Here is a 56,942-nt window from a genome sequence, read left to right as displayed (position 1 = left end):
AGTCGTGATGTTTGACAGTATCGAAGCGTTGCAGCAAGCAAACAAAAGCCAGGTGCAAGGTAAAATTGTCTTTATTAACAAGCCGATGCTGAAAGATAAATCCGGTTCTTTTTATGGCCAGGTGGTCGCAGCACGGGCACGTGGTGCGGTTGAAGCCGCCAAACTGGGCGCCCAGGCTATCCTTATCCGCTCCGTGGGCACCAGCAACAACAGATTCGCCCATACAGGCACCATGAAATATGATCCGGCTGTGCCAGCTATTCCTGCCGTGGCGGTGTCCGTTCCGGATGCACAAAATCTGGCCCGAATGCTGACCAAGACAGACAAGCTGGTGCTGAAACTGCAGATGAACAATCAGCTGGAGCAGGCCAAAAGTCAGAATGTGATTGCTGAAATCACTGGCTCTGAACGGCCAGAGGAAATCGTGCTGATTGGAGCGCACCTGGATTCCTGGGATCAGGGCACCGGCGCCCTGGATGACGGTGCTGGTGTGGGTCTGGTGATGGCGACGGCTGCGTTGCTGAAGCAACAGCAACGACCCAAACGCACGGTCCGGGTTGTGCTGTATGGCAATGAAGAAGGTGGTTTGTTGGGTGCCCGTGCTTATGCAGAGCAACACCAGCAGGAACTGGCGAAGCATGTGGTGGCTGCAGAATCAGACTTCGGCGCAGGGAGAATCTGGCAGCTGCAAAGCCGCTTTGGTGAAAAGGCCCTGCCTTTTGCCAAGAGCCTGCAGCAAAAAATGGCCCATCTGGGAATTGAGTTAGGAGGCAATGACACCCATGGCGGGCCGGATGTATCCGTACTGGTTCCGGCTGGTGTGCCTGTGATTGGCCTGATGCAGGACGGCACCGACTATTTCGATTATCACCATACGCCCAACGACACGCTGGACAAAATTGACCCGCAGGCACTGAAACAAAACTTGCAAGCCTGGTTGCTGATGACCGACACTGTAGCGAATAGTACGGTTGATTTACGCAAATAATGGCAAAAGAACTGAAAAAAACCTCCTTACTTTCGGAGGCTGAAAAGCAGAAGTTACTGAAAAAAGGCCAGGCAAAAAAACCTGTTGCCGCAGCATCTGCGGCACCAGTGCGCAGTGGCTATGTGGGCTCGGCGTCCGCCCCTGCCCGTGCTGAAGCTGTCACAGAACCTGAAGTCAAACCCAGTAAAGCCAAATACTGGCTGGGTCTGGCCGTTCTGCTGCTGGTCGCTGTGGTGATTTGTCCAAAACCTCAGCTGGTGCATTACCAAACGGCAGGCATGACCACCTCCAGTGTCTATATGCCAGGCTGGTTTGGTGGCGAAGGGCGTATTCTGGACACCAAGCAAAGGGCTGTATTATCAGAACAGGAACAAAGTCTGTATTTGTGTTTTTCCGAACAAAAAACCGAGCAATGCATCAAATATCAGGTGAAACAACAACAGGGCCCGGTGGCAGCGCTGCTCTACCTCAGTCGTCAGTAAATGCCTTTGGTGCGGCAGCTCAGCCTGCTGCACCAAAACTGCAAACCAAATACCAGAGCAACCACTGCCGGCAGGGACCAGAATCCATTCGGCCCCTGCCCTAACAGCACCAGACCACTCAGCATTAACACAAAAGGGTAAAATTCATACCACCAGAAAGGCCAGCCTGTTTTGGTCTGAAAACGCAATGCATATGAATTCCTGCGTTTTTCCGTGCGGATCACCCAGGTCCAGGCACCTGTGGTAAACAGCAGCATGGCTGGCAACAAAGTAAAAAATGACTGGCTGCATAAGGTTGTCACACCTCCGCTGGCCAGATACAAATAAGGCAAAGCCTCATACAATTTATCGGGTAACATAATCGCCTCCTTGCGACAGTGACCTGTTAAGCGTAGTTCATATTAACAATTTATTATCTTTTAACTGCCTGACCGCAGTACCAGAGCAGGTGGAGAGTGCAGCAATGCAAGACGAAGATCTGGAATTATTCCTACAGGAAATGGCTGGCGTCAAACGGCTGAAAGCCGATGCTTTAGCCGACCCAAATGGGGAACATCAGCCCAGTCTGGCACAATTGGCCAGGCGGCAGGCGGCCGAACAGGAAATGGAATACGATCCCAATTACCTGAGTATGGAATACGTCGATTTGGTCAAACCTGATGAAGTGCTGGCCTATAAAAAAGATGGTGTACAGGAAGGGGTTTACCGTAATCTCCGGCTGGGTAAATACCAGCTGGAGGCTACTCAGATGTTATTGGGCAAAGGTTTGGTGGAAGCCAGGGCGGCACTTTTTCAGTTTGTGCATGAATGCCATCAGCGCGGAATTCGGACCCTGTTGGTGCACCACGGTATGGGTAAAGAAAGCAAACCGCACCCAGCTATATTAAAAAGCTATTGTTTCAAATGGTTGCAGCAAATACCTGAAGTTTTGGCCTGCCATACTGCACAAAAACAGCACGGAGGTTATGCCGCCACTTATATCCTGCTGCAGAAAAACGCCGATCAGAAGCGGGAAAACCGCGAACGTCACCAAAAACGTTAATTTATTCAGATTGCTGCACCTGAACCTGGTCAGCAGGTGTAGCTTCTGCTTTGGTTAAAAACGCTGACAATGCCATTAACCCCACCAAAATGGCGATTGCAGTAAAGCCAAAACCCCGACTGGACGCTTTACGCATACTGAAAACCTCAGTTAAAAATATGTAATTCTTCTTGATTTTTCGGAATTGTGAACAGTCCGAAGTCCAGTGTAGACAAGTTATTGTTTAGTTACAAGATTTACATTGAATTACATCATTTTTCTGTGGTTCGGCTGTTTCCCTTCGTCAAAGGCCGGTATTTTTCTCTGATAAACGCTGTTGAAGAGCTGCAATAGCTTCACGGGCAGCGGGTTGCTGAATACTGTAAAACTGCTGCTGAAACTCAAATTCCACCGCTTGGGCATGCTGATGGCAATGTTGCAGTTCACGCATCGATTGTTTGGTCTGGCGAAGCAGCTCAGCGGGGACTATCGCCAGCTCAGCAGTCATTTCCAGCGCCCGTGGCCACAACTGCTCGGCGGCCATCACTTCTTTAACCAAACCATATTGCCAGGCTCGCTCAGCACTCAGGCGTTCATTGCAAAACAGCATCGCCATCGCCTGTTGCCAGCCAATCAGTTGTGGCAATAACCAGCCATGGCCTCCGCCCGGATGCAACGCCAGCTGGAAAAACCGGCTTTCAAACCAGGCATCTTTGCTGGCGAGCCGAATGTCGCACACCATCGCCAGATTCATACCGGCCCCAACCGCAGGGCCATTGACCAGAGCTATAGTCAGTAGCGGCGAATCGGCCACAGCGGTAAACGCCTGATACAACTGTTTCAGTTCAGAGCCATCGCCATCTGCAGCATGCTGCAGCACAGACAGATCGGCCCCGGCGCAAAAAGCTTGTTCAGACCCCTGCACACACAACACTTTAATTTCTGGTTCAAAAGCCAGTTGTTTCACTGCGGCCGCTATTTCCATTGCGGATGGCGGTGTCAGCAAATTACGTTTCTGACCGGATGTCAGACTTAACAGCGCCACATGCTGGTGGCGGGACAGTTCAAAAGCAGCCATCAGTAGCCCCTGATTTTATCCACAAGATGCACTAAAGGTAGCCCATTTAAGGTCCGGTGATAGTTTTCAGCAATTTGTGCCACAGCTGTATCCACATTCGTCACCGCTGAACAATGCGGAGTGACCAGCACAGCAGGATGAGACCAATATGGATCTGTCGCTGGTAAAGGTTCCTGCCGAAATACGTCCAGGCAGGCTGCTTCCAGCTGACCAGTCTCCAGTGCCCGGAGTAAAGCTTCATCATCCAGCACGGCACCTCTGGCCACATTGACCAGAATAGCGCCAGCTTTGCACAGCGCCAGTCGGTCAGCGTTCAGGAAGTTCTCTGTGTCTGCTGTCAGAGGTAACAGGCAAATCACCAGATCAGCGTCAGCCACAGCTTTTGCATACCCTTGTTCAGTGGCGTAACAAGCCACCCCTGCCAACTGCTTTTGTGACCTGGCCCAGCCGGACACCTGATAGCCCAGCGAAGCGAAGTGGCAGGCGGCGGCAGCGCCGAGCTCGCCCAGCCCCAGCACCGCAATATGCCGGATCGGCCGCGGGCTTTTCGGCTTCCACTGCTGTTGCTGCTGTTGACGCCCAAACAGGTCCAGCCGGTTCTGATAATAGCCCAGCACCGACTGCAGATACCCCAGCATCGATTGAGTCAGATGCGGGTCGACAATACGGCTCAGTGGCAGGTCTGGTAGCGTCGGATCCGACAGAATGGTATCCACACCAGCCCCAAAAGACTGCAGGCTTTTCAGCTGAGTCAATGCCGCCAGCGACCCTGCAGGCTGCTTCCATACCACTGCCATCTGCACCTGCTGCGGCGCACTGTAATCCGGCCACTGCTGAATCAGTACCCCTGGCAACAAAACCTGCAGTTTATCGACCAGGGTTCCCAGTTTACGGTCGGGGATCACCAATGCTAACGACATCTCATCACCAAAAGTTCAACTACCTGTCACACAGATGACATCCAAAAAAACCATTCTAGCTCAGGCACCTCGCCCCAAACCAGCACTGAAAGGGAGACGTCGCATGTTGCTCTGCAGAACCATCTTTTTATCCGACATTCATTTAGGAAACAAAGACTGCCAGGCACGTTACCTGCTGCATTTTCTGGAAAACAGCAAAGCACAAACCATTTATTTGCTTGGCGACATCATCGACTTGTGGGCGATGCGCCGTCAGGTCTGCTGGACACCGGAACAGAATCTGGTGATTAAAACCTTGTTGGCGAAGGCTGAACAAGGCTGTGAGCTGATTTATATTCCGGGCAACCATGACGAAGAATTCCGCCACTGGGCTGGCCGCGAATTTGGCGAAATGAAAATTCAGCTGCGTGGTTGTCATACCACTGCCCTGGGTAAAAAACTGCTGCTGCTCCACGGCGACGAATTTGATAAAGAAGTGAACTTTGGTCGCTTTCATGCCTGGCTGGGGGATCACCTCTATGATTTTCTGCTGTTTTTAAACCGCTGGAGCAACAGAGCCCGCCGCGCAATGGGTGGCCGTTATTTCAGTCTGGCTGCATTTATCAAGAGCAAAGTGCCTGGTGCCCGCGACGCCATTGCCCGTTACCGCAATGCCGCTGTCAATAAGGCCAAACGCAGTGGTTTTGACGGTGTGGTTTGTGGCCATATCCATCACCCTGAAATCTCCTTGCAGGACGGCCTGATCTATTGCAATGACGGCGACTGGATTGACAGCTGCACAGCCTTGGTGGAAGAGCTGGATGGCAGTCTGGCGATTTACCACTGGACGGAGCAGAGCCATACCATAGCGGCTTTGCCACTGGCGGAAATCAAAGCCGAAACTGCCGCTCAGCAAGCAGCCTGACAAGGTTAAAATTTCCTCAAATTGCCATACTGCTGACGCTTTTTTGTCATACAAACCCTCTAGCTTGTCTGGAAAGAACAGAGAGTCTGGTTGAGGAAAACCTATGATTAGCGTTGAGCAAATGATCCAACAACATATGCCGGGGTTGCAGCAAAAACCCTGGTTGCAAACCCCGGTCAGAGGTGCATTACGGCACTTGTTGCATGAGCAGGAGTTTGTCGAATTTGCCCGGCGTTATCCGCACCTGCAAGGCATCGAGTTCGTCGAGCAGGTGCTGGATTATTTCCAGTTTGCTTATCAGGTGCGTGACAATGAAGTTGAGCGCATTCCCAGTACCGGCAAAGTGGTGATCATCGCCAACCACCCTATAGGTTCTCTTGATGGCCTGGCCTTAATTAAGCTGGTCAGCGACATCCGCCCGGACGTCAAAGTTATTGCCAACCAATTGCTGATGGCGATAGACCCGCTGCATTCGTTATTACTGCCGGTGAACAATATGTCTGGTGGCACCGAACGCAGCCGCATTGACCGCATCAGTGACCATCTGCAGCAGGAAGGTGCCTTAATTCTGTTTCCTGCCGGTGAAGTCTCCCGCCTCAAGCCAAACGGCATTCGTGATAATAAATGGCATGGCGGTTTTTTGCGTTTTGCGATGGCCGCTAAAGCGCCAATCCTGCCCATTTACATCGACGGTCGCAATTCAGCGCTGTTTTATGGCGCGTCCATGCTGTACAAGCCGCTGGCCACCATGCTGCTGGTGCAGGAGATGTTTAAGCAAAAACGCAAAAACATCGGTATGCGTATTGGTGAGCTGATCCCTTACGACAGTATTGCGCAGTTACCACTGGAAACCGCCGCCAAGGTCAAACTCTTTAAAAAACACTTGTACCGGCTGGCCAAGGACAAAGAGCCTTTATTTAAAACACAAAAAGCCATCGCCCATCCGGAAGACCGGATCCTGCTGAAAAAAGCCGTGGAAGCCTGCCCTTTGTTAGGTGAAACCAGCGACGGCAAACAAATTTATCTGTATCAGTACCAGCAAAGCTCCCCTGTGCTGCGTGAAATTGGCCGGCTGCGGGAAGTGGCGTTCCGCGCTGTTGGTGAAGGCACAGGGCAACGCCGCGATATCGATTTGTACGACAGTTACTATGAGCAATTGATCCTGTGGGACAAAGATGATCTGGAAATTGTTGGCGCTTACCGTTTTGCCAATACCGCCAACGTGATGGCAGAAAAAGGCTTAGCCGGCTTATACACAGCGTCGCTGTTTCGTTTCAGCGAGCGTATGACCCCCTACCTGGCCCAAGGGCTGGAACTTGGCCGTAGCTTTGTGCAGCCGCGTTACTGGGGCAAACGCAGTCTGGAATACCTGTGGTACGGCATCGGGGCTTACCTGAAACAAAACCCGGACATTCGTTATCTGTTTGGCGGTGTCAGCTTGTCCAACAGCTACCCCAAGGCGGCACGGGATTTGATGGTGTACTTTTACAGCCTGTATTTCCACTGCACCGAACAAAGCGCCGCCCCGAACCTGCCTTATGAGCTGCCGCCTGAAACTCTGACCCAGTTGCAGCAGCACTTTACTGGTGACAACTACACTCAGGATTTTGTTCAGCTGAAACACCTGCTGGCCAATATGGGCGTGAGTATTCCGACTTTGTACAAACAATACAGTGAGCTGACCGAACCTGGTGGGGTGAAGTTTCTGGCTTTTGGTGTGGACCCGGACTTTGCCGATTGTGTTGATGGCCTGGTGCTGGTTGATATGAACCAGTTAAAAGCCAATAAAAAGGCACGTTATATGCCTGCTTAAACCACTGGCTGCAAAGGGTTTTACTCAGGAAAAAGCCACCCATCAGGTGGCTTTTTTGTTTTAAATCAAACTCTGCCGCTGATGGCGCACTGTCAACCCTGCTTTATTGATCCAGCCCAAAGTTTTTCTCCGCACAAAGCGCACACTGGCGCCAGCTAAACGCAATGAGGAAAATAGGATGAAAAGGTTTAAATACGCGGTTCTGGTTTCAGCTCTGCTCGCCGCTCCGGCCTTCGCCAACTGGTCAGTGAATGTAGGTGCCATTGGTGTCAGCCCGGATGACAGCAGCAGCCACCTGAATGTGGTAGAGACAGTGGCGGGGTTACCTGCCAACTCCACCGCCGTCGGTGTCAACAGCAATACGCAACTGGGTCTGACCATTGATTATCAACTGAGCCCGAACTGGACCTTCGAACTGGTAGCCGCCACCCCGTTCAGCCATGATATTAAAGTTCAGGGCTCAGCCATTGATGGCCTGCCCATTGGCAAAACCAAACATTTGCCCCCTACCCTGCTGGCGCAATACCATTTTGTGCTGGACGACAGCCGGTTCGACCCTTTTGTAGGTCTGGGCCTGAATTACACCAAATTTTTTAATGAGAAGGTGTCGCCTGAGCTGACAAGTACATTACAGGCGCTGAATGTCACCACAGCGTCAGACGATGTAGAGTTGAAACTGAAAGACTCGGTGGGTCTGGCCATACAGGCCGGTCTGAATATTCAGCTCGACAGCCACTGGGGTGTGCATCTGATGTTGAGCCGGATGGACATTGATACCACTGGCAAAGTAAAAGTGAATGGCAGCACCATCCAAAGTGTGGATGTAGCCATCGATCCTTATGTCTGGATGCTGGGTGTCCGTTACAGCCTGTAACTGTTCTCTGCAGGTTCAGCAAGCTCTAGTTGGCTTGCTGAACCAGTTGTTCCAGCCTGTATTGCGGTTCATTGAACTGAATGCCAATCGACAAGCCCCGTTCGTCGACTTTTGAGTTACGAACTTCACCAGAAATAGCAATAGGGTCGCCCAGTTTAGGGTTCTCAACTCTGAGCAAAACTGGCGCAAGCTGCACCTTATTGCCTTTGTATTCCGCATCAAATAAAAAGCGGCAACCGCTGCTGGAAACATCCACCAGATGGCCGTTAAAACTGCGGGCATTTTGCAGCACTTCAATATTCAACCGCACTGTGGCAGGTAAAAACAGACTGCTGCGTTTTTCCAACCTTAAACCGCGACGCTGTACGGCGTCTGGAAAGCTGATCGCAATCAGGCGGTCAGGTAACCTGAGCAGCTGCAATAATTCCGATTTGAATGCCAGGCATTCACCAACAGTGTCTTCCAGCAGGAAGCGGCATACCAGAATCAACCCATTCTGAAAAAAACGTTCCGGCACTGAATCATCGGGTTTGAAAAACAGATAACGGCCCGGTTTGTAACCAATCAGCTCAGCGCTACAGCGGGTCTTTAAGTGATCAAGCAACTGAATATCAAAGCGTTGTCCAACTTTGACGTGACTTAACCATTGTTGTTGTGTGTCAAATTCAACAGAACTATCAGGTGACTGCATACCTATTCCATGGACGCGCGAGATTAACCACTCAGGTATTCTGAAAAAGAACCGCAGGAATATCAAGCATAAAATGATAAAAAACGAAACTTTGATAAATACATTACAAGCATTAACAAATCAGACAACACGTTTTGCCTGTCGCACTGAAAAAAAAGCCCCGGCTTTTGCCGGGGCTCCATGGTTTTAGCTCTGACTTAACCTAACCAGACTCGGGCGTTGCGGAACATCCGCATCCAGGGGCTGTCTTCCTGCCAGTCATCCGGATGCCAGGAGTTGGCCACAGTACGGAACACCCGTTCCGGGTGCGGCATCATAATAGTGACACGGCCATCACGGCTGGTCAGTGAGGTAATGCCGTTGGGTGAACCATTTGGGTTCGACGGGTATTGGGTAGTGACATCCCCGTAGTTATTGACGAAACGCAGCGCCACTGTGCCGCTTTGTTCTGCTGCCTGCAGTGCTTCAGCCGACGCAAATTCGGTATGACCTTCACCGTGGGATACGGCAATTGGCATTTGAGAGCCGGCCATGCCTTTGAAGAACAGAGACGGGCTGTCCTGCACCTGCACCAGGCTGAAGCGGGCTTCGAAACGCTCGGATTTGTTGCGGACAAAACGTGGCCATAAATCAGCCCCTGGGATCAGGCTCTTCAGATTCGACATCATCTGACAACCGTTACAGACCCCTAAGCTGAAGGTGCTGTCACGTTCAAAGAACCGGGCAAACTGCGCACGGGCCTGCTCATTAAACAGAATCGATTTGGCCCAGCCTTCACCGGCCCCTAATACGTCCCCGTAGGAGAAGCCACCACAAGCCACCAGGCCATTGAATTCCTCCAGCGTACGACGGCCAGACAGAATGTCACTCATATGCACGTCAATGGCGCTGAAACCAGCCCGGTTAAAAGCGGCCGCCATTTCGACATGGGAGTTCACCCCCTGCTCACGCAGTACCGCAAGTTTCGGCTGCACGCCTTTGATGATATAGGGCGCGGCAATGTCCTGGTTCAAATCGAAGCTCAGTTTCACATTCAGACCCGGATCGTCGGCATCTGATTTGGCGACAAACTCCTGTTTGGCGCCTTCCGGGTTATCGCGGCGCAGCTGCATCTGGTAGGTGGTTTCTGCCCAGATAGAACGCAGCACAGTGCGGCTGTTGCTGTAGACCAGCTGGCCTGCGCGTTTGATTTCAATCTGGTCGTCCGTGGTGACATGACCAATCAAATGTGACACGGCTGTCAGCTGGTGCGTCGCCAGCAGCGCCTGCACTGCAGGTAAATCGCTGTTACGAACCTGCAGCACGGCACCCAGCTCTTCGCTGAATAAGGCGGCCAGATCATCGGCGCCTAAAGCGGCGATATCCACACTCACACCGGCTTTACCGGCAAAGGCCATTTCGGCCAGCGTGACAAACAAACCACCGTCCGACCGGTCGTGGTAGGCCAGCAGTTTGTCGTCTGCCACCAAAGCCTGCATCGCCTGGTAGAAATTCATCAGCAGTTGTGGGCTTTCCAGATCCGGCGCTGTCTGACCTAATTGCTTGTACACCTGAGCCAGACACGACGCGCCTAAGCGGTTTTCGCCCTGGCCTAAATCAATCAGCAGCAGACTGCTGGCGCCTTTGTCGGTGCGCAGTTGTGGTGTGACTGTACGACGTACATCTTCCACCCGCGCAAAAGCCGAGATAATCAGCGACATTGGCGAGGTCACAGTGTGTTTTTCACCGGCCTTGTCCCAGCTGGTTTTCATCGACATGGAGTCTTTACCGACCGGAATGGTCAGGCCCAGCGCCGGGCAGAGTTCTTCACCCACAGCTTTGACCGCCTGGTACAAACCGGCATCTTCGCCAGGGTGGCCCGCAGCAGACATCCAGTTGGCCGAAAGTTTGATGTGTTTGATATCACCAATTTGCGTCGCGGCAATATTGGTAATGGCTTCAGCCACCGCCAGACGGGCCGAAGCGGCGAAATCCAGCAGCGCCACAGGCGTACGCTCCCCCATCGACATGGCTTCACCATGGTAAGTGTCGTAAGAGGCTGCGGTGACTGCACAGTTGGCCACTGGGACCTGCCATGGGCCTACCATCTGGTCACGGGCCACTAAGCCAGTTACGGTGCGGTCACCAATGGTGATCAGGAAGGTTTTTTCCGCAATAGTCGGCAGACGTAATAAACGCTCTGCGGCATCAGCCACTGTGACGCCTGTCAGTTCCAGTGCTTTGCCTTGGTTGATGGCCGTTTTTACATCGCGGTGCATCTTCGGTGCTTTACCCAGCAGCACACTCAGAGGTAAATCAATAGGTGTATTGCCGAAGTGTTTGTCGGACAAACTCAGGTGCAGCTCTTCGGTTGCTTCACCAATCACCGCATAAGGCGCACGCTCACGTTGACAGATGGCTTCAAACACAGCCAGTTTGTCGGCCGGAATGGCCATCACATAACGTTCCTGCGATTCGTTACACCAGATCTCCAGCGGCGACATGCCGGGTTCATCGTTTGGCACGTTACGCAGTTCAAACTTACCGCCCACGCCGCCGTCATTCACCAGCTCAGGGAACGCATTGGACAAACCACCGGCGCCCACGTCGTGGATAAAACAGATTGGGTTGTTTTCACCCAGTTGCCAGCAGCGGTCGATCACTTCCTGACAGCGACGTTCAATTTCCGGGTTTTCCCGCTGCACTGAGGCAAAATCCAGATCTTCGGCTGACTGCCCTGAGGCCATCGACGAGGCAGCACCGCCACCCAGACCTATATTCATGGCCGGACCGCCCAGCACCACCAGCTTGGCGCCCACCGGCATCTGGCCTTTTTGCACGTGTTCAGCGCGGATATTGCCAAGACCACCGGCAATCATAATAGGCTTGTGGTAACCACGGACTTCTTCACCATTGTGGCTGGGCACTTTCTCTTCAAAAGTCCGGAAGTAACCTAAGATATTGGGCCGGCCGAATTCGTTGTTAAAAGCAGCACCACCCAGGGGGCCTTCAGTCATAATATCCAGCGCCGTGACAATACGGTCTGGTTTGCCGAAATCCGTTTCCCAGGGCTGTTCAAAACCAGGGATGCGTAAGTTCGATACTGAGAAACCGACCAGACCCGCTTTTGGCTTGGCACCCACACCTGTCGCACCTTCGTCACGAATTTCACCACCCGAGCCCGTCGCCGCACCTGGGTAGGGCGAAATGGCGGTTGGGTGGTTGTGCGTTTCGACTTTCATCAGCACATGAATGTCTTCATGGTGGTAGTTGTATTCGCCTGTGGTGCTGTCCGGGAAAAAACGGCCAGCCTTCGAGCCGGTCATCACAGCGGCGTTGTCTTTGTAGGCAGACAAAACGTGTTCCGGCGTTTTTTCGAAGGTATTTTTGATCATCTTAAACAGCGACTTCGGCTGTTGCTCACCATCGATGGTCCAGTCGGCGTTAAAAATTTTATGGCGGCAGTGCTCCGAATTAGCCTGCGCAAACATATAGAGTTCGATGTCATTCGGGTTGCGGCCCAACTGTTTGAAGTTGGTCAGCAGGTAGTCGATTTCGTCATCGGCCAGTGCCAGCCCCATCTCGATATTGGCTTTAACCAGGGCCTCGCGGCCCCCCGCCAGCACATCAACGCTGGCCAGTGGCGCAGGTTCGGCTTTCTGGAATAAAGCCTGGGCTTGTTGCAATTCGGCAAACACAGTTTCCATCATGCGGTCATGCAATAAGCCTTTCAGGCCTTGCAGCTGGTCAGCCTGCAATGGGGCAGAAGTTTCCACATAATAAGCCAGACCACGCTCCAGCCGTTTTACCTGCTGTAAACCACAGTTTTTGGCAATGTCCGTCGCTTTGGAAGACCAGGGCGAAATGGTCCCTGGCCGTGGCGTCACCAATAACAACAAACCGCTGGCCTCATGGCTGCTGATGGTTGGGCCGTAAGTCAGGAGTTTTTCCAGCGTGGTCAGTTGGGCAGCGTCGAGTTCTGAACTCAGGTCAGCGAAATGCATGTATTCCGCATAAATTCCTGTTACAGGCAGGGCCGCTTTGGCACAGTGATCTAAAAGTTTCTGAACTCTAAATTCGGACAGTGCAGGTGCACCACGCAGGATCAACATAAATTTGTTTCCGTTAGTTGAACGTCGATGGGAGCCAAAATCAGGCGCTGTATTATAAAGAAAAAAGCCGGGTCATGGTATGACGGCACGACCGAATTTTGATATAAATGGCGCTGAAACTGAACATGAACAGGATTTGCATGAGGCGACTTGGGGTACCTTTTCTGCTGGCGTTTTTACTCTGTGGCTGTGCCCCGGAGCCTCAACCTTTGCAATTACATCAAATTTATCAACGAGATACTCTTCGTGTTGGCATTTTAAACAGCCCAACCAGTTATTACATTGCCGCTGACGGTCCGGCCGGGTACGACTACGAACTGGTGCAAAGCCTGGCCGACAAACTTGGGGTGGAACTGGAGCTTTTTCCCAGTTACCAGCGGGAAGATCTGCTGCAAAAACTCGACTCAGGCCAGGTTGACTTGATCGCGGGCGGTCTGGCAGTCACGGAAAGCCGCAAGCAAAAATACCGGATAGCGCCAGCTTATTTGTATCGCAGTGAAGTGGTGGTGTACCGCAAAGGCGGAACTCAACCGAAAAATTTTGCCGATCTGACCGAACCTTTACTGGTCCCCAAAGACAGCTCTTTGGCTGAAACGCTGCAGGAAGCGACCCAGCAGCATCCAAACCTGAACTGGCAGGAAAGTGAACTTTTGGATACCGAAGAGTTATTGCAGCAGGTTGAAGATGGCAAAATTCCTTATACCCTGGTCGATTCCAACCTGCTGGCGGTCAATCAGCGTTTTTATCCGAACCTGACGGTGGCGTTTCAGGTGAAACGGCAACAACCAGTGGCCTGGTTACTGAACAAACAGGCCGATGATTCTTTTTGGGCTGTGTTGATAGAATTTTTTGGCCAGAATTATCAATCCGGTGATTTGCTGAGCCTGGAAGACAAATACTTTGGTCATATCCGCCGTTTCGATTACATCGCCACTGTGGATTACATCAAAGCCATTGAAAAAGATTTGCCGCGTTACCAGCCACTCTTTGAAAAATATGCCGGATCCTTTGACTGGCGCCTGCTGGCCGCCATTGGTTATCAGGAATCCAACTGGCGTCCTTCCGCCCGCAGCTCGACCGGCGTCGTCGGCTTAATGATGCTGACAGTGTCCACGGCACAGGCCATGGGCGTCAGCAGCCGCCTGGACCCGGCGCAAAGTATTAAAGGGGGCGCCAGGTATCTGGAGCGTATGCTGGAACGTATTCCTGAACGTATTCCGATGCCAGACCGGCTTTGGTTTGCCATCGCGGCGTACAACATTGGCTGGGGCCATGTCGAAAGTGCCAGGGTACTGACCGAGCGGGACGGTGGTAACCCGGATCAGTGGCATGAAGTGAAACAACGCCTGCCCTGGTTGCAGCAAAAACGGTATTATCAGAACACCAAGCTGGGTTATGCCCGGGGTGCGCAGGCCGTGTATTATGTCGAAAACGTACGCCGTTTCTATGACACCCTGTTATGGGTCGATGAAAAGAAAAAGACCGAACAACGGCTCGATCAGCAAAAACAAATGCTGAATCAACAATTTGGTGATATGCCGCCAACAGACCCCAAAACTGAAGGGAACAGCAAAGGCAAAACCGGGTCGAAATAAGACAATGTCAGTAGTTGATTAGAGTGGGAACATAGATGCTGAAACGCAAAAAACCTAAAATGTTGCGAAAACGCCGTCTGATTGACGTGGCGTCCGGCCGTCGTCGTATTGCCCGTAATATGGCGATACTGAAACTACACAGAAGACGCCGTGATTACCAGGCATTGTCTACTGAACCACAAAGTAACGAAGCCATCGCCTAAGGTTCGTTTTTTCGTGCCGCCTTTTGTTCCGCCCTTCTGCGCTTAAAAAAATCTGACAATTTAGCCGCACAACGGTCCGCCATCAACTCCGCCGTCACTTCCAGCTGATGGTTCAGCACCGGGTGGCGGACTATGTCGATTACTGAGCCCGCAGCGCCGGTTTTCGCATCTCTTGCACCAAACACCAGACGTTTGATCCGGCTGTGAACCAATAAACCGGCGCACATGGCGCAAGGCTCCAGTGTGACATACAAGGTACAGTCCAGCAGACGGTAGTTGCCAATACGGTTGGCCGCCTGACGAATGGCCTGCATTTCGGCATGAGCCGAAGGATCATTCAGCTGAATCGACTGGTTCCAGCCTTCGCCCATCACTTTGCCATCTTTGACCAGCACGGCTCCAACCGGAATTTCACCACTTTGTTCTGCTTTATCCGCCAGTTGCAGCGCGTACTGCATCCAGTACAAATCCTGCTCTGAATTCACCCGTTCGTCCTCCTGCCCTGCATGTAGCCAATTTTACCAGCTCTGCTGGTGAAATTAACCAGTCATTAGTGATTTTCACTAACCCGCCAGCTGAAATATTTTGTTAACTTATTGATTTAAATAAGTTGTTATAACTGGTATCCCACTTGCTATAGTAACAGCGTCACACCACATCAACAGAGGGATCATCATGGGAGTTTTCGACGTAGGTTTTGTCGCAGTCATTGGCGCTTTTGCATACGCCTTTTATGAAAACCGTAACAAAACTAAAATTAAACTGGCGCAAAGTCAGGGAGCAGGCAGTTCGGATGAAGTCAAAGCCGAGCTGGAAAAGCTGAAACAGCGTGTGGCCACGCTGGAAACCATTGTCACTGACAAGTCCTATCAGTTAAAAGACCAAATCAGCAAACTGTAAAAAGACGCTGCGACAGCAGCGTTTTTTGTGTTTACGCATCGGCACTCTGGCAAAGCCGTCCAGCGGCTCAGTGCCGGGAGCCTGCATCAGTAGGTGACCGGTCTGAGCTGCGCAGACAATGCCGCCAGCGTGGCGAGGATGACGGCCTGTTCGCCAAAAGCATCGGCACTCTGGCAAAGCCGTCCAGCGGCTCAGTACCGGGAGCCTGCATCAGTAGGTGACCGGTCTGAGCTGCGCAGACAATGCCGCCAGCGTGGCGAGGATGACGGCCTGTTCGCCAAAAGCATCGGCACTCTGGCAAAGCCGTCCAGCGGCTCAGTACCGGGAGCCTGCATCAGTAGGTGACCGGTCTGAGCTGCGCAGACAATGCCGCCAGCGTGGCGAGGATGACGGCGAACTTATTCCCACTCAATAGTGGCTGGTGGCTTACCCGACACATCATAAACCACACGGGAAATACCGTTGATTTCGTTGATAATGCGGTTTGAGACCTGACCTAACAGTTCATACGGCAGATGCGCCCAATGTGCCGTCATAAAGTCGATGGTCTGTACCGCCCGCAGTGATACCACCCAATCGTACTTACGGCCATCGCCCATCACACCCACCGACTTCACTGGCAGGAAGACCACAAAGGCCTGGCTGACCTGATCGTACCAGCCTGCTTTACGCAGCTCTTCGATGAAAATTGCGTCCGCGCGGCGCAGTAAGTCGCAGTACTCTTTTTTCACTTCGCCCAGTACCCGTACGCCTAAACCTGGCCCTGGGAAAGGGTGGCGGTACAGCATGTCGTATGGCAGGCCCAAGGCCAGACCTACTTTGCGCACTTCATCTTTAAAAAGTTCACGCAATGGCTCAACCAGGCCCATTTTCATGTCGGCTGGTAAACCACCCACATTGTGGTGTGATTTGATGACATGGGCTTTGCCGGTTTTCGAGGCGGCCGATTCAATCACATCCGGGTAAATAGTGCCTTGTGCCAACCAGCGGGCATTTTGCAGTTTCTTCGATTCTTCATCGAATACTTCCACGAAGACCCGGCCGATAATTTTGCGTTTGGCTTCCGGCTCATTTTCACCTTTCAACGCATCCAGGAAACGTTGCTCTGCGTTGACATGCACAATGTTCAGGCCAAAGTGGTCACCGAACATTTCCATTACCTGCTCGGCTTCGTTTAAGCGCAACAAACCATTGTCAACAAATACGCAAGTCAGCTTTTTCCCTATAGCGCGGTGCAGCAGCATGGCGGTGACGGACGAATCCACCCCACCAGATAAGCCAAGGATCACTTCATCATCACCCACCTGCTGTTTAATCGAGGCGACAGCATCTTCAATGATGGAGGCAGGAGTCCACAACTTTTCACAGCCACAAATTTCGACCACAAACTGTTCCAGCATGCGCAGGCCCTGTTTGGTATGGGTCACTTCAGGGTGGAACTGCACGCCGTAGAATTGTTTGTCTTCATTGGCCATCGCGGCATGTGGGCAGGTGCCGGTGCGGGCCGTGGTGACAAAACCTTCAGGAATAGCCACCACTTTATCGCCATGGCTCATCCAGACATCCAGCTCAGCAATACCAGCAGCATTGATATGATCTTCAATGCCGTTAAACAAGGCACCAGGAGTGACCAGCTCCACCTGAGCATAACCAAATTCACGGTGCTCGGAGCTCGCCACTTTCCCACCCAACTGCTCCGCCATGGTCTGCATGCCGTAACAGACACCCAATACAGGCACACCAGCGTCAAACACATACTGAGGAGCGCGCGGAGAACCGGCTTCGGTCACGCTTTCCGGCCCGCCGGACAGAATAATACCCGTAGGGGCAAACTCTTTAATTTGCTCAGCGGTCACGTCCCAGGCCCAGAGTTCACAGTAGACGCCAATTTCGCGCACGCGGCGGGCGATCAGCTGGGTGTATTGCGAACCGAAGTCGAGGATCAGAATGCGGTGGAAGTGAATGTTTTTGCTCATACTTGCTTTGTCATCCGTATAAAAAGTAACAGGGCCGACAGACGCCGGCCCCGGAGAAAGGCTTAACCCAGACGGTAATTCGGGGCTTCTTTGGTGATTTGCACGTCATGCACATGGGATTCCCCCATGCCGGCCGAGGTCACTTTGACAAACTGCGTCTTAGTGCGCACATCCGTAATAGTCGGACAGCCGGTCAGGCCCATGGATGAGCGCAGGCCGCCCATTTGCTGGTGAATAATATTTTCAATGGGGCCTTTGTAAGCCACCCGGCCTTCAATACCTTCAGGCACCAGTTTTTCGGCATTGTTGCTGCCCTGGAAGTAACGGTCTGACGAACCGTTGCGTTGCGCCATAGCACCCAGGGAGCCCATACCACGGTAAGATTTGTAGTAACGGCCCTGATACAGCTCCACTTCGCCCGGCGCTTCTTCAGTACCGGCAAACATCGAACCCACCATCACGCAATGTGCACCGGCCGCCAACGCTTTGGCCACGTCCCCAGAGAAGCGGATACCACCGTCAGCAATAATGCATACATCTGTGCCTTTGACACCTTCAACAGCGTCAGAAATCGCCGTCAGCTGAGGCACACCACAGCCTGTCACGATGCGGGTGGTACAGATAGAACCAGGACCAATCCCAACTTTCACCGCATTGGCACCGGCGTCAGCCAGAGCACGGGCGCCTTCAGTGGTCGCCACATTGCCCGCCACAATTTGCAGCTCAGGGTACATAGCACGGGTTTGTTTCACCCGGTCAATCACGCCTTGCGAATGGCCGTGTGAAGTGTCAATCAGCAGAATATCCACGCCAGCTTCGACCAGAGCGGCAATACGCTCGTCTGTGCCAGGGCCCACACCGACGGCGGCACCGACACGTAAGCGGCCAAATTCGTCTTTACAGGCGTTTGGTTTGCTGGCGGCTTTGTTGTAATCACGTACTGTGATCAAGCCTTTCAGTTTGAAGCCGTTATCCACCACCAGTACTTTTTCAATGCGGTGTTTGTGCATCAGCTGCAGGGCGTCTTCACGTGGTGCCGATTCATTGACAGTCACCAGCCGCTCTTTTGGTGTCATCACAGTGGAGATCAGCGCCTGAGGGTTGTTTTCGACGTTTAAGTCACGACCAGTGACAATACCCACCAGATTCTGTTGCGCGTCTACCACAGGGAAACCGGAAAAACCATGTTGTGCCGCCAACTGCTGCACCTCACGGATGCTTTGCTCCGGCCGCACAGTCACAGGGTCTGACACCACACCGCTTTCGTATTTTTTTACTTTGCGGACATTGGCGGCCTGCTCTTCGATGGTCATGTTTTTGTGGATAAAACCCAGGCCACCTTCCTGTGCCAGAGCAATAGCCAAACGTGCCTCGGTGACAGTGTCCATCGACGCTGAGACCATCGGAATGTTCAGAGTAATTTTGCTGGTTAACTGAGTCCGCAGGTCTGCGGTATGGGGAAGTACGGTGGAGTGTGCCGGTACAAGTAACACATCGTCAAATGTAATGGCTTCTTTCACGATCCTGAGCATTGCAACAATCTCGCTGTTTAAAGATAAGGGGGAATGTTGCGGCGCAATTTTATCCGCTTTTCAGCCTGCGAACAATCAGTTTTTCGCTTTTGTGGTAAAGTGACGACAAATCCGCAGCTTATCGAAACAGAAGCACCCATGTCTCAGGCCGATATTTACACAGTGTCCCGCCTTAACTCTGAAGTCCGCCTTACACTGGAACTGCAGTTTAAACAGCTGTGGCTGGTGGGCGAAGTGTCCAACTTTGTCGCGGCTTCTTCTGGCCATTGGTATTTTTCTTTAAAAGATCAGGCAGCACAGGTCAAAGTCGCCATGTTTAAGCAGGCCAACCGCTACGCCAGCCTGCAACCACGTAATGGCCAGCAGGTACTGATCCGGGCCCGGATCAGTGTTTATGAACCCCGTGGCGAATACCAGTTGCTGGCCGATATGGTGGAGCCGGCTGGTGATGGTCTGCTGAAACAGCAGTATGAACAGCTGAAAGCCCAACTGGCAGCCGAAGGCTTATTGGCGCCTGAGCGGAAGAAACCTCTTCCAGGCCAGGTCAAACGGGTGGGCGTGGTGACGTCTCCAACAGGTGCTGCCATTCGCGATATTCTGACCGTGTTGCAACGCCGTGCTCCGGCGCTTGAGATCATCATTTATCCAAGCCAGGTGCAAGGCGCGACCGCAGCTCAGCAGTTAGTGCAGGCACTGCAAAACGCGATACGCCGCAACGAAGTGGATGTGCTGATTATTGGCCGGGGCGGCGGCTCTTTGGAGGATTTGTGGTGCTTTAATGATGAAACCCTGGCCCGGCAAATTGCACATTGCCCTATTCCGACGGTCAGTGCCGTCGGCCACGAAATTGATTTTACTATTGCCGATTTTGTTGCCGATATACGGGCCGCTACGCCTTCGGCAGCCGCCGAACTGGTATCTCCTGATCAGCAACAACAAATTCAGTTGCTAGCAAAAAATGCCGCCCGCTTGGTGCAAGTGATGCACAATTACCTGCGAAATAAAGCGCCAGCCGTTCAGCATTTGCAACATCGACTGCAGTTACTGGACCCGGCACGCCGGCTGCAGCAACAACAGCAACGTCTGGACGAGTTGCAGCTGGCACTGACCCGGGCCCTGCAGCGTCAGCTGCAGCAGTCTCAACAACGGGTGACTCAGCTGGAACAGCGGGTCTACCAGCAAAACCCGGCCTTGCAGCTGTCACGGCAGGCCACGCAGTTAAACCAACTGCATCAGCGACTGCAGCAGGCCATGCAACACCAGTTGCAACAAAAACACCAACACTGGCTGCTGTACAGCAGCAGGCTGAATACAGTCAGCCCGCTTGCCACTTTACAACGAGGCTATAGCATCAGCCTGGATGCACAGGGCAAAATCGTGACCAAAGCGGAACAACTACAGCCAGGCGACTGCTTGCACAGCAGGCTGGCACAAGGCACTGTGATCTCTGTGGTTCGCCAGACCAGTCAGGAGTAGTCCGGTGTCCCGGCGTATTGAACAACTGGCAAGCCAGGTGACTCAGTTGCTGGGGCCTGAAGCCTGGGGTATAGGTGGCAGTTTTCTGCTGTATTGCCATGGTCTGCTTCAGCAGGCACAAGACCTGGATTTAGTCTGTACCCCAGAGTTTTTTCCCGAAGCCAGGCAGCTGTTACTTCGTCTGGGCGACGAGCTGAACGTTGAACCCCACCCATGTTACTGCAGCCAGCATTTCTGCCGCATTCAGACCGCTCTGGGGGTTATAGAACTGATGGCAGGTATTCAGGTGATGCAGAACAATCACCTGCATAGTTTTAGCTTCCGACCCGACCAGATCCAATGGCAACACAGTTATCCTCTCATGTCGCTTCAGGACTGGCTGCATTTATACCGCCTGTTTAACCGGCCCCACCGGGTTCAACAGCTCGAAGCATTCTTCAAAGGACATGCAGATGTTTAACCTGTATTTCTCTGGCATCACTATTGGCATTCACGACAAAAATTGCAGCTCACTCAAAAGAGTGATCCCTTTTTCCTGTAAGCAGTCTACTCTGACTGCAGGCGATGAGCTGTGACAGCCGCTGTAGCTACAGCCACTCAAACCTGAACAGGCATCTGCGCTGTCACCACTGCCTGTATGACACTCATTCAATGGAGGGCCCATGATGAACCTTAACCAAGCTGTAGTCCTGATCACTGGTGCTAACCGCGGCTTAGGGCTGGCCTTTGCCAAAGAAGCGCTGACACGCGGTGCAAAAAAGGTCTATGCCGCGGCCCGTAACCCGGCCAGCATCCAGTTAGAAGGCGTGGTCCCAGTGCAGCTGGATGTGACCAGCGCCGCTGAAGTGCAGCGCGTGGCACAGGAACTTGGCGATGTGACGCTATTGATTAACAACGCCGGCGTGGCCGAAACAGGCCCAATTTTAGGCGACAACGCAGTGGACATGATACAACGCCAACTGGAAGTGAATCTTTATGGCCCACTGCGGCTGAGCCAGGCTTTTGCTCCTGTACTGAAGGCCAATGGTGGCGGTGCTATTGTCAATGTGTTGTCCATCGCCAGCTGGATCACAGGCCCGCTGCTGGCAACGTATTCAGTCACTAAATCAGCCGCCTGGTCGATGACCAATGCGCTGCGTCAGGAGCTGGCGGCACAACACACTCAGGTGCTGGCCTTGCATGTGGGTTTTATTGATACCGACCTGACCAAAGGGATGGAGGTACCTAAAGTCACGCCGGAATTCGTCGTACAACGTACCTATCAGGGCCTGGAACAGGGTGCTTCGCAGGTGCTGGCTGATGAACCCACACAGCAGGTGCATGCGGCTTTGTCTGGGTACCCGGATATTTACCTGAATGCCCTGCCTCAGCACGGTTGAGACAAAAAAAAACAGGGCCCGCATGGGCCCTGTCTGAGTCATTTCTTGTTGGCCAGGTTCGCCCGGGCTTTTAAGATCCGATCCCGCTTGTAGCGCTGGTTCGGCGTCAGATTTTCGCGACGCTGGGCAAACGGGTTATCGCCTTCGCGGAATTCAACCCGCACTGGCGTCCCCATCATCTGCAAGGACTTGCGGTAATAGTTCATCAGATAACGCTTGTACGAATCCGGCAAATCCTGCACCTGATTGCCATGGATCACGATCATCGGTGGGTTGTAACCGCCAGCATGTGCGTATTTCAGTTTCACCCTGCGGCCATTCACCAGCGGCGGCTGGTGGTCTTCCTGCGCCATTTTCATAATACGGGTTAACAGGGCGGTGCTGACTCGGCGGGTTGCTGAATCAAAGGCTTCTTCCACCGATTCAAACAAATTGCCGACGCCTGAGCCATGCAACGCAGAAATAAAATGCAGGCGGGCAAAGTCGATAAAACCTAAACGGCGGTCCAGCTCGCGTTTTACTTCGTCTTTCACGCCATCATCCAGGCCGTCCCATTTGTTGACCGCAATCACTAACGAGCGGCCCGCATTGAGCACATAACCCAGAATGCTGAGATCCTGATCGGAAATACCCTGACGGGCATCCAGCACTAAAATCACTACGTTGGCATCTTCAATCGCCTGCAGGGTTTTAATCACTGAAAACTTTTCGACCATATCATCGATTTTGCCACGACGGCGCACACCGGCAGTATCAATCAGTGTGTATTCGCGCTCACCCCTGGTCATTGGAATGTAAATTGCGTCCCGGGTGGTACCTGGCATGTCAAACACCACCACCCGCTCTTCACCCAGAATACGGTTGGTCAGCGTCGATTTACCCACATTGGGGCGGCCGACAATGGCCAGCTTAATGTGCTGGTCGCGTGCCGCCTTGCTGTCTTCGCCTTCGGCGAAGTTTTCGTCCTCATCCAGCTCGTCCGGGTTTTCACCTTGCTCAATGGCGTGAATGCGTTCCTGCTGTTGTTCAGATAACAATGGCAATAATGCGGTTTGCAGCAAGGACACTACACCGCGGCCATGCGCCGCAGCAATAGGGTAAACTTCCCCCAAACCCAGGCTGTAGAAGTCGGCCACTGCGGTGTCTGCGTCCAGGCCGTCTGTTTTGTTAGCGACCAGAAAGACTTTTTTATTGATACGGCGAATGTGCGTGGCGATGGCTTCATCGGCGACCATAGCACCGGCACGGGCGTCCACCATAAATAACACCACATCGGCTTCGTCAATGGCTTTGAGCGATTGCTCTGCCATCTCCACTTCAATACCTTGTTCATTGCCGTCGATACCCCCGGTATCCACCACAATAAATTCGTAACCTTCGTATTTGACTGTGCCGTACTTACGGTCACGCGTCAGGCCCGGAAAGTCAGCCACCAGCGCATCGCGGGTCCGGGTCAAACGGTTAAATAAGGTTGATTTGCCAACATTGGCACGGCCGACTAACGCCACTACAGGTAACATGTTTTACCTCAAATCCAATCAAAGGTTGTGCAAAAAGCACAACAAGGGGCCTTCACAGGCCATGAAACAACAGGGTCGGGATGTGAAACTCACAACCCGACCCTGTATTTTAACTGCTCAGTGCGGTTAAGGTAAACGAATTAAACTCAGCTCACCGTCACGGGTCTGGATCACCAGGTCATCCCCATTGCTGACGCCCTGAGTATAGAAGCCTGAACCATAACTAAACTGGCCAACAAATTCACCGCTGTTTTTATCCAGCCAGAACAGGTTGCCTTCCACATCGCCAATAGCCAGATAATCTTTGTACACCACAGGGCCAGTCAACAAGTGCTTGTTCAACCCCATTTGCGACCATTGTTCCAGGCCATTACGGCGGTCAATGGCAAAAATCTTCCCTGTGCTGTCGACGATATAAATGGAGCTGCCTTCAATCGCCATATCCCGGAACGTGGAGTACTCCCGTTTCCAGACCGGGCGACCGGTACGCAGGTCCAACGCCGTCAGTTCACCATTATAGGCGATAGCGTAAATCATGCCGTCAATGATGATGGGGGTGGCGTCCACGTCGTTCATACGCGACAAATCGGTTGCACCTTTTGGCACTGCAATGCTTTGTTCCCAAGCCAACACGCCTTTGTCTGCAATCAGTACTGCGACTTTACCTGCGCCGGAACCAAAAATAACACCACCGCTGGCGATCACCGGCTCACTGGTGCCGCGTAAACTCAGCAATGCGGTTTCCTGCTCATGTTTCCAGCGCTGCTCTCCTGTATCCGGGTGCAATGCGAAAACCGAACCGGCCGAGGTATTCACCACAACAAACCCATCACCGGCAGCCGGGCTGGCAATGACTTCCCCGCCCACTTTCACCCGCCAGACCAATTCACCTGTTTCAGGGTTCAGCGCAATGACGTCGCCGTTTTCACTGCCCACGTAAATTTTGTCATAACCGGCGCTGACGCCACCGGACAAGCGGGCGGTTTCGTCATTCCAGAAATTCAGGGAATCCAAAAAACCGGCAGACTCGTCCGTGCGGGCATCGAAAGTCCAGAGTTTACGACCGGTCTCCCGTTCGAAGGCCATGACATAACCAGCACGACTGGCGGCAAAGACTCTATCACCGAGGATCAGCGGCTTCAGCGCAGAGTCATAATGCTCTACCCCATCGCCCACCGACGCACTCCAGATTTCATCCGGTTTAATTTTGTTGCTGATCTCTGGGTACACCAGTTCGTCTTTGGACGAACAGGCACTCAGTACCGTCAGCAGCGCCAGAACCAGACCGGCGCGGTTTAAGCATAACTTCACAAAACCACCTTATGCTGCAGTTACATGCGCCAGTTCGTCTAACTTCACTTTCAGTATCGGGCTCTGACCTTCTTTGGCAGCGGATTGAGCTGCCAGATAGGCCGTTTTAGCCTTGGCTGCGTCACCGGCCACTAACAAGGCATCCCCTTTTAATTCTTCCTGTTGTGCTTTAAAGGCTTCAGGCATTGCCGCAGTCAATGTGTTGAGCGCTGCAGCATGGTCTTTTTGTTCCAGCTGAACCCGTGCCAGACGTAACTGGGCCAATGCCTTCATTTCCGCTTGTTTGGCTGACCCAATCACAAAAGTCAGCGACTTGGCGGCAGCAGCATAATCTTTTTTCTCAACCGCTTCTTTGGCTGCAACAAAAGCGGCCAGCATAGCGTACGAAGAATCGGCGTTCGCCTCGACAAAACTCTGAAACTGCTGTGCCAGTTCCGCGTTATCTTCACCCTGGGCTTTTTCCAGCAGCTCGCTGTAAGACTGCGATTGCGCCATGGTTTTCTCCAGCTGGCTGCTTTGGTAATAACGCCAGCCGTACAGACCACCTAAGCCCAGTACGACACCTGCCGCAATAGCCAGACCGTTTTCTTTCCAGAAGCGTTTAATCGCTTCTACCTGTTGTTCTTCGGTATTGTAAATTTCCATTCAAATTCCCTTAAATCAGCTCGCTCAGCACGCCGCTTAATTCATTCAGTTTGATATTGTGTTGCGGCTTGTCTTCACGCAGCCATTTTAATGTCACTTCACCCTGAGCCAGCTCAGTTTCACCCAGCAATAAGCCCAGCGAGGCGCCGGATTTATCCGCTTTTTTCAGTTGTTTCTTCAGATTACCACCACCGCAGTGCAGCATCAGCCGCAGGCCAGGCAGAGCGTCGCGCAGCTGTTCGGCAATGGAAACTGCAGCAAGTTCCGCCGCTTCGCCTAATGGCATCAGATAAAGGTCTGTTTGCGAAGGTAATACCGGCATCAGCTCCAGCGTTTGCAGCAATAATACCAGCCGCTCCAGCCCCAAGGCAAAACCCACTGCCGGTGTTGATTTTCCACCCAACTGTTCGACCAGACCGTCGTAACGGCCACCGGCACAGACGGTGCCTTGTGACCCCAGGTTAGTCGTCACCCACTCGAACACGGTTTTGTTGTAATAATCGAGACCACGCACTAAACGCGGGTTGATTTCAAAAGTGACGCCAGCCGCCGTCAGACGCTGCTTTAAACCTTCGAAATCCGCTTTGGACTCCTCGTCCAGATGGTCCAGCAATTGCGGCGCTTTACCCAGCATCTCCTGCATCGCCGGGTTCTTACTGTCCAGTACCCGCAGCGGGTTGCTGTACAGGCGGCGCAGGCTGTCCTCGTCCAGCAGCTCTTTATGCTGCTCCAAATAAGCCACCAGTGCAGCACGGTAATCCGTACGGGCCTGGTTGGAGCCCAACGAGTTCAGCTCCAATTTGACATAAGATGACAGCCCCAGTTGCTTCAGCATACGGGCACTGAGCAAAATCACTTCCGCATCGATATCCGGCCCGGCCATACCAAAAGCTTCCAGACCAAACTGATGAAACTGGCGGTAGCGGCCTTTTTGCGGCCGCTCGTGACGGAACATCGGGCCCATATACCACAGGCGTTGTTCCTGGTTGTACAGCAAGCCATGCTGATTGGCCGCCCGCACACAGCAGGCGGTACCTTCCGGGCGCAACGTCAGGCTGTCGCCGTTACGATCAGCAAAGGTATACATCTCTTTTTCAACGATGTCGGTGACTTCACCGATAGAGCGCTTAAACAGCTCGGTCATCTCAACGATAGGAAAACGGATTTCCTGGTAGCCAGCATTTTGCACTGTACTGCGCAGCACCTGTTCAATATGTTGCCACTGGGCGGTTTCTGCCGGTAAGCAGTCATTCATGCCACGAATGGCCTGGATATCTTTTGACACTACATACTCTCTTTTGGCAAAAAGCTGGTCTTAATCCAGCTGTTTGATTTCAATCTGACGCTTCTTTTCTTCCAGATAAGCCCGCACCTGAGCTTCCAGTTGTTCGGCCACCTGACTATTGTCAATGCGCAGCTTCTGGCGCTGACCGTTGACATAAAAACCACTCATCCGGTTTGCCCCCGCCACACCGAGATCTGAGATCAACGCTTCGCCCGGCCCGTTGACCACACAACCTATCACCGACACAGTCAGCGGGTCGACCACATCTTCCAGCCGTTGTTCCAGCTCGTTCATGGTTTTGATCACATCAAATTCCTGCCGCGAACAGCTGGGGCAGGCGATAAAATTAATACCACGGGAACGAATACGCAGCGATTTGAGAATGTCAAAACCCACTTTGACTTCTTCCACCGGGTCTGCCGCCAACGAAATACGTAAGGTGTCGCCAATGCCTTCAGACAATAACATACCAAGGCCTATGGCGGATTTGACTGCACCGGAGCGGGCCCCACCGGCTTCGGTAATCCCCAGGTGCAATGGCTGTTTAATTTGTTTGGCCAGCAGGCGGTAAGCCCCCACGGCCAGAAAGACGTCAGAGGCTTTTACGGAAACCTTAAACTGATCAAAGTTCAGCCGGTCTAAAATGTCGACATGGCGCATCGCCGACTCGACCAGTGCTTCCGGCGTAGGTTCGCCGTACTTTTCCTGCAGGTCCTGCTCCAAAGAGCCACCGTTGACGCCGATACGAATGGGAATATTACGGTCGCGGGCCGCTTCGACCACAGCACGGATACGATCTTCCCGGCCTATATTGCCTGGGTTAATACGCAAACAATCGGCGCCATAGTCAGCCACTTGCAGCGCAATGCGGTAATCAAAATGGATATCGGCCACCAACGGGATCGGAGCGCGTTGTTTAATCAGCCTGAAGGCTTCAGCCGCGTCCATAGTCGGCACCGACACCCGCACCATATCGGCCCCGGCTTTGGCAATGGCGTCAATTTGCGCCAGCGTGGCTTCCACATCTGTGGTTTTGGTATTGGTCATCGACTGCACTGAAATAGGAGCATCCCCCCCTACTAACACAGTGCCTACTTTGATTTGCGTTGACTGACGTCTTTTAATCGGGTTTTCAGCGTAACTCATACTCACTGTCCCAAAGTTAAACGGGCCACCCGGCCTTGTGCATAGCCGGATAAATCTATTGGCTGACCATTAAAGCTCAGCTGTGCTGCAGACGCGTTTCCAAGCAAGACCTTCACCGGAGCTACGCCGCTCAGCTCCAGGCTGTCGCCAGCGCTGCGCGCACCAAAAGCCAGCCGCTTTCCGCTGGCATCCGTAATTTCCACCCAGCAGTCGCCACTGAAACTGAGCACCAGGCTACTGGTTGCTGCGCTGTTTAGCGCAGTGTTTTCGGTCTGCTGTGCCTGCTGTTGCTCAGGCACCGGGCTGTTCAACGCTGCCGGCGTACTGGCACTGTCGCCGTCCGTATCAGTTGGTACTGAAACGGCAGGTTGCACCAACTGAGTCACAGGCGCCTGAGGTTCTTCGTTCATTTGTGGCACAGTAGTGCCAGCGTCTGCCTGAGGCTCAGAATTCTGTTGCGGTACAGTCGCAGCCGAAACAGGTTCGGTTTGCTGTGGCTGACGCTCTGCCTCTGTATTGAGAGGTTCAGCCGTAACATGTTGTCTGGCCGCATCCTCAGCCACAGGCTGGTTTGTGTCAGCAACAGCATCTGTCAAAACAGGAACTGCATGTTGCGCTGTCGTGTCTGCCGCTGCGGTGTTTTGCTCTGGGTTTGTCCAATTGGCCGCACTGGCTTGTTCTTCCTGCTGCTGAGCCGTCTGTTCAGTGTCAACCACAGGCAAAGGCGCAGACACAGGCTGCCCATCCAGCCGGTTTTGCCAGAAATACATCACCAGCAATACGATAAAGCTCAGCACCACGAGCCAGGTCAGCCAGATATACCGGCTGTCGGTCGCTTCTTTGGCGGTGCGTTTGGAGAAACTGCGGGTCAGGCTTGGTGTCTGTTGCAGGCCTTTGGTTTCTTTGCTGTATTGCTCCAGCAAGGCTTTCTCAGGCAACTTCAGTAATTTGGCATAAGAGCGCAGGTAGCCCCGGTAAAAAGTAGGAGATAATTTAGGATCGAAACGATCTGCTTCCAGATCGTCAATCAGACTGGTTTTTAAATTCAGTTGCAAAGCGACTTGTTGTGCAGTGAGTTGCTGGTGCTCACGTGCCTGCTTCAGGCATTGTCCTACCGTAAGCACAGTCTGCTCAAGTTCAGTTGTCATAGTCCAAATGTGCCGGATCTTTTAAGTAGATAAATTGGCCAGCCCGTACCGGGCTCTGCTCTGTTAAGTTGTTCCATTGCAGCAGGCGTGCGAGTTTTATGTTGTAACGCAGCGAAATCTGCGACAGGGTTTCCCCGTCCTTCACCTGATAGCGCTGAGGTAATGTTACTTGGTCTGCGCGGTCAGCTCCGGTCAGGTACAGCCATTGGCCTTCCTGCAGAGCCTGATCAGGTCGCAACGCGTTCCAGCTGATTAGGTCGCTCATAGTAACACCGTATTGCTGCGCTATGCCAGCCAAGCTTTCATTGGCTTGCACCTGATGCCGCCGCTGACTTTTGTTGCTTTCTGCAGTTGCACTTTTTTTAATAACTATCTTGATACGCGGTTGCTGAGCCGGGCTCACAGCTGCGGAGGCGGTGCTGGCCAGATAGCGTTGCCTTAGCACACTGAATTCCGATTTTGATAATTGCTGCTGACTCAGCAGCAAAGCCTCCCGGCTTTGCGGGTACAGGCTGAATAATTGCTGTTCTGCGTCCTGCATGGTTTTCCACTGCTGTTGTTCCTGGGCCACCTGATAACTCAGTAGCAAGACCGGGGCAGACAATTGGGAAGCGCGTTGCATCAGCTCCAGCGTTCGCACCGCCTGTTCCAGCTGTTTGGTGGCGTAATACAAAGCGGCAGAATTGAACTGGGCACTGGGCCTTGTCGCATTATGAGTAAGGGATAAGCTCAGATAATGTCTGGCCTGGGTGAAGTCGTTTTGTTCCAGCGCACACAGCGCCAGATTTTCATAACTGTCAGCCACACGGAAATAACCAGGCCGCTTGATCGCTGCCAGTAACAGCTGCTCTGCCTGCTGATACTGGCCCTGCTGACACAGGTAGGCACCAAAATTATTGTAGGAATCGGCATTATCCGGCTCCAGCGCCATCGCCTGTTGATACGCCTTGACCACGGCCTCATGGTCTTGCACCTGCTGGTAGTAATAAGCCAGCGCATTCTGCACTTCTGCCAGCTGAGGTGCCATCTGCAAGGCTTTGTCGAGATTGTATTTGGCCTGAGATTTGTCGCCCACTTGCAGGTAATTAATACCCAAAGCGACCCGGGTGCGGGCCGCTTCCGTCATATTCAGGTTAGGTTGATGCTGACGGTCAGCAGCAGTCACAGTGGTTTGGGTGACGCAGGCCATCAGAGGGATACAGAGTACAACGCAGGTAAGCAAAGGCCTTAGTTGCATAATCTGTCCTTGCTGCGGGTGGTTACACCATTTTTACTGAAATTGACTCACCTTTCATCTGTTTTTTCACCAGACGTTTGGTGCGGTCAATCACGTCCCCCACCAGCTGACCACATGCCGCGTCAATGTCATCACCACGGGTTTTCCGTACGATGACCGTGAAGCCGTATTCCTGCAACACTTTATTAAAGCGGTCAATGCGTGAATTGCTGGAGCGCTTATAAGGCGAGCCAGGGTAAGGGTTAAACGGAATCAAGTTAATTTTGGACGGTGTGTCTTTCAGTGCTTTGGCCAGCTCATGCGCCTGATCTGTGCTGTCGTTGATGCCCTCCAGCATCACATACTCCACTGTGACTTTGTCATTGGCACGTGAATTGGCCACATAGCGCCTGGACGCCGCCAGAAATTCTTCCATCGGGTACTTTTTATTGACAGGCACCAGTTCATTGCGCAGTTCATTGTTTGGCGCATGCAGCGAAATGGCGAGCGCGACATCAATTTTGTCCTTCAGCAGATCCAGTGCCGGCACCACGCCTGAGGTACTTAAAGTGACACGGCGTTTGGACAGGCCAAACCCATAGTCTTCCATCATCAGTTCCATGGCCGGAACCACGTTGTTCAGGTTCAGCAAGGGTTCGCCCATGCCCATCATCACCACGTTGGTGACTGGTTTTTCGCCCGTGTCACCATAACTGCCGATGATCTGCGCCACCCGCCAGACCTGACCAATAATTTCCGACACGGTCAGGTTACGGTTAAAGCCCTGCTGGGCGGTCGAGCAGAAAGAACAATCCAGTGCACAACCGACCTGCGAAGACACACACAAAGTGCGGCGGTCTTTTTCCGGGATCCAGACAGTTTCCACTTCCTGGCCACCAGCCAGCCCCATCACAAATTTAATGGTGCCATCAGCACTGTCCTGACGTGTCACCACATGGGGTGCTTTGATTTCTGCGGTGGCTTTGAGCTTGTCGCGTAGCTTCTTGTTGATGTTGGTCATCTTGTCGAAATCATCAATGCAGAAGTGATAAATCCACTTCATCACCTGATCCGCCCGAAAGCCTTGCTCCCCAATGGACACAAAAAACTCTTTCATCTGAGTCCGGGTCAGGTCCAGCAAATTGACTTTAGTTTCGACAGCGCTCATCACAGCGTTCCTCACAACAAGATCTAACAATAGGTATAGGTCATCTCAAACAGATGAAAAGGGGGCCAAGCCCCCTTTTCTCCTGATGTCCTTTCGGAGTCTCTTTAAACCGGGTTAAAGAGGTATCCAGCGCCCTGAATTAACGGGTACGGCCACACAGTTCAGCGTCAGTGAAGAAAAACGCGATTTCACGGGCAGCAGAAGCAGCAGCGTCTGAACCGTGAACAGCGTTTTCGTCGATGCTGGCAGCGTAGTCAGCACGTAAAGTACCGGCCAGAGCGTCTTTCGGGTTGGTAGCACCCATGATTTCACGGTTTTTACGCACGGCGTCTTCACCTTCCAGCACCTGAATCATCACAGGGCCTGACGTCATGAAAGACACCAGAGCGTTGAAGAATGGACGCTCTTTGTGTTCGCCGTAGAAACCTTCGGCCTGTTCACGGCTTAAGTGCAGCATTTTGGCTGCAACGATACGTAAACCAGCTGATTCAAAACGGTTGTAGATAGCGCCGATAACGTTTTTGGCTACTGCATCTGGTTTGATGATTGAAAAGGTACGTTCCAAAGCCATGACAGACTCCTAAAAAATTAACTAAGTGAAAAATTTGTGGCCGCGAATTATACGCGAACAAATAAAAAAAACCTACATTTCACCCCAAAAAGCACAAAAGCCGCGTCAAGGCGGCATTTGTACAGCTTTGCTGAGTTTTGTGACAGCTTAGTGACCTTCACTGGCCAGATTAATGGTGTATTTCGGAATTTCAACCACCAGGTCTTCATCCGCCACCAGTGCCTGACAACCCAACCGCGATTCCGGCTCCAGACCCCAGGCTTTATCCAGCATGTCGTCTTCCAGTTCATCACTGGGTTCCAGCGAATAAAAACCCTCACGCACTATCACATGGCAGGTCGTGCAGGCACAGGATTTCTCACAGGCGTGTTCAATGGAAATGCCAGAGCGCAGTGCAACATCCAGCACAGATTCGCCGGTTTGGGCTTCAACCGCCGCACCTTCAGGGCACAACTCAGCATGAGGTAAAAAAACGATTTGTGGCATATCAGACCTCGTCCACTTTATGGCCGCGCAGCGCCTGACGGATCGACTGATCCATACGCCGTGCAGCAAATTCATCTGTGCTCTGGTTGGCGTGCTCAATGGCCGCTTTGATACCAGCTGTATCTGCCTGTTCACGTGCCCGCTCCAGCGCTTCGAGCGCCTGCTCAATAGCCGCAAGTTCGCTCGGATCCAACAAGTGAGCGTCTTGTTGCAAGGCCGCACGCACCGCCTCCAGTACCCGCTGCGCTTCCACCTGCTGTTCTTTGTGCAAGCGTTGCTGCATATCCTGTTTGGCATAGAGCATGGAACTTTGCAGCATAGTCGCCACCTGATCGTCGGTCAGGCCATAAGAAGGTTTGACCTGAATGCTGGCGCTGACACCGCTGGATTTTTCCTGGGCAGTGACATTCAATAAACCATCGGCATCCACCTGGAAAGTGACGCGGATATGTGCGCCACCGGCCGCCATGGGCGGAATGCCTGTTAAGGTAAAACGGGCTAAAGAGCGGCAATCGCTGACCAGCTCCCGCTCACCTTGCAGCACATGGATAGCCATGGCAGTCTGACCATCTTTAAAGGTGGTGAACTCCTGCGCACGCGCGACCGGGATTACGGTATTACGCGGAATAATTTTTTCGACCAGGCCACCCATGGTTTCAATACCGAGCGACAGTGGCGTTACGTCCAGCAGCAACGTATCGGTGCCGGACTTATTGCCCACCAGCACATTGGCCTGAATGGCCGCACCTATAGCCACCACTTTATCCGGGTCAATCGAGGTTAAAGGTTCAGTCGCAAAAAACTCAGCCACTGCAGTACGCACCAGAGGCACCCGGGTAGAACCACCGACCATCACCACCTGTTGCACCTGGTCGGTATCCAGTCCAGCATCACGCAACACTTGTTTGCAGGCGCGGATGGTTTTGCGTACCAAAGGCTGCACCAGCGCATCAAATTGCTCGCGGCTGATTTCACCGGCAAATTGAGCGCCAGCCACAGGCAGAGTGAACTGCACCTTCGGCTGGCTGGACAATTGTTCTTTCACAGCGCGCGCCGTCACTAAGTACTGACGCAGTTCACTGTGGCTCAATTCCAGTGCACCGCTTTGTTGCTGCAGCCATTCGACTAGCGCTTGGTCAAAATCATCCCCACCCAACTGAGAATCGCCACCGGTCGCCAACACTTCAAACACACCTTTTTGCAGGCGTAAAATAGAAATATCAAAAGTGCCGCCACCTAAATCATAAACCGCAATCACGCCTTCCTGACCCGAATCCAGGCCATAAGCCAGTGCGGCCGCTGTGGGTTCATTCAGTAAACGTAAAACGTTCAGGCCAGCCAGTTTGGCCGCGTCTTTGGTCGCCTGACGCTGCGCGTCGTCAAAATAAGCCGGTACGGTAATCACCACACCGGTCAGCTCACCGCCCAAGGTCTGACTGGCCGTATCGGCCAGAGTCGCCAGAATTTCCGCCGACACCTCTACCGGGTTTTTCACGCCCTGCACTGTGTCAATCGCAACCAGCCCCCCCTGATCGACCAGTTGATAAGGCAAATGCGAAGCTTCAGCCTGCATTTCTGCATAACCACGGCCCATCAGGCGTTTGACCGAAATAATGGTGTTGTGCGGGTCCAGCACAGCCTGGGCCATGGCGTCGTGGCCAACAATCACGCTGGATTCGGTGTAGCGTACGACAGAAGGCACCATGTCCTGGCCTGCTGAATTGGGCAGGGTCCTGGCTTCGCCACTACGAACAGTGGCCACCAACGAATTGGTCGTGCCTAAATCAATGCCTGCAGCCAATTTGTGCTGATGCGGAGCGGCGCTTTGGCCTGGTTCTGCGATTTGTAATAACGCCATGTTGCTTCTTAATCGTGAAGTTGTTGTTCAATCAGCTCGAGCTCCTGCTCCAGCTTATAGAAGAATTTCAGCTTGCGGACCAGATCGGCCGATCGTTGATCCTGCTCCGGCTGCTGCTTGTCCAGCGACTCTCGCAGCTGTTTGAGTAAGGCTTTGCGTTGCTGACCGATCTGCTGTTCTGCATCCTCAATCAGCTCATCCGGGTTTGGGCTATGCGGGATCTCCGCCAGAAGCTCACGCAGCTCCATCTGCTGCATTAAAAACGCCGGGTCGGTAAAACTGCGTTGTTCCTGGCTGATTTTCAAGCCACGCAAGGCCAACAAATGTTCAGCCCTGAGCAACGGGTGCTTCAGGCTATGGTAAGCATCATTAATATTGGCAGCCTGCTGCACCGCCATCAGCCGGTCTCGCTCTGAAGCGGCGGCAAATTTATCCGGGTGGAAGTTACGCTGTAACTCCAGATAACGGGTCCCGAGTTCGGCCAAATCCAGCTCAAACTGAGCTGGCAGATGAAACAGCTGAAAATAGTTCATCTGCGTCCTTAATCAGACGGTAAAGCTTTCGCCACAACCACATTCGCCATTGACGTTTGGGTTATTAAACTGGAAGCCTTCGTTTAAACCTTCTTTGACAAAATCCAGCTGAGTGCCGTCGATATAGACCAGGCTTTTGCCATCCACAATCAGCTTCAGACCAAACTCTTCAAACACCTGATCATCGGCATTCAGCTCGTCAACAAACTCCAGTACATAAGCCAAACCAGAACAACCCGTGGTTTTCACCCCAACACGCAGGCCAATACCTTTACCGCGATTGGTCAGAAAACTGCGCACCCGGTCTGCAGCTGCCGGTGTCATGCTGATGGCCATAACTTAGTTCCCGTGCCGAGATTTGTAATCGTCGATGGCTGCTTTAATGGCATCTTCTGCCAGAATAGAGCAGTGAATTTTCACTGGCGGTAAAGCCAGTTCCTGTGCAATGTCGGTGTTTTTGATTTGTGCCGCTTCGTCCAGCGTTTTGCCTTTCACCCACTCCGTGACTAAGGAGCTGGAGGCAATAGCGCTGCCGCAACCGTAGGTTTTAAACTTGGCATCTTCAATCACGCCTTGCTCGTTTACCTTGATTTGCAGCTTCATCACGTCACCGCACGCCGGTGCGCCAACCATGCCGGTAGCCACAGTCGGGTCATCTTTCGCAAAAGAGCCAACATTGCGAGGGTTTTCGTAGTGATCAATTACTTTGTTGCTGTAAGCCATTTTTCGTACCTCTTAATCCTGCACTGATTAGTGGGCCACCCAGGCCACAGAGTTTAAGTCCACGCCGTCTTTAAACATTTCCCACAGCGGTGACATATCGCGTAACTTGCCGATCGCTTCGTTGACGATCTTAATGGTATGGTCGATATCGGCTTCCGTGGTGTAACGGCCAATACTGAAACGGATGGAGCTGTGTGCCAGCTCGTCGGTCAGGCCTAAAGCACGTAATACATAAGATGGCTCTAAGCTGGCTGAGGTACAGGCGGAACCTGAAGAGACGGCAATGTCTTTCAGCGCCATAATCAGCGATTCACCTTCCACGTAGTTAAAGCTGACATTGGTGATACCAGGAATACGTTGTTCGGTATCCCCATTGAGGAAGGTCTGTTCAATGCCTTTGATGCCATTCCACAACCGGTCACGCAACATCGCAATGCGCTCACGCTCAGCATGCATTTCTTCTTTGGCAATACGGAAGGCTTCGCCCATACCAACGATCTGATGGGTCGGCAGTGTGCCTGAACGCATACCACGCTCATGACCACCACCGTGCATCTGGGCTTCCAGACGGATACGGGGTTTACGGCGCACATACAAAGCACCAATGCCTTTAGGACCGTAGGCCTTGTGGCCAGAAAAAGACATCAGGTCCACTTTCAAGGTTTGCAGGTCGATATCGACTTTGCCGGCGGCCTGAGCAGAATCCACATGGAAGATTATGCCTTTCTCACGACAGATCTCACCAATGGCCGCAATGTCCTGTACCACCCCAATTTCGTTATTGACGAACATCACACTGATGAGGATAGTGTCCGGGCGAATGGCGGCAGTCAGTTGTTCCATGGTCAGTAAACCATTGGCCTGAGGCTGCAGATAGGTCACTTCGTACCCTTCACGCTCCAGATCACGCATGGTGTCCAGCACGGCTTTGTGTTCGGTTTTGACCGTGATCAGGTGCTTGCCTTTTTTATGGTAAAAATGTGCAGCACCTTTGATGGCCAGGTTGTTTGATTCAGTTGCACCTGAGGTGAACACGATTTCACGTGGGTCCGCATTGACCAGTTCGGCCACCTGAGCACGGGCGACTTCTACCGCTTCTTCTGCCTGCCAGCCAAATTTATGCGAACGTGACGCCGGGTTCCCAAAGGTCCCGTCCATCGTCATGTATTGCATCATTTTTTCAGCAACACGCTGATCCACTGGCGTAGTGGCGGCATAATCCAAATAAATAGGTAGCTTCATGATCTGCTCCGGCTCTGGCCTTACAACTGGCAACTGATCTCAATATCAGTTGCTGGATTCTTGTTCACGCGGCTGTCCTGACGTTTGGCCACGTTTTGAATTTCGTTTTTCTTCACCAGTTCACCCAAGGTGACATTGGTCAGAAAATCCTCAATACGATCACTTAAGTCGGTCCAAAGACTGTGGGTCAGGCATTTGGCACCGCTCTGACAATCGGATTTGCCCTGACAACGGGTGGCGTCCACTGACTCATCCACCGCACTGATCACCGCCGACACAGAAATTTGTGCAGCTTCCCGGCCTAACTGGTAACCACCACCAGGACCACGCACACTTTGCACTAAACCTTGTTTACGCAGTCGGGCGAATAACTGTTCCAGATAAGACAAGGAAATGCCCTGGCGCAGGGAAATATCTGCCAATGGAACCGGGCCTGTTTTCGCATGCAAAGCGACATCCAGCATAGCGGTCACGGCGTAACGGCCTTTAGAGGTTAAACGCATAACTGACTCCCCGGTTCGAATGGCGCAAATTGTACATTCCCGACTAAATTAGTCAAGTATAAATCCTACTAAGTTAGTCAGGTATTATCTAATTGGGTTCAGTACTTTCTGCTCAGAGGACGCCCTAAATCGTCGGATCGAATTCGTCGATTTCTTTTTTGCGCTGCAGCGCAGCCAAACGCTCCGCTTCGCGCACGGCTTCATCTTCAATCTTGATTTCCGGCATCTGACTGCAGACATTGCCGCCCAGGGTGTTAATGCTCTGGCACAGTTCTGACACTTTGCCATCCAGGAAATGAATATGATCCAGCATCCGGCCCATCGCCTGCGCCACAGGGTCCGGGTTGTCGCTGGACACCGCATAGGCATCAAAACCAAATTTTTTTGCCAGCTCCTGGCGCTGCTCTGTAATGGCCGAATCCTGCTTGGCAACGATACGGCCAGGAATACCCACCACAGTGGCGCCTGCTGGTACATCTTTCACCACCACCGCATTAGAACCTATACGGGCATTTTCGCCGACATACAAAGGGCCAAGAATTTTGGCACCAGCCCCTATGACCACGTTATTGCCTAAAGTCGGGTGGCGTTTGCCCGGGTTCCAGCTGGTTCCGCCTAAGGTCACCCCATGGTACAGCGTCACATCGTCCCCAATTTCTGCCGTTTCCCCAATGACCACCCCCATGCCATGGTCGATAAAAAAACGGCGACCAATACGGGCACCCGGGTGAATTTCGACGCCAGTTAACCAGCGGGCCAGGGTACTTAAAAAGCGCGCCAGCCATTTAAAACCGGCATTCCACACTTTGTGATTCAGCCGGTGCCACCAAATCGCATGCAACCCCGGGTAGTTGGTCAGTACTTCGAAAAAGCTGCGTGCTGCCGGATCACGCTCAAATACACTTTTAATGTCTTCTCTGATGCCTGCAAACATGACTGGGTCCTTGTGCTTACTGCTGCTCTGGGGTTGCAACGCTTTTATTTACGCCGCCAAAACGCTGAACTGAGGTTAAAATGCCACGCAATATATTCAGTTCAATTTCATCCGGCCGTGCCCGGGTAAACAGGCGCCGCAATTTAATCATAATGTGACCGGGATGAGCCCGGATAATAAAACCTGTTTGATCCAAAGTGGTCTGCAAATGTTGATAAAAGCCTTCCAGCTGTTCTGAGGTGGGGTAGCTGGTTTTCTCTTCTGAAGCGTTCTCCTGCGCAGGTTGCTGCGCCAGCGCGGCCATACGCATCTCATAACTGACCACCTGCACCGCCATCGCCAGATTCAGCGAGGTGTATTCCGCACTGGTTGGAATACACAAATGGTAATGACAGAGCCTCAGTTCATCATTGGACAAACCGTTGCTTTCCCGGCCAAATACAAGAGCAACCGGACCGTCCTGCAACTCCGGCACTGTCAGCTCTGCGGCCTGCCGCGGGTTCAGCACCTGATGGTCCTGGCTTTTCGGCTTGTGGCTGGTGCCAATCACCAGCCGGCAGTCGGCAATCGCCTGCGCTAAGCTGTCCACCACCCGTGCATTGGCCAGCACATCACTGGCACCGGCTGACAACGCATAGGCCTGACCATCCGGTAGCTCTTTTGGGCTGACCAGCACCAGTTGGCTCAGGCCCATGGTTTTCATGGCACGGGCCACTGACCCTATATTGCCGGTATGGGAAGTTTCCACCAGGACGATTCGGATCTGCTCCAGCATGCGTTCTCCAGCCAGTTTCGATGTGAATAACAATGGCGTCTGCAAATTTAAGGGGCGGCATTTTAGCACGCAGTGAATCAATTGTTGACTGAATTTTAGCAGTCCAGCCATCTACTTTGGGCGAAACCAGATTTCCCTCCACTGGTGATTTCTGACTGCAAATCCAGTACTGCTTTGGTACACTAGCGCCGGTTTATAACAATGAAGAGGGATACCCTGATGACTCTGTTACCCAAGTTGATCGTTGTTTCCGCTTTAGTTTTAACGCCTTTTATTCAGGCTGCCGACAGCTCTGCACTCCAGCAGGCGCTGAATAACCCGGTGCGCAGCGATGCGAATAAAGCACGCGATATCTACCGTCACCCGGCAGAAACACTGAGTTTCTTTGAAGTGACACCGAAAAGCACAGTGGTTGAAATTTCCCCGGGCTCAGGCTGGTACACCGAAATCCTGGCGCCCTTATTAAGCGCCGAAGGTAAGTATTATGCCGCCCACCATCCGGCCAACAGCACCTCGGATTACAGCAAACGCACTCTGGCGGCCTTTAAAGAAAAACTGGCCAGCAATGATGTGTATAAAAATGTGGTACTGACAGAATTCTCGCCTGTACCAGGCCAACAGGTGGCACCAGCCGGCAGTGCCGATGTAGTGCTGACGTTTCGTAACCTGCACAACTGGTATATGCAAAAAGGTGAACAAGGCATGGTCGACGCCTTTAAATCCTTTTATGACGCCTTAAAACCAGGTGGTGTCTTGGGTGTAGTAGAACACCGTTTACCAGAAGCGAAAAAAGGCGACGACTGGTTAAAATCCGGTTATTTCCCACAAAGTTTAGCGATAGAACTGGCCGAAAAAGCCGGTTTCAAGCTGGAAGCCAGCAGCGAAATCAACGCCAATCCAAAAGATACAGCGGACCATCCTGGTGGTGTCTGGACTTTACCTCCGACGCTGTCACAAAAAGAACAGGATAAAGACAAGTATCTGGCCATTGGCGAAAGCGATCGCATGACGCTGAAGTTCCGCAAACCGGCTACCCATTAATTTACTAGCAGTCACACCGGAAGAAACCATGAAAGTATTAGTGATAGGCGGCGGTGGCCGCGAACATGCTCTGGCCTGGAAAGCGGCGCAATCGCCGGATGTACAGCAGGTGTTTGTCGCGCCAGGCAATGCCGGTACAGCGCTGGAGCCAAACCTGACCAATCTGGCCATTGCCGCCGATGACGTGGTGGCACTGACCGCTTTTGCCAAAGCTGAGGGCATAGACCTGACCATAGTAGGACCGGAAGCGCCACTGGCCAAAGGGGTGGTCGACCAATTCCGCGCTGAGGGTCTGGCTATTTTTGGCCCGACGCAAGCCAGCGCCCAACTGGAAAGCTCCAAAGCCTTCGCCAAAGATTTTCTGGCCCGCCACACTATCCCCACTGCGGCGTATGGCAACTTTACCGACATCGCAGCAGCTAAAGCTTATGTTGAACAGCAAGGGACGCCTATCGTCATCAAAGCCGACGGCCTGGCCGCCGGTAAAGGGGTTATTATTGCTCAAAACAAAGACGAAGCTTTTGCCGCTATTGACGACATGCTGGCCGGCAATAAGTTTGGTTCAGCCGGCAGCCGGGTGGTGATTGAAGAGTTTCTGGTCGGTGAAGAAGCGTCCTTTATCGTGATGGTCGACGGTAAAAACGTACTGGCTTTTGCCTCATCTCAGGACCACAAAGCCCGCGACGACGGCGACAAAGGCCCAAATACCGGTGGTATGGGGGCCTACTCACCAGCGCCTGTGGTGACTCCTGCGGTCCATGACTGGGTCATGCAGAACGTGATTTACCCGACAGTGAATGGTATGGCTGCGGAAGGCAATGTCTACACTGGTTTCCTCTATGCAGGCCTGATGGTGGCACCGGATGGGACCGCCAAAGTACTGGAGTTTAACTGCCGTTTTGGTGACCCAGAAACTCAGCCTATTATGATGCGGTTGAAATCCGATCTGGTCGCGTTATGCAAAGCGGCGACTGAAGGCAAACTCGATCAGACCCAAATTGAGTTTGACCCGCGCGCTGCAGTGGGCGTGGTACTGGCAGCCGGTGGTTACCCGGATCATTACCGCAAAGGGGATGTGATTTCGGGGTTACCCACAGCCGACAGCCGCGAAGCCAAAGTCTTTCATGCCGGTACCGTACTCAAAGACAGTCAGGTACTGACAGCGGGCGGCCGGGTCCTGTGCGCCACCGCCTTAGGTACCTCAGTGACTGCTGCACAGCAGGCTGCCTACCAGCTGGTGGATCAGATTAAGTGGGAGGGCGTCTTCAGCCGCCGCGATATTGGCTACCGTGCCATAGCCCGCGAACGCAGCTAAGCCAAAATTTTTCGCCGCTAAGCCGCCAATTCAGGCGGCTTTTTCTTTGGGCTGCTGGTTAATTCGGCCAACAGAACAAAAATTCTGTTGATTGCCCTGCCATCCTCTTGTCATTCTTTGCCACTACTTTAGGCTGTCAGCTTATTTATTCTCTCAGGACATTCGGATGAAACTCAGTGTAATCAGTATTCTGCTGGCCTCGGTCTGCAGTCTGGCTGCCCATGCCAGCTGCCAGCTGACGCAAAGCATCAGCCAAATCCAAGGTACAGGCAAGCAGAGCCCGTTACTGGGCCAGCCAGTACAAACAGCAGGTGTGGTCAGCGCCGTGCTTTACCCAAACAGCAAAGATGCAGCCCTGTTGGTCCAGAGCCTGACACCGGATCAGGACAATCGCAGCAGCGAAGCGCTGCTGGTCGCAGACAGTCAATTGGCAGCACAGTATAAGGCTGGCCAATTGCTGCAGCTGAGTGGCACAGTCGCAGAACGCAATGGCATGACGGCTCTTGAACAGGTTCAGGCCTCTGTCTGCGGTCAACAAACACCACCAGCGGCACAAAACTTTCGTCTGCCCGTTCAATCCAAAGCAGACTGGGAGGCAGTTGAAGGCATGTTGCTGAGTTTCCCCCAAGCGCTGATTGTGAACGACAGCTACCCGCTGGCGCGTTATGGTGAAATTTTACTGGCCGACAAACGGCTTTGGGTGGCCACTGAACTGATGCCAGCCGGCAACGATGCCAAAACCTTTGAACAGCAACAGCGCTTCAGTGAGATCTGGCTGGATGACGGCCTGAGCCAACAAAACCCGGATCCTATCCGCTACCCAACCGGCGGTTTAAGCGCCAAACACACGGTACGGGTTGGTGATACCGTCAACAAGCTGCAGGCCTACCTGATTGAAACCAAACAAGGTTATCGCCTGATCCCAGCCACAGCGCCACACTTTACAGCCACCAACCCGCGCCAGCCCGCGCCATTACCCAAAAGTGCTGGCAGCATCCGGCTGGCCAGCTTTAACGTGCTGAACTTCTTTACCGGCGAGTCCGCTGCAGCCCCCTTCCCGACCCGTCGAGGCGCCAGCACAGCCGAAGAACTCAGCAGGCAACAAGCGAAAATGCTGGCGGCGCTGTCGGTGATGGATGCCGATGTGATCGGCCTGCTGGAGGTGGAAAATAATGGCGTTGATGCGCGCAGTGCCATTGCCACTCTGGTGCGGGAACTGAACAAGAAGCTCGGCGCTGACCGCTATGCCTTTGTGCAACCTGCAGCCTCCCAAGGCACAGACGCCATTAAAGTGGCACTGATTTACGACCAGACCCGCCTGAAACAAAGCGGCCAGGCGGCCGTCATCAGCACAGGGCCCTTTGCCTATGGCTCCCGGGCGCCTTTGGCGCAGACCTTTGTGCCACTCCAGGGCGGTGAACACTTTACCGTCAGCATTAACCATTTTAAATCCAAAGGCAGTTGCCCTGAGGATAAGAACTCAGTCGATGCCGATCACGGCCAGGGCTGCTGGAACCAAAGCCGGGTAGAGGCCGCCACAGCCGTGCATCAATGGCTGCAGAGCCAGCCAACGGGTGTGAACACAGCGCACCAGCTGCTGATGGGTGATTTGAATGCCTACCGTCAAGAAGACCCGCTGCTGCAACTGGCCAAAGACGGCTGGGTGCACCTGGCACCGGAGCAGGACGGCAAAGCGCATTATTCTTATGTCTACCGCGGCCGCACCGGCTCGTTGGATCATGCGCTGGCCAGTAAAGAGCTGGCAGGCAAGTTACAGCAGTTCCAGCACTGGGCTATCAACGCTGATGAACCGGCCATTCTGGATTACAACATGGAATTTAAATCGAACCGTCAGTTAGAGCAGTTGTATGCACCGGACGCATTCCGCTCATCCGATCACGACCCTGTGTTGCTGGATTTTAAATTCTGATGCGATGGTGAGATGGATAAGATTGGGGTCAGAGTCAGACTCTGACCCCATAGTTGTCGCTTTAACGCAGTTCAGCCGGCACGGCAAAAATCACGTTTTCTTCGCGGCCAGGGTGTTCAATCACTTGTTTGCCCCCCCAGGCGGTTAATTGCTCCACCACCTGTTTCACCAGCACTTCAGGCGCAGAAGCCCCGGCGGTTACACCTACAGCATGAACACCGGTCAGCCAGTCCTGCTGAATATCAGCTGCGGTATCAATCAGATAGGCCTGACAGCCCATCTTTTCGGCCAGTTCACGTAAGCGGTTGGAGTTACTGCTGTTTTTCGCACCGACCACCAGCAGCAGCTGTACTTTGGCTGACAGCTCACGCACCGCGTCCTGCCGGTTTTGCGTCGCGTAACAAATGTCGTCTTTACGGGGGCCTTCAATGTCAGGAAAGCGGCTACGCAGCGCGTCAATCACATCAGCCGTATCATCGACCGATAAAGTGGTCTGGCTGGAATAACACAGCTCAGCCGGGTTTTTCACCTGCAGTGTAGCCACATCCTCCACCGATTCGACCAGATAAATGCCACCTTCCGGATTGTCGTACTGGCCCATAGTGCCTTCCACTTCCGGGTGGCCGGCATGACCAATCAGGATGCACTCCACCCCTTTACGGCTGGCGCGGGTCACTTCCATATGCACTTTAGTGACCAGCGGGCAGGTGGCGTCGAACACTTTCAGGCCACGTTGTTTGGCGCTTTCACGCACCGCCTGAGAGACGCCATGTGCTGAAAAAATCACAATAGCGCCATCCGGCACTTCATCCAGTTCATCAACAAATACGGCACCGGCGCGGCGCAAACCGTCCACCACAAACTTGTTATGCACCACTTCGTGGCGCACATAAATGGGTGGCTCATAAATTTCCAGCGCCCGCGACACAATACTGATGGCCCGGTCGACACCAGCACAAAAGCCACGTGGGTTGGCCAGTAAAATATCCATCAGCTTTGCACCTCCACAATTTCGACGTTAAAGGTCAGAGTCTGTCCGGCCAGCGGGTGGTTAAAATCCACAGTGACGGAATCCCCCACCACCTCACGAATAAGGCCCGGCAGCTCGGAGCCATCTGGCATCGCAAAACCAACAATCATGCCGACCTGGGCTGGTGCATCGGCGGAAAACTTGCTGCGGTCCACATAATAAATATTGTCCGGATTCGGCATACCATACGCATCTTCCGGCGCCAGGGTGAAACTGCGTTTATCGCCTTTGGCCATGCCCATCAGCTGCGCTTCAAAGGCCGGTGACAAGCTGCCATCCCCCATTTGCAACCTGGCGGGTTTGTTATGCACCCGGGTTGATTCGGCGGCGCTGCCGTCGGCCAGTTTAATATCAAAGTGGAAAATCACTGTACTGCCAGCACCAATGATCATGACGTCACCTCAGAAGTCTTTTTGTCACTGCTGAAACTGTCCCAAATCAGCAGTGCAGCACCGACGCTAATAGCGCAATCGGCAATATTAAAAATAGGGTAATGCCAGTCCTGATAAAACACATGCAGAAAATCCACCACATAGCCATACAGGCTGCGATCAATCAAATTACCGACCGCGCCACTGATAATCAGCGCCAGCGCCAGGCTCAGTTTCCACTGGCCCTTCTTCAGCCGGGACAACCAGACTGCCAGTACCAGGCTCACCACCACAGCAATGGCAGTAAAGAACCAGCGCTGCCAACCAGAGGCATCCCCCAGGAATGAAAAAGCGGCCCCGTAGTTACGGGCATAAGTAAAATTAAACACCGGCAGCAAGGCGACGGATTCACCCAGACTGAAATTCTGGATCACCCAGACTTTGCTCAGCTGGTCAGCAACCAGCACCAGCAGCATCAGCCACCACCAGTGCCAGCCGGTTTCTCTAAATAATTTCATCAGGCAAACTTCCTGCTTTCACCAGCGCCTTCGACATTGTCGACACAACGCAGACAAATCAGCGGATGCGCCGGGTTGGCACCCACATCATGACGGTGGTGCCAGCAGCGGTCGCATTTGGCGGCAGTAGATGGGCGAATCAGCACAGACAATCCCGCCAGCTCAGTGACAGCAGCGTCAGCCGGAGCCGCCTCTGTTGACACCACAGCAGTGGACGTGATCAACGCAAAACGCAGCTCATCGCCAATAGCGGTTAAATCTGCGGCTAACTGGCCTTGGGCATATAAAGTCACTTCAGCCTGCAAAGAAGCGCCAATTTTGCCGTCACGGCGTGCGGTTTCCAGCACTTTGTTCACTTCATCCCGCACCTGCAGCAGTTGCTGCCAGAAGGCGTCATTGAACTGACCGGCTGGCACTGCATCCAGGCCTTGGTACCAGACGTCGGTAAAGACAAATTCTGTCGCCTGACCAGGAATGGCTTCCCAGATTTCCTGCGCGGTAAAGCTCATGATAGGAGCCATCCAGCGCACCATGGCCTGGATCACGTGGTACAACGCGGTCTGGCATGAGCGACGGGCCTGCGAATCGGTTTTAGCGGTGTACTGGCGGTCTTTAATCACGTCCAGATAGAAACTGCCCAGCTCCACAGTACAGAAGTTCATCAGCTTCTGACTGACCTGGTGGAACTGGTAGTTGTCGTAGGCATCGACTATTTCCTGCTGCAATTTCGCCGCGCGTTGCACCAGCCATAAATCCAGCTGTACCAGCTGCTCTAACGGCAGCGCGTCAGTCGCCGGGTTAAAGCCTTTTAAGTTGGCCAGCAGGAAACGGGCCGTGTTACGGATACGGCGGTATTTGTCCGCGGCACGGTTCAGAATTTCATCCGACACTGTCATTTCTGAGGTGTAGTCGGTGGTCGCCACCCATAAACGCAGAATATCGGCCCCCAGTTTGTTCATCACATCCTGTGGCGATACCACGTTGCCAAGCGACTTGGACATCTTGCGGCCTTCGCCGTCCACGGTAAAACCGTGGGTCAGCACCTGCTTGTAAGGCGCCTGGTGTTTGATAGCCACACCTGTCATCAGGGAGGACATAAACCAGCCCCGGTGCTGGTCAGAGCCTTCCAGGTACATATCGGCCTGGGTTTCACCGTTAAACTCTGGCCGTGCATCCACCACACAGGCGTGCGTCACCCCTGAGTCAAACCAGACGTCCAGTGTGTCACTGACTTTGACATAGTCAGCCGCATCAGCACCTAACAGCTCGGCCGCGTCCAAATCAAACCAGGCCTGAATACCGGCTTGTTCAACCTTTTGAGCAACCTGCTCCATCAAGGCCTGAGTGTTCGGGTGCAAGGCGCCGGTGTCTTTGTGCACAAAAAGCGCAATAGGCACACCCCAGGTCCGCTGACGGGAAATACACCAGTCCGGACGACCCGCCACCATGTTTTCAATCCGCTGTTGACCCCAGTCCGGGATCCAGCGGGTTTGTTCAATTTGTTGTAAGGAAGTGCTGCGCAGGCCCTGTTGCTCCATGCTGACAAACCACTGCGGCGTGGCACGGAAAATAATTGGCGTTTTATGGCGCCAGCAGTGCGGGTAGCTGTGTTTCAGCGCTTTGTGCACCAGTAATTTACCTGCGGATTGCAGCGCTTCCACTACAGCATCATTGGCTTTAAACACATGCTGGCCAGCAAACAGCGGCGTGTCCGGCAGGTACACCCCATTGGCCCCCACAGGGTTAGCCACTTCCAGGTTGTACAGCTTGCCGACGGTAAAGTCTTCCGGGCCGTGGCCAGGTGCGGTATGCACAGCACCAGTACCTGAATCTGTGGTGACATGGTCACCCAAAATAACCGGCACCTGCAGATCGTACAACGGGTGCTGCAGCTGAGTCAGCTCCAGCGCTGCGCCTTTGCAGAAGCCCAGATTGTGGTAATGCTCAATACCGGCACGCGCCATCACAGAAGTGACCAAATCGGTGGCCAGAATTAACCGCTCAGCGCCATTCGGGCCTTGTTCAACCTGCACCAGGCTGTATTCCACTTTGGCATTCAGTGCTACAGCGCGGTTGGCGGGTAAAGTCCATGGCGTAGTGGTCCAGATCACCACAGACACAGGGCCTGTACCGCGATGGCCTTCCGGGTGGTCAAACTTATCAGCAACGCTGTCCTCCAGCACGCTGAAACGCACGTCAATGGCTGGCGACACTTTGTCCTGGTATTCCACTTCGGCTTCCGCCAAAGCTGAACCACAGTCAGTACACCAATGCACCGGCTTAAAGCCTTGCTGTAAGTGACCATTGTCAATAATACGGGCCAGAGAACGGATGATGTTGGCCTCGGTATTAAAGTCCATGGTGCGGTATGGATTGTCCCAGTCGCCAAATACGCCCAGGCGGATAAAATCAACTTTTTGTGCCTGAATTTGCGTTTCGGCATATTCACGGCACTTGGCACGAAACTCAGCAGGAGTCAGCTTAGTGCCTGGTTTGCCGTATTTCTTTTCAACCACCAGCTCAATCGGCAGACCATGGCAATCCCAGCCCGGTACATAAGGCGCATCAAAATCGGACAAGGTCTTGGCTTTGACAATCATGTCCTTGAGGATTTTGTTCACCGCATGACCAATGTGAATATTACCGTTCGCGTACGGAGGGCCGTCGTGCAGAATAAAGGTCTTTTTCCCTTTTTTGGCCTGGCGAATTTGCTGGTACAGCTTCTTTTCTGTCCAGCTGGCAAGCATTTGCGGCTCACGCTGCGCCAGATTGGCACGCATCGCAAAAGCGGTGTCCGGTAAATTCAGGGTATGCTTGTAATCACTCATCCGTATCGGTTCCGTTCTCTTCTTTAAATTCGGTTGGCAGCGAAATAGGCTCTGGCCTGGTCGGCGTCGAGGCGAATTTGCTGCTGCAATGCGTCCAGTGAATCAAATTTTCGTTCACTGCGCAGCTTGTGTTTTAAAATCACTTCAATTTGCTGGCCGTATAAATCACCAGAAAAATCAAAAAAATGCGCTTCCAGCTGTTCTTTGCGGCCATGCAGGGTCGGCCTGGAGCCAATATTGGCCACACCGTTGTAGCGGCCACAGGCCGTGACGGCTTCCACCGCATACACACCACGCACCGGCAGGTTTTTGCGATACAACCAGACGTTGGCGGTTGGAAAGCCCAACTGGCGGCCAACTTTTTCACCGTGCCGCACCCGCCCCATCAACGAAAAAGGTCGGCCCAGCATCTGGGCTGCCGCTGTTAAGTTATCCTGTTCCAGCGCCTGACGGATCAGGGTGCTGCTGACCCGCTCGCCTTCCAGCATCAGGCTATGGGTATTGCTCAGGCCAAAATCAAATGCTTCAGCCGCCTGTTGCAATAAGGCGTAATTCCCGGCACGGTTTTTACCAAAGCAAAAATCATCTCCGACAATCAGGTGCTGCACACCCAACTGATTCAACAATAAGTTCTGGATAAAACTCTGGGGTTCCAACGCGGCAAAATGACGGTCAAAACGCACACACAGCAGCCTGTCTATGCCCTGCTGCGCCAGCCAGTGGTATTTTTCCCGAAAGCGGCATAAGCGGGCAGGAGCTTTCTCCGGTGCAAACAACTCCAGCGGCTGAGGTTCAAATACCATCACTGCCGCTGGCAGTTGCAGCCGCTGGGCCTGCTGCTTTAGCTGGTTCAGCACCGCCTGATGACCCAAGTGCACACCGTCAAAATTGCCGATGGTCAGTACACAACCCTGGTGGCTGGGCAAAATGTTATGTAAGCCGCGGATCAGTTGCATAGCTTTGGTTTTTTAACTCAACTGCTCAGAAAAGTGCCCGATTATACCCAGAACTGGCTCAGCTTTCAGCAGTTGTCTGGCGTTTAAAATCGGCCAGCCGCACACCCAACACCGCCAGCATGACAAAGTACAGCAACACTGCCAGCGCGAAATAGCTCAGCAGATGCAGCACTTGCTGGGCTAAACCCAGCGCTATCCAGCTTTGCAGTGGTGGCGTGAGCCAGAACAACAGAGCCGCCATCAGCAGGCCTGAAACCGCGGCTTTGGCAATAAAACCCCAGGTTTTGCCGCTGAACTGATAAATACCCCGCTGCTTCAGGCCACGGTACAACAACACCGCATTGAGGGTGCCGGACATCGCCGTCGCCAGCGCCAGACCGACATAACTTAAAAAAGGTGCCAGCAGCAGGTTAAACACCATATTGGCCACCATCGCAATAATGGCAATACGCACCGGCGTTTTAATGTCCTGGCGCGCATAAAAAGCCGGTGCCAGCACTTTAATCAGCATCAGGGTCACCAGGCCGGAGCAATAAGCTATCAGGCTGTGTGAGGTTTTCACCACATCATCGGCGCTAAATTCCCCCCGCATAAAGACACTGGTAATAATAGGCTCCGCCAGTACCATCAGGCCCAGCATCGACGGAATACCAAAGAGGCAGATAAAGCGTACCGCCCAGTCCAGCATATAGCGAAATGCTGCCTCGGACGCCGCCGCATAATGGCGTGACAAACCCGGCAAAATGACAGTGGCAATAGCAATACCAAACAAACCTAATGGGAATTCCAACAGGCGGTCTGAGTAATACAACCAGCTGACCGCCCCTGTCACCAGAAAAGACGCAATAATGGCGTCCAGCAACAGGTTAATCTGACTGACCGAAACACCAAAAAGCGCGGGGATCATCAGGGTGCGGATACGGGTGACATAAGGGTCAGACCAGCCCCAACGCGGCCACACCAATAACCCCGCTTTGGCTAAAAACGGCAGTTGAAATAAAAACTGGATCAAACCGCCCAAAAACACGCCCCAGGCAATGGCTTCGGCCGGGTTTTGCATCTCTGGCGCCAGCCAGATGGCGGAGCCTATCATCGCAATATTCAGAAAGACCGGGGTAAAAGCCGCGACCGCAAAGCGGTTGTAAGTGTTCAGCACAGCGCCGGACAAGGCGACAAAGGTGATAAACCACAGATAAGGAAAGGTAATTTTCAGCAAAAATGCGGCTTGCAGGTATTTGTCGCCTTCAGGTTCACCATTGAGGTAAGCCGTAAACCAACCGGCACCAAACAGCATCATCAGCACCGGCGAGCCAATCATCGCCAGCAAGGTTACGCCAGTCACGATCAACCCCAGAGTACCGCTGGCGCGCGCCACCAGCAGCCGGACGGCATCGTCGCCATGTTTTTCTTTCACTTCCGCCAAAACCGGCACAAAAGCCTGTGAAAAGGCGCCTTCAGCAAAAAGACGACGTAAAAAATTCGGAATGCGGTTGGCCATAAAAAAAACGTCTGCGGCAGCCCCTGCCCCCAGCACATTGGCCACAATCACGTCTCGCACCAACCCCAAGATCCGGGAAATCAGTGTCATAAAGCTGACAATCATGCCCGATTTTAATAATTTTCCTGACACAGACGGCTCCCTGTAGTAGAGTGCAGGCATTTTCACCTGAGCCACGCCGGATTACCAGCCTGTTCTGTCCAATTACCGGATCAACAGCAGAAATTTGGTTTGACAAGGGGGTATAAAATAGGCATATTATGCCGCCTTTAATAAAGTCCCGGTTTAGTTTTTAGGAGTGTTACCTTGGCTAACATCAAGTCTGCTAAGAAGCGCGCGATTCAATCAGAAAAGCGTCGTCAGCAAAACGCCAGTCAGCGTTCAATGATGCGTACTTTCATCAAGAAAACTTACGCTGCAGTATTAACCTCTGATGTAACTGCTTCTCAGGAAGCGTTCAAAAAGATGGTTCCAGTTCTGGATCGTATGGCTGCAAAAGGCCTGATCCACAAGAACAAAGCTGCACGTCATAAGTCTCGCTTAAACGCGCACGTCAAAGCTTTAGTAACTAAAGCCGCTTAATTCGCCGAAGCTGTTGCTTGCAACAGCATCAGCAGCAGCTTTGCAAAAAAACCACCCTCGCGGTGGTTTTTTTGTTGCTCAAACACAAGGCGGGAATGTGAACCCGAAGGTCTGTAAAAACAGAGAAAAACACTGAACCAGCCCCAGGACGGAACCAGTTCAGTGCAAAGGCTCAAAACGACAATTGCTGGATAATGTCGTCGTCAACCCGGTTGGCCAGGGTCACCTGCAATTTGGGTGAACGTGCCATTTCGCGGCGAATGGCAAAATCAGCCTCGCTGTTACGGGCCCAGCTGCGACGGGCAATGCCGTTATTCACATCAAAAAACAGCATGGATTTTAACCGGCGTTCTGCGTCGGCTGAGCCGTCCAGCAACATGCCAAAACCGCCGTTAATCACTTCCCCCCAACCTACACCACCACCATTGTGGATCGAGACCCAGGTGGCACCGCGGAAACTGTCGCCTATGACGTTGTGAATAGCCATATCCGCAGTAAAACGGCTGCCGTCATAAATGTTGGAGGTTTCACGGAAAGGTGAGTCGGTGCCGCTGACATCGTGATGGTCACGCCCCAGCACCACAGGGCCAATCTCGCCGCGGCTAATTGCTTCGTTAAACGCCAACGCAATTTCAGCGCGGCCTTGTGCATCGGCATATAAAATACGCGCCTGCGACCCCACCACCAGTTTGTTTTGTTTGGCATCCAAAATCCAGCTGATGTTGTCCTGCATCTGCTGCTGAATCTCTTCCGGCGACTCCAGCATAATCTTTTTCAGCACTTGGGCCGCAATGGCGTCGGTTTTATCCAAGTCTTCCGGCTTGCCTGAAGTACAGACCCAGCGGAACGGGCCAAAGCCATAGTCAAAACACATAGGGCCCAGAATATCCTGCACATAAGACGGGTATTTAAAGTCGATGCCGTTGTCGGCCATGACATCGCCACCAGCGCGGGATGCTTCCAGTAAAAAGGCATTGCCGTAGTCAAAGAAGTAAGTGCCTTTGGCCGTGTGTTTATTGACGATAGCAGCATGGCGTTTCAGCGTGGCTTGCACCTGGGCTTTAAACTTCTCCGGCTCTTCGCGGATTAACCTGTTGGCTTCGTCATAACTGATGCCCACAGGGTAATAACCGCCCGACCATGGGTTATGCAATGACGTCTGGTCTGAACCCAGGTGGACAAAAATACCCTGTTCATCAAAAGCTTCCCATACATCCACCACATTGCCGATGTAAGCGATAGACACCACTTCGGCATTGGCTTGCGCTTGTTTCACTCTGCTGATCAGTTGATCCATATTGTCGATCAGTTCATCCACCCAACCTTGCTGGTGACGTTTGGTGGCAGCTTTAGGATTCACTTCGGCACAGACGGTAATGCACTGGGCTATATTGCCTGCTTTTGGCTGGGCACCACTCATGCCACCTAAACCTGCTGTTAAGAAGATTTTGCCTTTTGGGCTTTCGCCTTTTTGCAGCACTTTACGGAACGCATTCATCACCGTAATGGTGGTGCCGTGCACTATGCCCTGCGGGCCAATGTACATAAAAGAACCGGCCGTCATCTGGCCGTATTGGGTCACACCCAGCGCATTAAAACGCTCCCAGTCATCCGGTTTGGAATAGTTTGGGATCATCATGCCGTTGGTGACCACCACCCGTGGCGCTTCCACAGCAGAAGGGAATAAACCCATAGGGTGGCCTGAGTACATATGCAGCGTTTGGTCTTCGGCCATCTCGCTTAAGTACTTCATGGTTAAACGGTACTGCGCCCAGTTCTGGAATACAGCACCATTACCACCATAAGTGATCAGTTCTTCCGGATGCTGCGCCACAGCAGGGTCGAGGTTATTGTCGATCATCAGCATAATGGCCGCCGCCTGCTGGCATTGGGCCGGATACTCGCTGATGGCACGGGCTTTGATGGCGTACTCCGGCTTAAAGCGATACATATAAATACGGCCGAAATCCTGCAGCTCCCGCGCAAATTCTGTCGCCAGTTCTGCGTGCCATTCCTTTGGGAAATAGCGCAGCGCGTTGCGCACCGCCAGCTGTTTTTCGGCAATGGTTAAACTGTCTTTGCGTTTGGGTGCTCTGTTAGCATCCGCCGGGTAAGGCCGGGCCGGTGGCAACAGCGCCGGAATACCTTGTTTAATTTGATCCTGAAATGTCATCACTGGCACTCCTTAATTCAGTGCAAAATTCACGGTAAAAGCCTGGTCGCGGACCAGCTTAATCATGGCGTCAATATCCGGTTTTAACAGACGGTCCTCGTCCAGCTTCGCCACTTTGGCGCGGATAATGGCGTGGTTTTCTTCGACCAGATCGGAGCAGGTATTTGGCCGGCGGAATTCAATGGCCTGCGCCGCATACATCAGCTCAATCGCCAGAATTTTTTCCAGGTTGCCTAAAATCTGGTTCAGCTTACGGCCGGAAATACTGCCCATCGACACATGGTCTTCCTGGCCCATTGACGTCGGCACGCTGTCGGCGGATGGCGGGAAACACAGGGATTTATTTTCAGTCACCAGCGCTGCAGTGGTGTACTGCGGGATCATCATGCCGGAGTTTAAACCACCGGCTTTAGTCAGCAAACGGGGTAAACCATGTAGGCCTTCCAGTAACAAATAACAACGGCGGTCGGCAATATTGCCAAGCTCAGCTGCTGCAATCGAAGTGTAATCCAGTGCCATCGCCAGCGGCTGACCGTGGAAACCACCACCGGACAAAGCTTCTTCTTCGCTAATCACTATAGGGTTGTCGGTGACTGAGTTCATCTCAATCTCAACCAGTTCTTTTAAATGGTAAAAAGCGTTGCGTGACGCGCCATGCACCTGCGGTATACAACGCAGCGAGTACGGGTCCTGTACTCTGGCACAACCAAAATGCGAGGCCATATTTTCTGAGTCTTTAAACAGACGGCGCATCCGGGCAGCTACTTCAATATTGCCGGCAAAAGGACGGATTTGATGCAGCTCAGGCCGGAAAGGTGAACCACTGCCCTGCATGCCTTCAATGCTCATAGCACCAGCCACATCGGCTAAGTCCAGCAGGTAACGCATTTTAAGCAGCGCTGTAATGCCATGCGACAGAATAAACTGAGTGCCGTTAATCAGGCCCAAACCTTCTTTGGCCTGCAGCTCCAGCGGTTCTAAACCATGCTGACGTAAAGCTTCAGCAGCCGGAATGCTGTCTTTGCCTTGCCAGAACTCACCTTCACCAATCAGTGGCAGGAATAAATGCGACAGCGGCGCTAAGTCACCTGAAGCGCCAACCGAACCTTGCTCCGGCACTACAGGGATCAAGTCCAGTTCAATAAATTTCAGCATACGCTCCACCACTTCCAGCCGCACGCCTGAGTAGCCCTGGCTCAGTGCATGTACTTTCGTGATCAGCATCAGTTTAGAAATAGCTTTGGCAATAGGCTCACCTACGCCAACGGCATGAGTGATCAGCAGGTTTTTCTGCAGCAGTGCAGTTTCAGCAGGTGAAATCTGGGTGTCGCATAAAGGGCCAAAGCCGGTATTGATGCCATAAATGGCTTTGTCAGAGGCCGCCATTTTGTCGACACAACTGCGGCTGTGATTAATTTTTGCTATAGCTTCAGCGCTTAATTGCGCCTGAATGCGGCCTTCTGCAATAGCTTGTACTGTGTCCAGGTCAAGACGGTCAATCCCATAATTAAACACCATCTTCTACTCCTCTATCTGTTGCTGTGCTTTAGCCTTCAAGGCCAGAGATAGGCTAATGCTAGCTTGCTGATGATGTTTTATAAATACATAATAATCGTATCTTATTCCGGATTTATCGAACTAAAGAGTGAGTCCTTATGCAGGTCCAGGACGTTGATTTACGCTTATTGCGAATTTTTGTCACCATAGTGGAATCCGGTGGTTTGTCGGCAGCCGAATCCAGACTGAATATTGGCCGCTCCACCATCAGCGCCCATTTGTCCGATCTGGAAATTCGTTTAGGTGTGACCTTGTGCAAACGCGGCCGCAGCGGCTTTGAGCTGACTGACGCTGGCCGGGTAACCTATCAGGCCTCTTTGCAGCTGCTGCAGCAATGTGAAACTTTTGCAGCCACAGTGGCAGGCTCCAGACACACTCTGTCTGGCCGCGTCACTATTGCCATTGTTGATACGCTGATCAGCGACCCACGTTGTGGTGTGGCCAAAGCCATAGCTGCGCTGAAAAACAAAAGCAGCAACCTGCAGTTTGATATTCATGTTTGTGAAGCGCGTGAAGTAGAAACAGCAGTGGCCAATGGCCGCTCTTTAGTAGGCATTGGCGTCAGCCGTCATCATATCCGTGGCCTGAATTACCAGCCCCTGCACCCTGAAACCAACTATCTGTATTGCGCCGCTGGCCATCCTCTTTTTGACTGCGCCGCCAAAGACAGCAGCAAATGGCTGGCCCAGGCCGAAGTGGTAACCAGTAACTACATGAGAGATAAAGAGATCCGCAACGACGGCCTGAACTATCAAAACAGCGCCAGTGCTTACCACGACGAAGGTATAGCCCACCTGATTTTGTCCGGTAAGTTTATTGGTTATCTGCCTGAACATTACGCCAGCTACTGGGTAGAAAAAGGTTTGTTTCGTGCTATTCAGCCGGAAAAATACAGCTATCAAATTCCGGTGGTGCTGATCACGTCAAAAAGCAACAGCAGCTCACCGCTGGCGCAGGCGACTATTGAGGAGTTAAAGCGTTGTCATCATAGGTGAGCTTTGTGGGAAAGTGACGAAAGCGCTAACCGAAGAAACAAGCGAATTTGTCCTCTGCAACGATTCTTAGTGCTTCGTCGATAGTCCGCACTGAGGGTTCAGGTTCATAGCCGTACCATTTCAGGTTGGCGCGCATCCAGAAGATATTCCAGCAGTTCCGGGTCCGCACATAGGTCATCTTCGCAAAGGGGTATTCGTGAATTTCTGTTTTAACCTGCCAGTCCGGACGCACCTCATACAGCACCAGACTCTGCCGCTCTATCTTGGCCGATAAATCGAATTCATGCCGGATGTCTGGCCGTGGCCGACGTTGTTTCATAAAGGCATCAATCGCCTTTTCAATGCGGAATTGCTCAAACTCGCTAAATGCCATGCTTTATCTCAGAATTTTAGATCGTCAGAACTCGTCGCTGAACTGACTCAGCACATCCATAGGCTGATGCAATACAGGCGCTATTTCAATGACACCTTTTGCAACAGCACGGTAGAAAATGACATGCTTGCCGGATGGAAAACTACGTGCACCGGCATAGACCTCACTTCGCTCTCGGCCTAATTTAGGATTCTCGGCAAGAGTAAGCATGGTTTTGTAAGCATTGTCATTATTTGAGCTGAAAAAGCACCTAAATCAACAAAGTCAGATTAATCCAAACTTCGCTTTTGTCAGCCGCAAGAACTCAAACGTGTTGATACATTTAACACCGAACTGCTTGCAGATATTTGGAACTTTTACTTTCTTCGTCGTATCACTGACCGTGCTTTCATGAGTTACTACAACGGCACCAGTCGACATTGCTTTGGCAATCAACCACGGATCCGCTTTTGCCAAAAAGTTATCCCTATTCGCGGGATTAAAGCCCTGTGACATAACATATTCGATAATTTGAACAAAAGCAGTTTGGGTTGCGTCATCATCGTTGGCAATAAACTGACCGTTACGAGCTTTCGCCCATTCCGCTAATTCGTCGTTGCCGTCTTTAAGCTCACGGCCAATCATATCAATGCTGCCAGCGATGCCCGACGCGAATTGTTGGTCAAGCCAAGACCAATAGGCTGGGCAAAAGTCCATGTGGTAATACGTGTTTTTGGCTTCGATGTAGGTATTAGTGTAAACATCCCTTAAAATCGGTGCATTCCTGATTAGAGTTCTCCGGCGTACAC

The 56,942-nt window shown here is 52.7% G+C and carries 54 protein-coding genes (1 of these 54 running past the window's edge); 17 read left to right on the top strand and 37 right to left on the bottom strand.

Annotated elements, in window-relative coordinates; all coding sequences use genetic code 11:
- Window positions 1–988: the 3' portion of a M20/M25/M40 family metallo-hydrolase gene (locus WKJ04_RS03150; RefSeq protein WP_337879079.1), read on the top strand. Its footprint begins 347 nt before the window's first position; the window shows 988 of its 1,335 coding nt (coding positions 348–1,335); the start codon falls outside the window, past its left edge; the stop codon is at window positions 986–988.
- The gene (locus tag WKJ04_RS03145) at window positions 988–1,470 is read left to right on the top strand and encodes a hypothetical protein (RefSeq protein ID WP_337879078.1); all 483 of its coding nucleotides are present in this window, start codon (window positions 988–990) and stop codon (window positions 1,468–1,470) included. Before WKJ04_RS03150 ends, WKJ04_RS03145 begins: the two co-directional genes overlap by 1 nt.
- Here WKJ04_RS03145 and WKJ04_RS03140 read toward each other — a convergent pair.
- Window positions 1,464–1,829 carry a hypothetical protein gene (locus WKJ04_RS03140; RefSeq protein WP_337879077.1) on the bottom strand — a complete coding sequence of 122 codons (366 nt, stop codon included), beginning with the start codon at window positions 1,827–1,829 and terminating at the stop codon, window positions 1,464–1,466. The two genes, WKJ04_RS03145 and WKJ04_RS03140, sit on opposite strands and share 7 nt — an antisense overlap.
- Window positions 1,830–1,933: 104 nt before the next feature.
- On the opposite strand from WKJ04_RS03140, the gene smrA reads away from it, so the two are divergent.
- Window positions 1,934–2,512 (top strand): DNA endonuclease SmrA, encoded by a 579-nt coding sequence (gene smrA, locus WKJ04_RS03135; protein WP_337879076.1) that lies wholly within the window; start codon window positions 1,934–1,936, stop codon window positions 2,510–2,512.
- A gap of 1 nt (window position 2,513) precedes the next feature.
- Here the strand turns inward: smrA and WKJ04_RS03130 are convergent, their stop codons facing one another.
- The 3 genes from WKJ04_RS03130 to WKJ04_RS03120 all read right to left on the bottom strand — a co-directional run bounded on the left by WKJ04_RS03130 (window position 2,514) and on the right by WKJ04_RS03120 (window position 4,489).
- Window positions 2,514–2,648, bottom strand: coding sequence for a hypothetical protein (locus WKJ04_RS03130; protein ID WP_337843000.1), 135 nt, complete (start codon window positions 2,646–2,648; stop codon window positions 2,514–2,516).
- 147 nt (window positions 2,649–2,795) lie between these two features.
- Window positions 2,796–3,569: an enoyl-CoA hydratase-related protein gene (locus WKJ04_RS03125; RefSeq protein ID WP_337879075.1), complete on the bottom strand. Its 774-nt coding sequence runs from the start codon at window positions 3,567–3,569 to the stop codon at window positions 2,796–2,798.
- Complete coding sequence (locus WKJ04_RS03120; protein ID WP_337879074.1) at window positions 3,569–4,489, bottom strand: glyoxylate/hydroxypyruvate reductase A; 921 nt, start codon at window positions 4,487–4,489, stop codon at window positions 3,569–3,571. The genes WKJ04_RS03125 and WKJ04_RS03120 overlap by 1 nt, the downstream gene beginning before the upstream one ends.
- Before the next feature lie 103 nt (window positions 4,490–4,592).
- Here WKJ04_RS03120 and WKJ04_RS03115 point away from each other — a divergent pair, with 103 nt between their 5' ends.
- The 3 genes from WKJ04_RS03115 to WKJ04_RS03105 all read left to right on the top strand — a co-directional run bounded on the left by WKJ04_RS03115 (window position 4,593) and on the right by WKJ04_RS03105 (window position 8,080).
- Complete coding sequence (locus tag WKJ04_RS03115) at window positions 4,593–5,393, top strand: UDP-2,3-diacylglucosamine diphosphatase (RefSeq protein WP_337842997.1); 801 nt, start codon at window positions 4,593–4,595, stop codon at window positions 5,391–5,393.
- A 103-nt stretch (window positions 5,394–5,496) separates the two neighbouring features.
- Window positions 5,497–7,206, top strand: coding sequence for a lysophospholipid acyltransferase family protein (locus tag WKJ04_RS03110; protein ID WP_337879073.1), 1,710 nt, complete (start codon window positions 5,497–5,499; stop codon window positions 7,204–7,206).
- Between the two features lie 178 nt (window positions 7,207–7,384).
- Window positions 7,385–8,080 carry an OmpW family outer membrane protein gene (locus WKJ04_RS03105; RefSeq protein ID WP_337879072.1) on the top strand — a complete coding sequence of 232 codons (696 nt, stop codon included), beginning with the start codon at window positions 7,385–7,387 and terminating at the stop codon, window positions 8,078–8,080.
- A gap of 25 nt (window positions 8,081–8,105) precedes the next feature.
- Here WKJ04_RS03105 and WKJ04_RS03100 read toward each other — a convergent pair whose 3' ends face one another.
- A complete protein-coding gene (locus WKJ04_RS03100) occupies window positions 8,106–8,771 on the bottom strand; it encodes a PilZ domain-containing protein (RefSeq protein WP_337879071.1) in 666 nt (221 codons plus the stop codon).
- 197 nt (window positions 8,772–8,968) lie between these two features.
- Window positions 8,969–12,862: a phosphoribosylformylglycinamidine synthase gene (purL, locus tag WKJ04_RS03095; protein WP_337879070.1), complete on the bottom strand. Its 3,894-nt coding sequence runs from the start codon at window positions 12,860–12,862 to the stop codon at window positions 8,969–8,971.
- 107 nt (window positions 12,863–12,969) lie between these two features.
- On the opposite strand from purL, the gene mltF reads away from it, so the two are divergent.
- Window positions 12,970–14,457, top strand: a complete 1,488-nt coding sequence (gene mltF / locus WKJ04_RS03090; RefSeq protein ID WP_337879069.1) for a membrane-bound lytic murein transglycosylase MltF — start codon at window positions 12,970–12,972, stop codon at window positions 14,455–14,457.
- A 35-nt stretch (window positions 14,458–14,492) separates the two neighbouring features.
- Complete coding sequence (locus WKJ04_RS03085; RefSeq protein WP_337842991.1) at window positions 14,493–14,660, top strand: hypothetical protein; 168 nt, start codon at window positions 14,493–14,495, stop codon at window positions 14,658–14,660.
- On the opposite strand, the gene tadA is transcribed toward WKJ04_RS03085, so the two are convergent.
- Complete coding sequence (gene tadA, locus WKJ04_RS03080) at window positions 14,657–15,145, bottom strand: tRNA adenosine(34) deaminase TadA (RefSeq protein WP_337879068.1); 489 nt, start codon at window positions 15,143–15,145, stop codon at window positions 14,657–14,659. The genes WKJ04_RS03085 and tadA overlap by 4 nt on opposite strands.
- 190 nt (window positions 15,146–15,335) lie before the next feature.
- Between tadA and WKJ04_RS03075 the strand changes: the two genes are divergently transcribed.
- Complete coding sequence (locus WKJ04_RS03075; protein WP_337842989.1) at window positions 15,336–15,560, top strand: hypothetical protein; 225 nt, start codon at window positions 15,336–15,338, stop codon at window positions 15,558–15,560.
- Between the two features lie 398 nt (window positions 15,561–15,958).
- Here WKJ04_RS03075 and guaA read toward each other — a convergent pair whose 3' ends face one another.
- Together guaA and guaB are read right to left on the bottom strand one after the other, a co-directional pair.
- Complete coding sequence (gene guaA, locus WKJ04_RS03070) at window positions 15,959–17,536, bottom strand: glutamine-hydrolyzing GMP synthase (RefSeq protein ID WP_337842987.1); 1,578 nt, start codon at window positions 17,534–17,536, stop codon at window positions 15,959–15,961.
- Window positions 17,537–17,598: 62 nt separating this feature from the next.
- Window positions 17,599–19,068, bottom strand: a complete 1,470-nt coding sequence (gene guaB, locus WKJ04_RS03065; RefSeq protein WP_337879067.1) for an IMP dehydrogenase — start codon at window positions 19,066–19,068, stop codon at window positions 17,599–17,601.
- A gap of 138 nt (window positions 19,069–19,206) precedes the next feature.
- On the opposite strand from guaB, the gene xseA reads away from it, so the two are divergent.
- From xseA to WKJ04_RS03050, 3 genes are all read left to right on the top strand, one after another.
- Complete coding sequence (gene xseA, locus WKJ04_RS03060) at window positions 19,207–20,544, top strand: exodeoxyribonuclease VII large subunit (protein WP_337879066.1); 1,338 nt, start codon at window positions 19,207–19,209, stop codon at window positions 20,542–20,544.
- Window positions 20,545–20,548: 4 nt separating this feature from the next.
- Window positions 20,549–21,004 (top strand): hypothetical protein, encoded by a 456-nt coding sequence (locus WKJ04_RS03055; RefSeq protein WP_337879065.1) that lies wholly within the window; start codon window positions 20,549–20,551, stop codon window positions 21,002–21,004.
- A gap of 202 nt (window positions 21,005–21,206) precedes the next feature.
- The gene (locus WKJ04_RS03050; protein WP_337879064.1) at window positions 21,207–21,923 is read left to right on the top strand and encodes an SDR family oxidoreductase; all 717 of its coding nucleotides are present in this window, start codon (window positions 21,207–21,209) and stop codon (window positions 21,921–21,923) included.
- 38 nt (window positions 21,924–21,961) lie between these two features.
- Here the strand turns inward: WKJ04_RS03050 and der are convergent, their stop codons facing one another.
- From der to trmJ, 18 genes are all read right to left on the bottom strand, one after another.
- Window positions 21,962–23,443 carry a ribosome biogenesis GTPase Der gene (der, locus tag WKJ04_RS03045; RefSeq protein ID WP_337842981.1) on the bottom strand — a complete coding sequence of 494 codons (1,482 nt, stop codon included), beginning with the start codon at window positions 23,441–23,443 and terminating at the stop codon, window positions 21,962–21,964.
- Between the two features lie 126 nt (window positions 23,444–23,569).
- Entirely contained in the window at window positions 23,570–24,754 is a 1,185-nt protein-coding gene (bamB, locus tag WKJ04_RS03040) for an outer membrane protein assembly factor BamB (RefSeq protein WP_337879063.1), read from the bottom strand.
- A 9-nt stretch (window positions 24,755–24,763) separates the two neighbouring features.
- Window positions 24,764–25,399 (bottom strand): tetratricopeptide repeat protein, encoded by a 636-nt coding sequence (locus tag WKJ04_RS03035; protein WP_337879062.1) that lies wholly within the window; start codon window positions 25,397–25,399, stop codon window positions 24,764–24,766.
- Window positions 25,400–25,409: 10 nt separating this feature from the next.
- Window positions 25,410–26,684 carry a histidine--tRNA ligase gene (gene hisS / locus WKJ04_RS03030; protein ID WP_337879061.1) on the bottom strand — a complete coding sequence of 425 codons (1,275 nt, stop codon included), beginning with the start codon at window positions 26,682–26,684 and terminating at the stop codon, window positions 25,410–25,412.
- A gap of 30 nt (window positions 26,685–26,714) precedes the next feature.
- Entirely contained in the window at window positions 26,715–27,830 is a 1,116-nt protein-coding gene (gene ispG / locus WKJ04_RS03025) for a flavodoxin-dependent (E)-4-hydroxy-3-methylbut-2-enyl-diphosphate synthase (RefSeq protein ID WP_337842977.1), read from the bottom strand.
- 2 nt (window positions 27,831–27,832) lie between these two features.
- Window positions 27,833–28,978: a RodZ domain-containing protein gene (locus tag WKJ04_RS03020; protein ID WP_337879060.1), complete on the bottom strand. Its 1,146-nt coding sequence runs from the start codon at window positions 28,976–28,978 to the stop codon at window positions 27,833–27,835.
- Complete coding sequence (gene pilW / locus WKJ04_RS03015; RefSeq protein WP_337879059.1) at window positions 28,968–30,215, bottom strand: type IV pilus biogenesis/stability protein PilW; 1,248 nt, start codon at window positions 30,213–30,215, stop codon at window positions 28,968–28,970. The genes WKJ04_RS03020 and pilW overlap by 11 nt, the downstream gene beginning before the upstream one ends.
- A gap of 22 nt (window positions 30,216–30,237) precedes the next feature.
- Window positions 30,238–31,362 (bottom strand): bifunctional tRNA (adenosine(37)-C2)-methyltransferase TrmG/ribosomal RNA large subunit methyltransferase RlmN, encoded by a 1,125-nt coding sequence (locus WKJ04_RS03010; RefSeq protein ID WP_337879058.1) that lies wholly within the window; start codon window positions 31,360–31,362, stop codon window positions 30,238–30,240.
- Window positions 31,363–31,501: 139 nt separating this feature from the next.
- The gene (gene ndk / locus WKJ04_RS03005; RefSeq protein WP_337842973.1) at window positions 31,502–31,933 is read right to left on the bottom strand and encodes a nucleoside-diphosphate kinase; all 432 of its coding nucleotides are present in this window, start codon (window positions 31,931–31,933) and stop codon (window positions 31,502–31,504) included.
- Between the two features lie 147 nt (window positions 31,934–32,080).
- A complete protein-coding gene (fdx, locus tag WKJ04_RS03000) occupies window positions 32,081–32,419 on the bottom strand; it encodes an ISC system 2Fe-2S type ferredoxin (RefSeq protein WP_337842972.1) in 339 nt (112 codons plus the stop codon).
- 1 nt (window position 32,420) lies between these two features.
- Window positions 32,421–34,277, bottom strand: coding sequence for a Fe-S protein assembly chaperone HscA (gene hscA / locus WKJ04_RS02995; RefSeq protein ID WP_337879057.1), 1,857 nt, complete (start codon window positions 34,275–34,277; stop codon window positions 32,421–32,423).
- 8 nt (window positions 34,278–34,285) lie between these two features.
- Complete coding sequence (gene hscB / locus WKJ04_RS02990) at window positions 34,286–34,810, bottom strand: co-chaperone HscB (protein ID WP_337842970.1); 525 nt, start codon at window positions 34,808–34,810, stop codon at window positions 34,286–34,288.
- 12 nt (window positions 34,811–34,822) lie between these two features.
- A complete protein-coding gene (gene iscA / locus WKJ04_RS02985; RefSeq protein ID WP_337842969.1) occupies window positions 34,823–35,146 on the bottom strand; it encodes an iron-sulfur cluster assembly protein IscA in 324 nt (107 codons plus the stop codon).
- A gap of 3 nt (window positions 35,147–35,149) precedes the next feature.
- The gene (gene iscU / locus WKJ04_RS02980) at window positions 35,150–35,533 is read right to left on the bottom strand and encodes a Fe-S cluster assembly scaffold IscU (RefSeq protein WP_337842968.1); all 384 of its coding nucleotides are present in this window, start codon (window positions 35,531–35,533) and stop codon (window positions 35,150–35,152) included.
- Window positions 35,534–35,560: 27 nt separating this feature from the next.
- Entirely contained in the window at window positions 35,561–36,775 is a 1,215-nt protein-coding gene (locus tag WKJ04_RS02975) for an IscS subfamily cysteine desulfurase (RefSeq protein ID WP_337842967.1), read from the bottom strand.
- 20 nt (window positions 36,776–36,795) lie between these two features.
- Window positions 36,796–37,278, bottom strand: a complete 483-nt coding sequence (gene iscR / locus WKJ04_RS02970; protein WP_337879056.1) for a Fe-S cluster assembly transcriptional regulator IscR — start codon at window positions 37,276–37,278, stop codon at window positions 36,796–36,798.
- Window positions 37,279–37,402: 124 nt separating this feature from the next.
- Window positions 37,403–38,212, bottom strand: coding sequence for a serine O-acetyltransferase (gene cysE / locus WKJ04_RS02965; protein ID WP_337879055.1), 810 nt, complete (start codon window positions 38,210–38,212; stop codon window positions 37,403–37,405).
- Between the two features lie 16 nt (window positions 38,213–38,228).
- Window positions 38,229–38,987 (bottom strand): tRNA (cytosine(32)/uridine(32)-2'-O)-methyltransferase TrmJ, encoded by a 759-nt coding sequence (trmJ, locus tag WKJ04_RS02960; RefSeq protein WP_337879054.1) that lies wholly within the window; start codon window positions 38,985–38,987, stop codon window positions 38,229–38,231.
- Window positions 38,988–39,206: 219 nt separating this feature from the next.
- Between trmJ and WKJ04_RS02955 the strand changes: the two genes are divergently transcribed.
- The 3 genes from WKJ04_RS02955 to WKJ04_RS02945 all read left to right on the top strand — a co-directional run bounded on the left by WKJ04_RS02955 (window position 39,207) and on the right by WKJ04_RS02945 (window position 43,273).
- Window positions 39,207–40,028 carry a methyltransferase gene (locus WKJ04_RS02955; protein ID WP_337879053.1) on the top strand — a complete coding sequence of 274 codons (822 nt, stop codon included), beginning with the start codon at window positions 39,207–39,209 and terminating at the stop codon, window positions 40,026–40,028.
- Between the two features lie 28 nt (window positions 40,029–40,056).
- The gene (purD, locus tag WKJ04_RS02950) at window positions 40,057–41,343 is read left to right on the top strand and encodes a phosphoribosylamine--glycine ligase (RefSeq protein WP_337879052.1); all 1,287 of its coding nucleotides are present in this window, start codon (window positions 40,057–40,059) and stop codon (window positions 41,341–41,343) included.
- A 166-nt stretch (window positions 41,344–41,509) separates the two neighbouring features.
- Window positions 41,510–43,273, top strand: a complete 1,764-nt coding sequence (locus WKJ04_RS02945) for an ExeM/NucH family extracellular endonuclease (RefSeq protein ID WP_337879051.1) — start codon at window positions 41,510–41,512, stop codon at window positions 43,271–43,273.
- Window positions 43,274–43,334: 61 nt separating this feature from the next.
- On the opposite strand, the gene ispH is transcribed toward WKJ04_RS02945, so the two are convergent.
- The 6 genes from ispH to murJ are packed head-to-tail and all read right to left on the bottom strand — an operon-like array spanning window position 43,335 to window position 50,606.
- Window positions 43,335–44,264 carry a 4-hydroxy-3-methylbut-2-enyl diphosphate reductase gene (ispH, locus tag WKJ04_RS02940; RefSeq protein WP_337879050.1) on the bottom strand — a complete coding sequence of 310 codons (930 nt, stop codon included), beginning with the start codon at window positions 44,262–44,264 and terminating at the stop codon, window positions 43,335–43,337.
- The gene (gene fkpB / locus WKJ04_RS02935) at window positions 44,264–44,695 is read right to left on the bottom strand and encodes an FKBP-type peptidyl-prolyl cis-trans isomerase (protein ID WP_337879049.1); all 432 of its coding nucleotides are present in this window, start codon (window positions 44,693–44,695) and stop codon (window positions 44,264–44,266) included. The genes ispH and fkpB overlap by 1 nt, the downstream gene beginning before the upstream one ends.
- Window positions 44,692–45,192, bottom strand: a complete 501-nt coding sequence (gene lspA / locus WKJ04_RS02930; RefSeq protein WP_337879048.1) for a signal peptidase II — start codon at window positions 45,190–45,192, stop codon at window positions 44,692–44,694. The genes fkpB and lspA overlap by 4 nt, the downstream gene beginning before the upstream one ends.
- Entirely contained in the window at window positions 45,192–48,020 is a 2,829-nt protein-coding gene (gene ileS / locus WKJ04_RS02925) for an isoleucine--tRNA ligase (RefSeq protein ID WP_337879047.1), read from the bottom strand. The genes lspA and ileS overlap by 1 nt, the downstream gene beginning before the upstream one ends.
- 23 nt (window positions 48,021–48,043) lie before the next feature.
- Window positions 48,044–48,976, bottom strand: coding sequence for a bifunctional riboflavin kinase/FAD synthetase (gene ribF, locus WKJ04_RS02920; protein WP_337879046.1), 933 nt, complete (start codon window positions 48,974–48,976; stop codon window positions 48,044–48,046).
- A gap of 58 nt (window positions 48,977–49,034) precedes the next feature.
- A complete protein-coding gene (murJ, locus tag WKJ04_RS02915) occupies window positions 49,035–50,606 on the bottom strand; it encodes a murein biosynthesis integral membrane protein MurJ (RefSeq protein WP_337879045.1) in 1,572 nt (523 codons plus the stop codon).
- Between the two features lie 174 nt (window positions 50,607–50,780).
- Between murJ and rpsT the strand changes: the two genes are divergently transcribed.
- On the top strand, window positions 50,781–51,056 hold the full coding sequence (gene rpsT, locus WKJ04_RS02910) for a 30S ribosomal protein S20 (protein ID WP_337843687.1): 276 nt from the start codon (window positions 50,781–50,783) through the stop codon (window positions 51,054–51,056).
- Window positions 51,057–51,228: 172 nt separating this feature from the next.
- Here rpsT and WKJ04_RS02905 read toward each other — a convergent pair whose 3' ends face one another.
- Together WKJ04_RS02905 and hutH are read right to left on the bottom strand one after the other, a co-directional pair.
- Window positions 51,229–53,229: a urocanate hydratase gene (locus tag WKJ04_RS02905; protein WP_337879044.1), complete on the bottom strand. Its 2,001-nt coding sequence runs from the start codon at window positions 53,227–53,229 to the stop codon at window positions 51,229–51,231.
- Between the two features lie 12 nt (window positions 53,230–53,241).
- Window positions 53,242–54,747 carry a histidine ammonia-lyase gene (hutH, locus tag WKJ04_RS02900; RefSeq protein WP_337879043.1) on the bottom strand — a complete coding sequence of 502 codons (1,506 nt, stop codon included), beginning with the start codon at window positions 54,745–54,747 and terminating at the stop codon, window positions 53,242–53,244.
- Window positions 54,748–54,884: 137 nt separating this feature from the next.
- Here hutH and WKJ04_RS02895 point away from each other — a divergent pair, with 137 nt between their 5' ends.
- Window positions 54,885–55,781: a LysR family transcriptional regulator gene (locus WKJ04_RS02895; protein WP_337879042.1), complete on the top strand. Its 897-nt coding sequence runs from the start codon at window positions 54,885–54,887 to the stop codon at window positions 55,779–55,781.
- A gap of 25 nt (window positions 55,782–55,806) precedes the next feature.
- Here WKJ04_RS02895 and WKJ04_RS02890 read toward each other — a convergent pair whose 3' ends face one another.
- On the bottom strand, window positions 55,807–56,154 hold the full coding sequence (locus WKJ04_RS02890) for a DUF3024 domain-containing protein (protein ID WP_337879041.1): 348 nt from the start codon (window positions 56,152–56,154) through the stop codon (window positions 55,807–55,809).
- A gap of 264 nt (window positions 56,155–56,418) precedes the next feature.
- A complete protein-coding gene (locus WKJ04_RS02885) occupies window positions 56,419–56,850 on the bottom strand; it encodes a DUF4411 family protein (RefSeq protein WP_337879173.1) in 432 nt (143 codons plus the stop codon).
- Window positions 56,851–56,942: the final 92 nt, after the last annotated feature.

The sequence above is a fragment of the Rheinheimera sp. genome, from assembly GCF_037442345.1.
Classification (GTDB): Bacteria; Pseudomonadota; Gammaproteobacteria; order Enterobacterales; family Alteromonadaceae; genus Pararheinheimera.
The sequence above is the reverse complement of the archived record's forward strand: the minus strand, read 5'-3'. Positions and strand labels throughout refer to the sequence as shown.

Bases quoted from the DNA above. Each gene is read 5' to 3' on its own strand.
- hscB (WP_337842970.1), bottom strand. From the start codon at position 34,810: ATGAACTATTTTCAGCTGTTTCATCTGCCAGCTCAGTTTGAGCTGGAT.
- iscU (WP_337842968.1), bottom strand. From the start codon at position 35,533: ATGGCTTACAGCAACAAAGTAATTGATCACTACGAAAACCCTCGCAAT.
- iscA (WP_337842969.1), bottom strand. From the start codon at position 35,146: ATGGCCATCAGCATGACACCGGCAGCTGCAGACCGGGTGCGCAGTTTT.
- WKJ04_RS02955 (WP_337879053.1), top strand. From the start codon at position 39,207: ATGACTCTGTTACCCAAGTTGATCGTTGTTTCCGCTTTAGTTTTAACG.
- WKJ04_RS03120 (WP_337879074.1), bottom strand. From the start codon at position 4,489: ATGTCGTTAGCATTGGTGATCCCCGACCGTAAACTGGGAACCCTGGTC.
- WKJ04_RS03115 (WP_337842997.1), top strand. From the start codon at position 4,593: ATGTTGCTCTGCAGAACCATCTTTTTATCCGACATTCATTTAGGAAAC.
- ribF (WP_337879046.1), bottom strand. From the start codon at position 48,976: ATGCAACTGATCCGCGGCTTACATAACATTTTGCCCAGCCACCAGGGT.
- WKJ04_RS02890 (WP_337879041.1), bottom strand. From the start codon at position 56,154: ATGGCATTTAGCGAGTTTGAGCAATTCCGCATTGAAAAGGCGATTGAT.
- ispG (WP_337842977.1), bottom strand. From the start codon at position 27,830: ATGAGTTACGCTGAAAACCCGATTAAAAGACGTCAGTCAACGCAAATC.
- xseA (WP_337879066.1), top strand. From the start codon at position 19,207: ATGTCTCAGGCCGATATTTACACAGTGTCCCGCCTTAACTCTGAAGTC.
- WKJ04_RS03145 (WP_337879078.1), top strand. From the start codon at position 988: ATGGCAAAAGAACTGAAAAAAACCTCCTTACTTTCGGAGGCTGAAAAG.
- iscR (WP_337879056.1), bottom strand. From the start codon at position 37,278: ATGCGTTTAACCTCTAAAGGCCGTTACGCCGTGACCGCTATGCTGGAT.
- WKJ04_RS03130 (WP_337843000.1), bottom strand. From the start codon at position 2,648: ATGCGTAAAGCGTCCAGTCGGGGTTTTGGCTTTACTGCAATCGCCATT.
- smrA (WP_337879076.1), top strand. From the start codon at position 1,934: ATGCAAGACGAAGATCTGGAATTATTCCTACAGGAAATGGCTGGCGTC.
- WKJ04_RS02945 (WP_337879051.1), top strand. From the start codon at position 41,510: ATGAAACTCAGTGTAATCAGTATTCTGCTGGCCTCGGTCTGCAGTCTG.
- WKJ04_RS03140 (WP_337879077.1), bottom strand. From the start codon at position 1,829: ATGTTACCCGATAAATTGTATGAGGCTTTGCCTTATTTGTATCTGGCC.
- cysE (WP_337879055.1), bottom strand. From the start codon at position 38,212: ATGTTTGCAGGCATCAGAGAAGACATTAAAAGTGTATTTGAGCGTGAT.
- ispH (WP_337879050.1), bottom strand. From the start codon at position 44,264: ATGGATATTTTACTGGCCAACCCACGTGGCTTTTGTGCTGGTGTCGAC.
- fdx (WP_337842972.1), bottom strand. From the start codon at position 32,419: ATGCCACAAATCGTTTTTTTACCTCATGCTGAGTTGTGCCCTGAAGGT.
- mltF (WP_337879069.1), top strand. From the start codon at position 12,970: ATGGCGCTGAAACTGAACATGAACAGGATTTGCATGAGGCGACTTGGG.
- guaA (WP_337842987.1), bottom strand. From the start codon at position 17,536: ATGAGCAAAAACATTCACTTCCACCGCATTCTGATCCTCGACTTCGGT.
- WKJ04_RS02885 (WP_337879173.1), bottom strand. From the start codon at position 56,850: ATGGACTTTTGCCCAGCCTATTGGTCTTGGCTTGACCAACAATTCGCG.
- lspA (WP_337879048.1), bottom strand. From the start codon at position 45,192: ATGAAATTATTTAGAGAAACCGGCTGGCACTGGTGGTGGCTGATGCTG.
- WKJ04_RS02905 (WP_337879044.1), bottom strand. From the start codon at position 53,229: ATGACATTTCAGGATCAAATTAAACAAGGTATTCCGGCGCTGTTGCCA.
- hutH (WP_337879043.1), bottom strand. From the start codon at position 54,747: ATGGTGTTTAATTATGGGATTGACCGTCTTGACCTGGACACAGTACAA.
- WKJ04_RS02895 (WP_337879042.1), top strand. From the start codon at position 54,885: ATGCAGGTCCAGGACGTTGATTTACGCTTATTGCGAATTTTTGTCACC.
- WKJ04_RS03100 (WP_337879071.1), bottom strand. From the start codon at position 8,771: ATGCAGTCACCTGATAGTTCTGTTGAATTTGACACACAACAACAATGG.
- purL (WP_337879070.1), bottom strand. From the start codon at position 12,862: ATGTTGATCCTGCGTGGTGCACCTGCACTGTCCGAATTTAGAGTTCAG.
- WKJ04_RS03010 (WP_337879058.1), bottom strand. From the start codon at position 31,362: ATGAGCGCTGTCGAAACTAAAGTCAATTTGCTGGACCTGACCCGGACT.
- WKJ04_RS03035 (WP_337879062.1), bottom strand. From the start codon at position 25,399: ATGGAAATTTACAATACCGAAGAACAACAGGTAGAAGCGATTAAACGC.
- WKJ04_RS03020 (WP_337879060.1), bottom strand. From the start codon at position 28,978: ATGACAACTGAACTTGAGCAGACTGTGCTTACGGTAGGACAATGCCTG.
- guaB (WP_337879067.1), bottom strand. From the start codon at position 19,068: ATGCTCAGGATCGTGAAAGAAGCCATTACATTTGACGATGTGTTACTT.
- der (WP_337842981.1), bottom strand. From the start codon at position 23,443: ATGTTACCTGTAGTGGCGTTAGTCGGCCGTGCCAATGTTGGCAAATCA.
- pilW (WP_337879059.1), bottom strand. From the start codon at position 30,215: ATGCAACTAAGGCCTTTGCTTACCTGCGTTGTACTCTGTATCCCTCTG.
- WKJ04_RS02975 (WP_337842967.1), bottom strand. From the start codon at position 36,775: ATGAAGCTACCTATTTATTTGGATTATGCCGCCACTACGCCAGTGGAT.
- WKJ04_RS03110 (WP_337879073.1), top strand. From the start codon at position 5,497: ATGATTAGCGTTGAGCAAATGATCCAACAACATATGCCGGGGTTGCAG.
- fkpB (WP_337879049.1), bottom strand. From the start codon at position 44,695: ATGATCATTGGTGCTGGCAGTACAGTGATTTTCCACTTTGATATTAAA.
- WKJ04_RS03125 (WP_337879075.1), bottom strand. From the start codon at position 3,569: ATGGCTGCTTTTGAACTGTCCCGCCACCAGCATGTGGCGCTGTTAAGT.
- trmJ (WP_337879054.1), bottom strand. From the start codon at position 38,987: ATGCTGGAGCAGATCCGAATCGTCCTGGTGGAAACTTCCCATACCGGC.
- ndk (WP_337842973.1), bottom strand. From the start codon at position 31,933: ATGGCTTTGGAACGTACCTTTTCAATCATCAAACCAGATGCAGTAGCC.
- purD (WP_337879052.1), top strand. From the start codon at position 40,057: ATGAAAGTATTAGTGATAGGCGGCGGTGGCCGCGAACATGCTCTGGCC.
- WKJ04_RS03105 (WP_337879072.1), top strand. From the start codon at position 7,385: ATGAAAAGGTTTAAATACGCGGTTCTGGTTTCAGCTCTGCTCGCCGCT.
- hscA (WP_337879057.1), bottom strand. From the start codon at position 34,277: ATGGCGTTATTACAAATCGCAGAACCAGGCCAAAGCGCCGCTCCGCAT.
- WKJ04_RS03085 (WP_337842991.1), top strand. From the start codon at position 14,493: ATGCTGAAACGCAAAAAACCTAAAATGTTGCGAAAACGCCGTCTGATT.
- WKJ04_RS03075 (WP_337842989.1), top strand. From the start codon at position 15,336: ATGGGAGTTTTCGACGTAGGTTTTGTCGCAGTCATTGGCGCTTTTGCA.
- ileS (WP_337879047.1), bottom strand. From the start codon at position 48,020: ATGAGTGATTACAAGCATACCCTGAATTTACCGGACACCGCTTTTGCG.
- WKJ04_RS03050 (WP_337879064.1), top strand. From the start codon at position 21,207: ATGATGAACCTTAACCAAGCTGTAGTCCTGATCACTGGTGCTAACCGC.